Raw genomic sequence first — 57,671 nt, 5'->3', positions numbered from 1 at the left:
TTAAAATGTTTTCTGTAATTTGCTTCGGTGATGGATCTGGATTGTCAACAGGTTGCTCTGTTGTGTTATCACCAGGATTCTCCGCCGGTTGCTGAGCATCACCATTCTTTTGCTCTTCCGTAGGTTGCTGAGCATCATCATTCTTTTGCTCTTCCGCTGGTTGCTGAGAGTCGCCATTCTTTTGTTCTTCCGTAGGTTGCTGAGCATCACCATTCTTTTGCTCCGCCGTAGGTTGCTGAGCATCACCATTCTTCTGCTCCTCCGCCGGTTGCTGAGAGTCGCCATTCTTTTGTTCTTCCGTAGGTTGCTGAACATCACCATTCTTTTGCTCTCCCGCCGGTTGCTGAGCATTACCCGTATTCGTAGTAGGTGAAGTAGGGTTATCTACTTGAACAGGAACTGAAATAGACTTAGCTGTTGTACCTAGAGGGAATGAGAGTTGAACAGATTTTGCACTAGGTTTTAAATCAGGATTGAATACTGTATCAAAATTGATTTTTCCGTTCGCACCTTTGGAATCTTTTACTTGATCGTTAAATACTAGTTTCATTTTGTTATCGTTTGCTGTAACAAAATATTGACCAATAATTTGCTGATCTGCCATCAGATTTCCTTGTTGATTACTTTTAACTTTTAATGCATTAGGTATTTGGAGCACTGCTGAGTCTGTTTGTTGATCTTTTATTGACCAAGCATATTCTAGGTGAATGGTTGATCCTACTTGTATTAAGTTTTTAGGATTTAATGCTTCGTCAATAATATGATTCGTTGCATCTTTCATTTCAACAGTGTCAAATAATGAGTTCCCAGTTAATGTTTCCGCTTTTACTTGATTGTATGGAAAACTAGCAAGCTGCGAAAATAGTACGAATACAATTAAACATATATTGAAAAGTTTTTTCATTGTGCCTCCTTTATGAATCCTTCTATTATATAAAAATGCTTTGTGAAGGGATTGTTTGTCATAGATCAATGGGACTGTCGTGATGCCTCCTTTACCGCGTATACTCTCTAGGAAAGTGTTCATATTCGATGTTTTGTAACGTAAAACAAAATGTATATTTTAATAATATAGGGAGTGAATATACAAATTTCGACAAAAAATGTCGAACGAAATGCTGATAAGGAATGATATCAGACCTTTATAGGGTGTGACTTGTTACGTGGTTCTTTATAAAATAGGTACATACAAAAAATATGCAGTGAAATGCTTAAACTATTTTATAGTGATCTGTATTCTTGCCATGTGCAAAGAATCGTTATAAAGGTGAGTTTTACGATACATGCTAACCAAAATAATGTATCTCATTGTAAAAAATTCTTTCGTATTGAGGTAGTAATAAAATGTAGCTTGAATTTGGTCAGGATGAAGAAAATATGTACTGTCTAAAAGAGTATACAATTCGTAGATTAAAGCGAAGACAGCGTTTTATGATAAATAGAACGCATCCCTTTAATCGATGCTATTAAATAAAAAAGAAGGTACTCCCTTGATCATCTTGAGAGATAATCATCAATAACCTTCGTTAAAAATTATATACGTAAATGAAAAAGAGTTCAACCGTATTACGTCTTTTCAAAACAGTATGTAAAAAGAACCGCTTCTTAGTAAGAAGCGGTTCTTTTTTATATTTCTGTTAAGATTATCGGTTCGCCGCGTGTTACAACAACTGTATGTTCACATTGTGCAACAAGGCTTTTGTCAGGTGTAACGAATGTCCAACCATCGTCACCGCGCTCGATAATATGATCAGCTTTCATAGAAATGAATGGCTCTACAGCGATAACAAGACCGTCTTTTAGAAGTGCACTATCCATTGGATCAAAGTAGCTTAAAATGTGGTTTGGTGCTTCATGTAAGCTAAGACCAATGCCGTGACCAGTTAAATTTTGAATCACATTGTATCCATTTTTATGTGCAAAGTTTGAAACAGCACGACCAATTTGATTTTGCTTTGAACCAGCTTTCACCTTTTTCATTGCTGCCCAAAATGCATCAACCGCTGCTTGGCAAAGCTTTTCTTTTGCTTCATCTTCTCCAAGTACAAATGAAATACCTGTATCTGCATAATAGCCATCAAGTGCAGCAGATACGTCGACGTTTACTAAGTCGCCGTCTTTTAATACGCGGTCTCCTGGAATACCGTGAGCAACTTCTTCGTTCACACTAATGCAAGTTACACCAGGGAAATCATATTCTTTTTCAGGTGCAGAGATAGCACCGTGCTCATCTAATACTTTTTTACCGATCAAATCAAGCTCTTTCGTTGTCATACCTGGCTTCGCTTCTTTTTTCATTTCTTCACGTGCAAGCGCAACGATGCGGCCGATTTTTCGTAAGCCTTCTAAATCTTGTTCATTACGAATAATCATGAAAACCACTGTCCTTCCTCGAATATATATCTTACCCGATTGTATCATGTTTATTTTCGTCCTGCTACTCGCTTGCGGTATGTGGGTTGATTCCTCTCATAAGGAATACATGACAATTGTCATATCGATGTCATGACGCATCATACTGTTTCCTAAGTTTTCCAAAACGTACAATGTAAATATAAGAAACAGCGGGGGTGGAGAGATGGAAAAGATTATTGAAGTAAATGGTGTTTCTAAAACATTTAAATATAAAAGTGCAGTAAATAACGTTTCATTTCATGTAAATAAAGGAGAAATCGTAGCACTACTTGGACCGAATGGTGCAGGGAAAACGACGACGATGTCAATGATGCTTGGATTAAAGGATCCGACGGAAGGGACTGTTTCTATATTTGGAAAGAATCCTAAGCATAGAGATGTTCGTAATAACCTCGGTGCGATGCTACAAGAAGTAAGTGTCATTGATAGCATTACAGTAGAAGAGGCAATTGAGTTATTCCGTAGTTATTATAAGAATCCGGTAGCGAAAGAAACGCTGCTGCAGTTATCAAATTTAGAATCAGAGCGCAAGCAAAGATGTGAGAAATTATCAGGTGGTCAAAAGAGAAGGTTAAATTTTGCACTCGCACTTGCAGGAAATCCAGATTTGCTATTTTTAGATGAGCCGACAGTTGGGATGGATATTACGTCTCGAAGAACGTTTTGGGAAACAATTCGAAAATTAGCAAGTGAAGGGAAAACAATTATTTTAACGACGCACTATTTAGAAGAAGCAGATGCCTTGGCGAATCGTATTTTATTATTTGCAAATGGAAAGATTATCGCAGATGGTACACCAGATGAGATGAAGGCGACGATTTCTCGAAAAACAATCAAGTTTTATTCGAAGGAACATATTCCTGCAAAATTACTAAAAGAGTTACCAAACGTAACAGAAGTACAATCAAGCGAAGGGCACTTTACTTTAACAACTGAAGATACAGATGCAACGTTAAAGGCAATTTATCAAAAGAATTTACCTGTAACAGATGTTTCAGTTGAACGAGGAAGTCTTGACGAAGCATTTGAACAACTTGTCGCAAATCAGAAGGAGGAAATCGCATGAAAGCTTTATGGATGCAATGCAAAATAGAAATTTTACGTACGTTCCGCAATAAATTATTTATCTTTTTCTCATTATTAATGCCAGTTATGTTTTACTACATTTTCACAAATGTTATTCAAGTGCCACAAAATGGAGATGCGTGGAAAGCACATTATTTAATCTCAATGGCGACGTTTAGTATTGTAGGGACGGCACTTTTTAGTTTTGGTGTAAGAATTTCTCAGGAAAAGGGGCAAGGGTGGACACATTTGTTGAAAGTTACACCACTTCCAGAGGGAGCGTATATAACAGCTAAGATCATCGCTCAAACAGTAGTGAATGCTTTTTCAATCTTAGTTATCTTTATCGCAGGAATATTAATTAATCATGTTGAGTTAACAGTAGGACAATGGATTGGTGCTGGATTATGGTTGTTGTTAGGTGTAACACCATTTTTAGCATTAGGAACAGTAATAGGTTCTATTAAGAAGGCGGATGCAGCAGCAGGTTTAGCAAATATTTTAAATATGAGTCTAGCTGTAATTGGTGGTCTATGGATGCCAATCGAAGTATTCCCGAAAATATTAAGATCTATCGGTGAATGGACACCAACATACCACTTCGGAAGCGGTGCATGGGATATTGTAGCTGGAAAATCAATTGGATGGGAAAACATCGCGGTATTAGGAGGTTATTTCCTTATATTTGTTGTAATATCAATATATATAAGAAAAAGACAGGAAGCGGTATAAATGATAGAGAAGAAAAGGATTGAGATTTTCCCGAAACATATGGGTTTCTTCCCGTATATGTGGCTTGTGTATTTAGCGTTTCCGATTTATGCACTTGTACAAGAGGAGGGCTCAAGGTTAATGTTTGGGGCTGGCATGCTAATTCTTTTTGTATTAGCATACCGACAGTTATATTTTGTTACAAAAATGTTCGCAATGTGGGCTTGTATGCAACTGGTTATAGCCTTGGTATTTAGCTTTTTCTATAGTCCGTATCTTATTTTTTTATGTTTCTTCACATCAAATGCCATAGCATTCGCACCTACGAAAAAAATATTCCGTATATTATTGGGCTTATTAGTTGTAACGCTTATAACATTTGTATATGGTGCGGGTTTTTCATTTACAAGCTTTATAAATACTGTCCCGATGCTTATTTTGATGCTTGCTGCGCCTTTCGGTATGCGCAATTTTAATCAAAAAAAGATATTAAGAAATCAATTAAACGAAGCAAACGAACAAATTAAAGACTTAGTAAAACGTGAAGAACGACAGCGGATTGCAAGAGATCTTCATGATACGTTAGGGCATACGCTATCTCTTATTACGTTAAAAAGTCAGCTCGTGGAGAAGTTAATTGTAAAAAATCCGGAGCGTGCTAGTGTGGAAGCGAAGGAAATTACACAAACATCTCGTACAGCATTAAAGCAGCTAAGGGAATTAATTTCTGATATGCGTATGATTACAGTAGAAGAAGAGCTCAAGCAAATAAGGGCGATCTTACAAGCGGCTAATATTGAGCTAGAAGTGAAGCAGGAAGCAAGTTCGAGTTCGTTATCACCAATTGAGCAAAACATTGTTGGGATGTGTTTACGCGAGGCTGTTACGAATGTTGTAAAACATAGTAAGGCGAAAAAGTGTACAGTTTCTGTATTAGAATCGCAAGGCGAGCTGATTTTGAAAGTAGAAGATAACGGAATCGGTTTAGCAGATCAAAACCAAGATGGAAATGGCATTCGTGGTATGAAGGAGCGCATCGCTCTTATTGATGGGTTTGTTGAACTGGGTACGATCAATCCAGGGACACTATTAATAGTAAAAGTACCAGTTGTTATTCGAACAGGAAAAGATGAGGTGAGGGCATGATTCGAATTATTATTGCAGAAGATCAGCGGATGCTTCGTGGTGCATTAGGGGCCCTACTTGATCTAGAGGATGATATTGAAGTAATTGGGCAAGCTGCGAACGGGGAAGAGGCGCTAAAACTAATTGAATCGCTACAACCTGATGTAAGTATTATGGATATTGAAATGCCAATTCAAAGCGGATTAGATGTTGCGGAAACGTTAAAGAAAGAAAAATCAGTATGTAAGGTAATGATTTTAACAACATTTGCGCGCCCTGGATATTTTGAGAGAGCGATGAAAGCTGGCGTGCACGGATATTTATTAAAAGATAGCCCAAGCGAAGATTTAGCTGCATCGATTCGTAATGTGATGAAAGGAAAGCGAGAAATCTCTCAAGATTTAATGTTCGGTTTATGGCAGGAGCAAAATCCACTATCAGATCGCGAAAAAGAAGTATTGTTACTTGCGAAAGAAGGAAAGACGGCAAATGAAATTGCGAAGGCACTTTATCTTTCACCTGGTACAGTACGTAATTATATTTCTGAAGTATTAACGAAACTTGATGCGAAAAATAGAATTGAGGCAATTACAATTGCGGAAGAAAAGGGATGGATATGAAAAGAAGTTTACCTATAATTGGTGAACTTCTTTTTTCTTATGAACAATCATTTCACTAGGGAGTGCCATCTCAGTTGAATCGCTCGGAATTTGAAGTATATCGTGTAATTTAGATTTTACTTCATTTTTCGACAAAAAATTTGTTATAGTTAGATTAGGTTGTCGGTCTGGATTTTGGACGAATTTTCCACTAACAGTTGTAATTACTCCATTTTTATCTACTTTTACAATGAAATCTTGATTATATACTTTATAGTTTTTGTAAGTTTGTGCAAGGTGAACTTCGGTTTGATTTTCTTTTGTTTCTTTATTTGTAGGTTGGGAATCTATATTCATTTCCGTTGTCACTCACTCTTGTTGAGCTTTCGCCTCTTTTATATCATCCTTTAAATACTTTTTTGCCATATTTTTTTGTATCATTTTGAGGTTTGTTAATTTTCAAATCGTTAAACTAGGCTGAGAAATTTCAACTTTTATTTCATTTCAATCTAGTTATTGGGTGTGAATAGCTTCTGTTGATAAAGGATAAAGGAGATCGAATGCAATGAAAGCACGGGCGAATTTTCTATAATTTATCTATAAAACTACTAATCTATTATTGTATGTGAGATGGATTGTATGAAAAATTTGCCGAATTTTATATATATTATGCATTATTTCATATCAAAAATTGTCGAATTCACATTATTGTAGTGGTATGACAACTTAATAAATTAGATTGTTATAATGGGATGGTGAGTACGTATGGACGCAGAAAAATTAGGAAGTGAAATTAAGAAGATTAGGGTAATGAGGGGATTAACACAAAAACAGTTATCCGAGAATATATGTCATCAATCGGAAGTGAGCCGAATTGAATCGGGCGCAGTATACCCAAGTATGGATATATTGCAAGGTATCGCAGTGAAATTACAAGTTCCCATTATTCATTTTTATGAGGTACTTATTTATTCTGATATTGAAAGAAAAAAGTTATTTAAAGATAGAATTCAAATGTTGAGTAAGAAGAAACAATATGCTGAAATTTATAGCATTATTTCAGCTGAATTGAAAAAAGAAAAAGTTCATCCGGAATTTAATCAGTTTCTTCTTTGGTATTATTACTTATCTGCATATGTTTTACAGAAAATTAATTTTGAATATTGCATTTTAGAGTTAAAAAAAATTGTACATCAACCATACGGAGGGATAGATGTATTTCAAAATTTATATATCGAAAATTCTATTGCAAGCATTTGCGCAGAGAATAATCAATTAGATAGGGCAATAACTTCATTTCGAGCTATTTTAGAACAGTTAGAATCGCTACATAATGATGAAGCCTTCACAGTTAAAGTTCGATACAATTATGCAAAGGCCTTATATTTGAGTGATCAGTTTGAAGAGGCATTGTACCAAGTAAATGAAGCGATTGAAGCTTCTCGTTATATGGGAAGTATGGAATTAATCGGTCAATTGTATTATCAAAAGGGTGAGTGCCTTGAGAAATTAGAGTGTTCATCAGGTGATATTAAAGAAGTGTATGAAAAGGCGTCTTTCTTCTTTGATTTATTAGATTTACATTCGTACAAAGAAACCTTATTAAAAAAAAAGAAGTATTTAAATTAAAATGATTTGAAATATGTATAGTGTTATATTTCGTAAGTTACATCCACAAAATGTGATGGTATCTCCAAAAAATGGGTATGCATAATTGCATAAATTGTAGATAAATTTTCATGATATATTATAAGAAAACAATGTGGGTGATGGAATATGAAAAAATTACTTATTGGTAGTCTATTAACGTTAGCAATGGCATGGGGTATTTCATTAACAGATACAGCTTTAGAGAAAAGTCAAGTGATTTCTCATAATGATCAAGAGGTACAATTAGCTTCAGATTTACCATTTGAACATTAAAAAAACAACCGTCTTACTTAGACGGTTGTTTTTTTGTGGAGTAACCTCCAAACGTCTTTACTAGAAACAGGCTTGCTAATAAAGAATCCTTGAATGTGGTCACAGTTTTGTTCATATAAAAACTTCCATTGTTCTTCCGTTTCTACACCTTCTGCAATAACTTCTAAATTTAGTTCTTTTGATAGTGTGATAATGGAAGAAATAATTGCTTCTTCTAAAGGACTATTTGTAATACCGCAAATGAACTCTCGAGCAATTTTTAATGTGTTAATTGGATATTGTGTTAAATAAGCTAAAGAACTATAACCAGTTCCGAAGTCATCAATTGAAATTTGAATACCGAGATTTTGAAGTTGTTCTAGTTTTGCAACGACGGATTGATTTTGATTAATGGCGATACTTTCTGTAATTTCGATATCTAGTGCTTCTGGCTTTAGTTCTGTTTCTTCTAACACTTTTGAAATAGTATGGATTAAATGTGCATGGTTAAATTGAACAACAGATAAATTCACACCAACTTTTAAGTGAGAAAAACCTTGATTATGCCACCTTTTTGCTTCTAAGCAAGCAGTATGTAAAATCCAATTTCCAAGTTCAATAATAAATCCAGTCTCCTCCGCTAGAGGAATGAATTGGGCAGGAGATACGATGCCGAGCTTTGGATGCTTCCAGCGAATTAATGCTTCAAAACCGATAATTTGTTTTGTTGTTGTATTTACTTGTGGCTGATATTCAAGGAAAAATTCATTTTGTTGTAATGCTTTTGCAAGTTCGCCTTCTAGGAAGTTACTCTCATTTTGAGCAATACTCATTTCTTTTGAGAAGAAAACAAATCTGTTTTTTCCATTTGCTTTCGCGCGATACATAGCTATATCGGCATTTTTCATTAATTCGGTTACATCAGTTCCATAATCAGGATACATTGCAATTCCGATACTTGGTGTAATAGAGAGTTCTTCATCTTTAATAAAGAATGGTTTGTTTAGAATGGTTAAAATCTGTTCAGCTATAAAGATTGCACTTTTTTCTGAGTACATATCTGGTAATAGAATTGTAAACTCATCTCCGCCTTGGCGAGCAACGACATCCTTTGAACGCAAGCAACCACGTAATCTCTTTGCTACTTCAACTAATAATAAATCTCCGATGTCATGCCCAAGTCTATCGTTAATTTTTTTGAATCGATCTAAATCAAGGAACATGACGGCAACATCATTTGCGTTAGTTTGAGCTGTATTTAAAATAGTTTTTAAATCTTTTTCAAACTTTCGGCGATTTGGTAAACCAGTAAGTGCATCATGAAAGGCTAAATGTTCTACTTGTTTTTGTTTTTCATATAAAGTTGTAATATCGCGGGCTATGCCGAACATCCCAACAACTTCTTTATGTATGAAAATAGGGATGAGTGTGATATGAAGGTAATAGTAGTAACCCTCGTTTTCTTTTGTACGAACCTCTAAAGTTTGAGGTCTACCTTCTTTTGTTATTTGTAACGCTCTCTTTAATAGATCATGGTCTTTTGGGTCAATGAAATGTAAAAGAGAATAGCTTGTTACTTCACAATAGTAGGCAGTGAATAAACTTTCGCAAGCCTTATTAGACTGTTGAAAAATCCCATTCATATTTAAGGAGAAAACCGCATCAGGATGATCTTCGAATAAAGATTTATAGCGCTGCTCACTTTTGGATAACGCAGACGCCCCTTCTTCAACTTCGTCTTCTAGTTGTGTAGTCAACTCTTCGTAAGTATCAATTAATGCTTGATTATCTTTCCACATATAAAGTTGGCGTAAGAATAATAAGATGAGTGATAATACTAGGCCGATTAACATGAATTTATTATCCCAAGGTTGAATGACAATAAAGGAAAAAGTAATAACTATACTAAAATAAGGTAATATAAAGCGTACATAGTCAAATCGATAATACTTTGTTTTCGTTTCATGTTGCATTGGTTTATCCCAAATGTATAGTATAGACGACAAACCGATTAATAAAATCGAAGCAGTATGTATTAAGTAAGAAAACTCAGAAGAGGTTTCCATCCCCGCGTTTAATTGGAACAGATGTATATACCCGTACACAAGTATGATAGTAAAGCCAATAATTAATGAGATTCTGCTAGCAGAATATTGTTCTCTTCTATATAGGCTAATAACGGCGTAGATTACTAATGATTGTGCAATAAAGTATCCAATTAATATCCAGGTATCTGTTGTTAACATACGAAAGCTCGAAAGATCCAAAATAAAAGTTAAGGTAAAATAAATATTCATAATAACAATAAAAATGCTATCAAATGAAAATTGAGCAAGACCTCTAATAGAGTAATGTTTTACAAACTTTATAGCAAAGCCAGCAAAGAGCAAAATATATTGTACGATGAAAAAGGGCAACGCTTTATATGAGAATATAACTTGTTCATATATAGAAAGTGAATGAAGAAATAAGGTTATCTCCATTGTCAATCCACATAGGCAAGTGCATAGTACTAAAACCCAAAATAGTTTGTCACCGCGCTTCATTTTTTTAATTGCTTTATATAGGCAATAGCAAGAAAAGAGTGTAGCGAAACAAAATAAGAAAAGGATTCCAATTTCTTTTATATTCAAGTCCTTAGGGATAAGAAATATCCAAAGGGAAAATATAATTATATACATCGTGACAAATTGTACATATTTCTTTTGATTAATCATATTATGACTCCGTTTCAATAAAGTTGAATCGCAGGTGGAAAATGCTAATTCCAATCATAGCATATAAAATAGGGTATTTTTTACTATAAAAATTACTTTTTTTGAAAAAAATAGCGCAACATTACAATTTACCATTGTAATGTTGCGCTATTTATTCTTTTGATTCCTCTTATAGAGGATAATTCGTGTATGAATTGCAGCATTGCTAAATCTTTCCGTTTACTTTCAATCATAATATCAAAATTTTGATTGATTTTTTTGGCAATCTGTAAGAAAGGCTTAATAAACTCCAAATCAATATATTCAGCGTGAGCCCTAAATTCTTTTTCTGATTTAGGAGAAGAAATGTGAACTTTAGGAGGGATATTTGTATGTGACCAAGTTTCAAAAATTGCAGGAAGTAACGCTTCTAGCGGTTCTTCGCAAAGGTTTGCCATGTGATGATGATAATCAAATACGAATGGGATTTTTTCTTTTTGGCAAATAGATAAAGTTTCAGCTGTTGTATATGTTTTATCATCATTTTCAAGTGTCATTTGCTTTTTTATATGTATAGGAATTCTTTTTATATTTTCATGGAAACGTCCAACTGCTTGTTCTTTATTTCCATAGGCACCACCTACATGGATGTTAATATAAGAAGAATCTGCAATTCCTATTGCATCTAATACTTTATAATGATAGGTCATATCTGTAATAGCGTTAGTTGTAATGTGCGGTTTGTCGCTTGTAAATAGCGTAAATTGATTTGGATGAAAACTTACTCGTAAATTGTGTTCTTTAATTAATGCCCCAATTTTACGCCAAAGCGGTGTAAATACCCCGATATAATCAAATTCGACTTCCGGATGCGTTGCAAGTGGGACGATGGAAGAAGACAAGCGATATAAAGGAATTTCATGCGCTATATTGTAATGAAGAATACGTATTGTATGCTCAAGATTTTGCCTTGTAACATCGTACAATTTCTCTTCTCGTTCTTGTTTACTAAGCTTTTGAAAGCTTGTAAATGTCATCGTTTTGGCAGGAGAACAGTCCCAGAGTGCCATTGCATGTGAGACATATCCGAACCGCATAATCATAATGAATACATCTCCTTTAGTCATTATCTTTCCTATAGGAAAAAAGCGAGTATCGTTCCTATCCATTCTTTTCCTCTATCAATAAGAGAAATCGGGCTAACATCTTTAAAGGAAAGTAATGCCGCGTTTTCTAGATCTTCATGGAATTTGTTTTTAACTGTTTGTATAAAATGTTTATCATATAAAAGGCAGTTGATTTCATGGTTAATATATAAACTTCTCATATCAAAGTTTGCAGTTCCGATATCACAAATGTAATCGTCCGCTATAATAACTTTAGCGTGAAAAAAACCTTGTTGAAATGCGTAAATATTACACCCGGCTTGTATTAACTTTCGGCAATATGGGAATTTCGCTTCGCGAACCAGGGCGTGATCCGCTTTTTCTGGAACGAGAATCGTGATTTGAACACCACGTTTTCGTGCTTCTAATAATGCGTTCATAATTTTTTTCCCAGGAATGAAATATGGTGTACCGATAAAGAGTTCTTTTTCCGCGCTTTCAATTAAATATAAAAATGTATTTTGCAAATAGGCACCATCAGTAGGGATAAAACGATGTAGAATGATTCCTGGTTGTTGCGTAGGAAAATAAAGAGATGAATCTAATAAATTTTGATATGTATCGTCGAGCCAATCATGTAAAAATTGCTTTTGTAAATCTTGCACCCCTTCCCCTGTAAGACGTAAATGATAATCGCACCATAATCCTAATTTTTGATTATGCCCTAAATATTCTTCTCCAATATTAAATCCACCAATATAACCAATTTTCCCGTCAATAACTGTAATTTTTCTATGATTTCTTTGATTTGCAGAAAAGAAAGGGAAAGGAAACTTCACTTTATGACAAAATGAAAAAGAGACACCATGTTTTTGTAGGGAGCGAATTGCCTCGTTTGACAAATGGTGGCTTCCTAATTGATCGAGTAAAAGTCTTACTTCAATTCCTTCCTTTGCCCTATCTATAAGTAACTGTAAAAATTCACGACTGATTTTATCGTTTTTTACAATGAAGAACAAAACGTGCACATGATGTTTCGCCTGTTTTATATCAGTAAATAGGGCGTCATACAAATCTTTTCCGTATGTATAAAGGTGAAAATTACTTTGACGTAAAGGGAAAGAACGAGAGCGCACACGTTTTAAATGAACAATTCTCCCGTAAGAAAGATCGATTACAATCCAGAGAGCGCTGCCTATTAACAAGAGAGATAAGAAGAACATGAGTAAATTCCCTCCTTCACGGTCTTTTCACCAACAGTTTTTTATAAATTAAACTTTCACTTTATAGTTTTACCGAAATAAACACCTTTATTAAAAAATATGTTGTTGTATAACAAAAAACTGTTGACTGAATGCTCACTCATTATATAATGAAGATAGGGGATAAAATTCAGAAAATTATATGTTTTTGAAGATTCTAAAAAAGAAAGAGGGCTTACAAAGAGAGGGGTAGCATAAAAATGAATAGCTTACTGATCATTAATTGGCTGGCTGCCATTGCTGTTATTGCTTATGCGGGATATTTGTTTGTGTATCTTATACGAACGAGGATGGCCTACATACAGTTAGGAAAAAAGATTGAATTTGACCGTCGTTTTAAAGAGCGTTGGGACCTCCTTAAGGTCAATGTTTTCGGTCAGAAAAAGCTGCTGAAAGATAAAAAGAGCGGCATTATTCACGTTATGTTCTTTTACGGATTTATTCTTGTCCAATTTGGAGCAATTGACTTCGTTTGGAAAGGACTCGCACCAGGATCACATCTTCCACTTGGACCACTATACCCTGCATTTACATTCTTCCAGGAAATTGTCACACTTGTTATTTTAATTGCAGTCTTTTGGGCTTTTCATAGACGTTATGTTGAGAAGTTAGTTCGTTTAAAACGTAATTTCAAATCAGGCCTTGTTCTTATCTTTATTGGTGGCTTAATGATTTCTGTGCTACTCGGTAATGGGATGGGAATTATATGGCACGGCGAAGAGCTTTCATGGAGTGAACCAATCGCTTCTGCAATCGCTTACGTTTTCTCGGGAATAAATGAAACCGTAGCCATTTCTGTGTTCTATTTCTCTTGGTGGGTACATCTACTAATTTTGTTAACGTTTTTAGTGTATGTCCCACAATCAAAACACGCGCATTTAATTGCGGGACCAGTTAACGTTTTCTTCGGTCGTCTTTCAAATCCAGGGAAACTTGAAAAGATTGACTTTGAAGATGAAACGCAAGAAACATTTGGTGTTGGTAAAATTGAAGACTTTAGACAAAATCAGCTTATTGATTTATACGCTTGCGTAGAGTGTGGTCGCTGTACAAACATGTGCCCGGCAACAGGAACAGGGAAAATGTTATCGCCGATGGATTTAATTTTAAAACTTCGCGATCATTTAACTGATAAAGGAGCAGCAGTGACATCAAAAGCACCGTGGGTTCCCGTAGTTGCTTTTAATAATACACAAGGAAATCAGTTAGCGATGATGGCAGTTGGGAAAGGGCAACAAGAATCAGCGGCTACAACGCTAGCTTACGATCCGAGTTTAATCGGAGATGTTATTACAGAGGAAGAGATTTGGGCTTGTACAACGTGCCGTAACTGTGAAGACCAGTGTCCGGTTATGAATGAGCATGTTGACAAAATTATTGATTTACGCCGCTATCTCGTTTTAACAGAAGGAAAGATGGACGCGGAAGCGCAGCGTGCGATGACAAACATCGAACGTCAAGGGAATCCGTGGGGACTGAACCGTAAAGAGCGTGAAACTTGGCGCCAAGGTGATGATGAAGTAACGGTTCCAACTGTAAAAGAAAAATCGAAAGCTGGCGAGGAGTTCGAATATTTATTCTGGGTTGGTTCAATGGGATCATATGATAATCGTAGTCAGAAGATTGCGATATCGTTTGCGAAGTTAATGAACGAAGCAGGCATCTCATTTGCGATACTTGGTAATAAAGAAAAGAATTCTGGAGATACACCGCGCCGTCTTGGAAATGAATTTGTCTTCCAAGAGATGGCGACAAAGAATATCGAGGAATTTGAAAAAGCAGGAGTGAAGAAAATCGTTACGATTGATCCTCACGCTTATAACACATTTAAAAATGAGTATCCAGACTTTGGCTTGCAAGCAGAAGTCTATCATCATACAGAATTGTTAGCTCAGTGGGTGAAAGAAGGACGCTTAAAACCTGTTCACGCTATTGAGGAAACAGTTACGTACCATGATTCCTGTTACTTAGGAAGATACAACGAAGTATACGAAGCGCCGCGCGACATTTTGAAAGCAATTCCTGGTGTGAATCTTGTAGAAATGGCACGTAACCGTGAAACGGGAATGTGCTGTGGCGCAGGTGGTGGCCTAATGTGGATGGAAGAGACAGCAGGTTCACGTATTAACGTTGCTCGTACAGAACAAGCACTAGCTGTGCAACCATCCATTATCGGTACAGGTTGTCCATATTGCTTAACGATGATTAGTGATGGGACGAAAGCAAAAGAAGTAGAAGAGAAGGTTCAAACTCTTGATGTAACAGAGATTTTAGAACGCTCTGTTATCGGACAGAAGAAAGAAGCAATGTAATCTGCAAGCATGAATACAACTTTAGAGAGAGGTGCAATCATTGCACCTCTTCTCAACGTAACAATACCGAGCGAGCGCTCGGTGCTAAAAAAAGAGATGGGGGAAATAAATATGAGTAAAACAGTTATTTTAAGTGCTGCAAGAACACCGGTTGGGAAATTTGGAGGCTCTTTAAAAGACGTGAAAGCAACAGAGCTTGGGGGAATTGCAATTAAAGCAGCGCTTGAAAGAGCAAATGTTTCTGCTAATGATGTGGAAGAAGTTATATTCGGAACAGTTATTCAAGGTGGACAGGGACAAATTCCATCACGCCAAGCTGCGAGGGCTGCTGGAATCCCTTGGGAAGTGCAGACGGAAACAGTGAATAAAGTTTGTGCATCAGGTCTTCGTGCGGTTACGTTAGCGGATCAAATTATTCGTACTGGCGATCAATCACTGATTGTAGCTGGTGGTATGGAGTCGATGAGTAACAGTCCTTACATTTTACGCGGAGCAAGATGGGGATACAGAATGGGCAATAACGAAGTAATCGATTTAAACGTTGCTGACGGTTTAACATGTGCATTTTCAGGTATACACATGGGTGTTTATGGCGGAGAAGTTGCGAAGGAAGATGGAATCTCTCGCGAAGCACAAGATGAATGGGCATATCGTAGCCATCAGCGTGCAGTTTCCGCGCATAAAGAAGGACGTTTTGAAGAGGAAATCGTGCCAGTAACGATTCCGCAAAGAAAAGGCGATCCTATTGTCGTTGCAAAAGATGAGGCGCCACGCGCGGATACAACGATTGAAAAATTAGCGAAATTAAAACCTGTATTTGATAAGACGTCAGCAGTGACAGCGGGTAATGCGCCAGGACTAAACGATGGTGGTGCTGCGCTTGTATTAATGAGCGAAGACAGAGCGAAGCAAGAAGGAAGAAAGCCATTAGCAACAATTTTGGCACATACAGCAATTGCAGTGGAGTCTAAAGATTTCCCAAGAACGCCGGGTTATGCAATTAATGCATTGCTAGAAAAAACAGGCAAGACAATTGAAGATATCGATTTATTCGAGATTAATGAGGCATTTGCAGCGGTAGCAATTGCAAGTACAGAAATCGCAGGAATTGACCCAGAAAAATTGAATGTAAATGGCGGAGCTGTAGCAATGGGACATCCGATTGGGGCAAGTGGAGCGCGTATTATCGTTACACTTATCCACGCACTGAAGCAGCGCGGCGGCGGAATTGGAATTGCTTCGATTTGTAGCGGTGGCGGTCAAGGTGATGCAGTGATGATTGAGGTTCATTAATTTACGGCGAGAAAACGATTCATTTATTACACACTTATATTAAGGGGGAAGAAAGAATGGGTGTACAAAAAATAGTTGTAATTGGTGCGGGACAAATGGGATCGGGAATTGCGCAAGTGTGTGCAATGGCAGGATATGATGTGAAGGTACAAGATTTAAAACAAGAGCAATTAGATAGAGGATTGGCTATTATTACGAAAAATTTAGCGCGCCAAGTAGAAAAAGGACGCATGAAGGAAGAAGAGAAGGAAGCAACGTTAAATCGCCTTACAGTAACGCTTGATTTAGATTGTGTGAAGGAAGCGGATCTTATTATTGAAGCAGCTGTTGAGAAAATGGATATTAAAAAGAAAATCTTTGCGAATCTAGATGAAATTGCTCCGGATCACGCAATTTTAGCGACGAATACTTCATCTTTGCCAATTACAGAAATTGCAGCGGTAACGAAACGTCCGGAGAAAGTAATCGGTATGCACTTTATGAATCCGGTTCCGGTTATGAAGCTTGTTGAAATTATTCGTGGTTTGGCTACAGATGATGCGGTATATGAAACGATTGAGGATATTACGAAGAAAATTGGGAAAGTACCAGTTGAAGTAAATGATTTCCCAGGGTTTGTATCGAACCGTATATTATTACCGATGATTAACGAGGCAATCTATACGTTATATGAAGGTGTAGCGACGAAAGAAGCGATTGATGAAGTAATGAAACTCGGTATGAATCATCCGATGGGGCCTTTAACGCTCGCTGATTTTATCGGTTTAGATACATGTTTATACATTATGGAAGTTTTGCATGAAGGCTTAGGTGATAGTAAATATCGCCCATGTCCATTACTACGTAAGTACGTAAATGCAGGATGGTTAGGACGTAAAACAGGTCGTGGTTTCTACGTTTACGAATAAATTCCCCTTTGTTACAAAATAGTGGTCTTACCAAATTATTAAAAGGATATATAGCAAATGGAGGCGGAGTATATGAACTTTCTTTTTACTGAAGAGCAGCAAATGATGAGGAAAATGGTTCGAGATTTTGCACAGAAGGAAATAGCTCCCTTTGTTCCTAGTATGGAACAAGGGGTGTTCCCAAAAGAGATTTTGCAGAAGATGGGTGAACTTGGATTAATGGGAATTCCAGCGCCTGCAAAATATGGTGGGGCAGAAATGGATTTTATTTCTTACATTTTAGCAATTGAGGAAATTTCAAAGGTAAGTGCAACGGTTGGTGTAATTTTAGCTGTACATACGTCAGTTGGAATGAATCCGATTTTATACTTCGGAACAGAAGAACAGAAGCAGAAATATGTTTCTAAACTTGCGACTGGTGAATACTTAGGTGCATTTGCATTAACAGAACCAAATGCAGGATCAGATGCAGGTAGTTTGAAATCAAGAGCTGTAAAGAAAGACGATCACTACATTATTAATGGATCGAAAGTATTTATTACGAATGGGGGCGAAGCAAGTACATACATTGTATTCGCTTCTACAAATCCAGAGGCAGGAAAAAGCGGGATTTCTGCATTTATAGTAGAGAAAGATACACCAGGCTTAATTATCGGAAAAGATGAGCATAAAATGGGACTTCTCGGTTCTCGCACGGTACAACTTACGTTTGAAGATATGAAAGTGCCGGCTGAGAATTTACTTGGTGAAGAAGGACAAGGATTTAAGGTGGCAATGGCGAATTTAGATGTTGGAAGAATTGGAATCGGAGCGCAGGCATTAGGAATCGCGGAAGCGGCGCTCGCATGTGCGATTGATTATGCGAAAGAACGTGAACAATTCGGAAAGCCAATTGCGGCGCAGCAAGGAATCGGATTCAAACTTGCGGATATGGCAACTAGTGTAGAAGCGGCGCGATTACTCGTATATAGAGCGGCATCGCTAAGAGCACAAGGATTACCATGCGGTAAAGAAGCATCTATTGCGAAATTATTCGCTTCTAAAACAGCTGTTGAAGTTGCGATTGAAGCGGTGCAAGTATTTGGTGGTTACGGTTATACGAAAGACTATCCAGTAGAAAGATTTTTCCGTGATGCGAAAATCACGCAAATATATGAAGGAACGAGTGAGATACAGAAACTTGTTATTAGCCGAGCTTTATAAAAGCACAAGGGGGAGACGGGCATGCATTTTAAACTATCAGAAGAACATGAAATGATAAGAAAAATGGTTCGGGATTTTGCTAAGAACGAAGTAGCACCGACGGCAGCTGAGCGTGATGAAGAAGAGAGATTTGATCGTGCACTATTTGATCAAATGGCAGAGCTTGGTTTAACAGGCATTCCGTGGCCTGAAGAGTACGGCGGAATTGGAAGCGATTACTTGGCTTATGTAATTGCTATCGAAGAACTATCTCGTGTTTGTGCTTCAACAGGTGTGACGCTGTCTGCACACACTTCACTTGCTGGGTGGCCGATTTTTAAATTCGGAACGGAAGAACAAAAGCAAAAGTTTTTACGACCGATGGCAGAAGGAACGAAAATTGGCGCATACGGTTTAACGGAGCCAAGTTCTGGTTCAGATGCTGGCGGAATGAGGACAACTGCGAAACGAGATGGAGACCATTACATTTTAAATGGATCGAAAATCTTTATTACAAATGGTGGTATTGCTGATATTTATGTTGTTTTTGCGTTAACTGATCCTGAATCGAAGCAGCGTGGTACGAGCGCGTTTATTGTGGAAAGTGATACACCAGGATTTTCAGTTGGGAAGAAGGAAAGCAAGTTAGGGATTCGCTCTTCACCAACAACTGAAATTATGTTCGAAGATTGCCGTATTCCTGTAGAGAACCTACTTGGGGAAGAGGGCCAAGGATTTAAAGTTGCGATGCAAACATTAGATGGCGGCCGTAATGGTATTGCTGCGCAAGCAGTCGGTATTGCGCAAGGAGCTTTAGATGCTTCTGTAGAATATGCAAGAGAGCGTCATCAGTTTGGGAAACCAATTGCGGCGCAGCAAGGGATTGGCTTTAAACTTGCAGATATGGCAACGGATGTGGAGGCGGCGCGTCTTCTAACATATCAAGCAGCTTGGCTTGAATCGGAAGGACTTCCGTATGGGAAAGAGTCGGCGATGTCCAAAGTATTTGCAGGTGATGCAGCGATGAAGGTGACGACTGAAGCGGTACAAGTATTTGGTGGTTACGGTTATACGAAAGATTATCCAGTAGAACGTTATATGCGAGATGCAAAGATTACACAGATATATGAAGGAACACAAGAGATTCAAAGGCTCGTAATTTCTCGTATGTTAACGAAGTAGGAGCAAAGGCGTAGGGATTTTCCTACGCTTTTTCCTTCCAAAAAATAATAGAGAGAGGTGAAGGGGATGGTTAAACATAATGTACATGCGTCCGTGAAAGATGAAAAATTAGTCGCGTTAAGGCGTGAACAAATGATTAAAGGTGCAGTGCAATTGTTTAAACAAAAAGGATTTCCGCGTACAACAACGAGAGAGATTGCGAAGGCAGCTGGATTTAGTATCGGAACGCTTTATGAATACATTCGCACAAAAGATGATGTTTTGTATTTAGTTTGTGATAGTATTTATGAGCATGTAAAAGAAAGATTAGAGGAAGTAGTTTGTACAGAAAAAGGGAGTATAGAAAGTTTAAAGATAGCAATAACGAATTACTTTAAAGTGATGGACGAATTGCAGGAAGAAGTATTAATAATGTATCAAGAGGTACGATTTTTACCGAAAGAATCACTCCCGTACGTATTAGAAAAGGAGTTTCAAATGGTAGGAATGTTCGAGAATATTTTAGAACAGTGTACGGAAAATGGGACATTTACATTAAATAAAAAAGAGATACAGCTTCTGGCACATAACATTTTCATACAAGGACAAATGTGGGGATTTAGACGTTGGGCCCTGCAAAAACTGTATACGCTTGAAGAATATACAGAAATGCAAATTAGGTATGTACTGCAAGGAGCGCATATGTTTCCGAAATAAGGAATAGACAAATTATAATTTTATTACCATATTAAAGTTTCCCGTTTTTTTTGTAGCATATTTGTGCGACTTTTGTTTATAATGAATAGTATGGATTTTTTTAAGCAGACCGTTATATATAAGGTTATATTTGAAGAAAGGAAGTGCCGCATAAGTGAATTTTAAGCAATATTCACCAGAAGAGCTAAAAGAATGTTCAATGATTGAAGTTGTACATAGCGTTTTAGGGGATAAAAGACAAGCAACGACATTCAACGAGTTGGTTCGAGAAATCGCTCAAGTGCTGGGACTATCTCAAGAGCAAGTTAATGCGAAACTCGCACAATTTTATACAGATTTAAACATCGATGGACGTTTCATTAATTTAGGAGAAAATCGTTGGGGGCTACGTAGCTGGTACCCATATGAGCAAATTGATGAAGAAATCTTACCTCAGCCAAAACCGAAAAAGAAACGTAAAGTTGAAGAGGACGGTTTTGACGACTACATCGAAGAAGATGAAGACTTCGACGATGCAGACGCAAATGAAGAAGAAGAGGTAGAAGATTTGGACAAGGTTCTTGAAGAAGAAGACGGAGATGACGATGATCTTGATGATTTAGATGAAGATGATGACGATGACTTCGCTGAAGAAGAACTTGAGTACGATGAAACTGAAGAAGAAGAAGAGGAAGAACTGTAGTTCTTGACTTTTCATTATCGTCCATGTAGAATCATTTTTGGGCTCTTTAAAAAAGGACGATAATACTTTTAAAGTGTAAATATAAAAGAAAATTGCTCCCTACTTATTACTTTATGTGATGAGGGGAGCAATTTTCTTTTTTGTTTTTTGTTTAGAAAATAAAAAGAGTCTAACAATAAGATGGATACAGTGTTATCTACATACGTTGCGCTTTGCAACGGTGATTATATAACAGCAAAATAGGAGGGAGCTTTTTCATGACTAAGTATATTTTTGTAACAGGCGGTGTAGTATCGTCTTTAGGAAAAGGTATTACAGCAGCATCTCTTGGAAGACTTTTAAAAAATCGTGGTTTAAACGTAACGATTCAAAAGTTTGATCCATACATTAACGTAGACCCAGGGACTATGAGCCCATACCAACACGGTGAGGTATTCGTAACAGATGATGGTGCAGAAACTGATTTAGACCTTGGTCACTATGAGCGTTTCATTGACATCAACTTAAACAAATACAGCAACGTAACAACAGGTAAAATTTACTCTTCAGTTCTTCAAAAAGAGCGTCGTGGTGAATACCTAGGAGGAACAGTTCAAGTTATTCCTCATATTACTAACGAAATTAAAGAGCGTGTATACCGTTCTGGTCGCGAAACAAACGCGGACGTTGTTATTACAGAAATTGGTGGAACTGTTGGTGACATCGAGTCTCTACCATTCTTAGAAGCAATCCGCCAAATTAAGAGCGACATCGGTCGTGACAATGTAATGTACATTCACTGTACGTTAATCCCGTACTTAAAAGCAGCGGGCGAAATGAAAACAAAACCAACGCAACATAGCGTTAAAGAGCTTCGTAGCTTAGGTATTCAACCAAATATTATCGTTGTTCGTACAGAATTGCCTGTTTCTCAAGATATGAAAGACAAGCTTGCCTTATTCTGTGACATTGATACAAAAGCAGTTATCGAAGCACGCGATGCAGATACTTTATATGCGGTTCCATTATCTCTTCAAGAGCAAAATATGGACCAAATCGTTTGCGATCACTTAAAATTAGACAATCCAGCTGCAGATATGACAGAGTGGACTGCGCTAGTTAATAAAGTACGTAACCTTTCTAAGAAAACAAAAATCGCTCTTGTTGGTAAATACGTAGAGCTTCAAGATGCATACATTTCTGTTGTAGAAGCACTTCGTCATGCGGGTTATTCATTCGACACAGATGTAGAAGTGAAATGGGTAAACGCTGAGCACGTAACAGCAGAGAACGTACAAGAATTAGTAGGAGACACAGATGGTATCCTTGTACCAGGTGGCTTCGGTGATCGTGGTGTAGAAGGTAAAATCGTTGCAATTCAATATGCTCGTGAAAACAAAGTTCCATTCTTAGGAATTTGCTTAGGTATGCAACTTGCATCAATCGAATTCGCACGTAACGTATTAGGATTAGAAGGAGCTAACTCTTCTGAAATTAATCCTGACACACCTTATGCAATCATCGACCTATTACCAGAACAAAAAGATGTAGAAGACTTAGGTGGTACACTTCGTCTTGGTCTATACCCATGTAAGCTTGCTGAAGAAACAAATGCATACAATGCTTACAATGAGCCAGTTGTATATGAGCGTCATCGTCATCGTTATGAGTTCAACAATCAATTCCGTCCGGATATGGAAAAAGAAGGATTTGTATTCTCTGGTACAAGCCCAGACGGCCGTCTAGTTGAAATCATTGAATTAAAAGATCATCCTTGGTTCGTGGCAGCACAGTTCCACCCAGAACTAGTTTCTCGTCCAAACCGTCCACAACCATTGTTCCATGACTTCGTAAGAGCTTCTATTACGAATAAAGAGAGCAAGTAATAAAAAAAGCGCCTGAAATAGGGCGCTTTTTTTAATATTCATTTAACATTTCATCGATTGTAAATTTGATTCCATGATATGTAAATAAAGCTATCATTAAACTTGGGAATCCGTAGCGATTGCCTTCATCGTCTGGAATAAGGCCTTTTAACAGCTTAGTATCAATATGTACATCTGTATATTGTTCTAGTGATTCAGTACCTTCTTGAATAGCAGAGATGCCGACAATAGAGTGTCCATCAGCTTGAAGTTTTTTTGCTAGTGCTACAACTTCTTCATCTGTTGAAAAACGGCTAATAAGAAGTACACGATCTGCAGAAGTTACTTCTACTTCTTTACCATTTTCAAATAATCGTTTTGCTTGCTTCATTGGTTCAGCGCCAAATAGTGCTTCAGCAACAACACCCTCCATTTCATTTGTACCATGTAAATAAATGAAACCTTCGCCAATTAATGCTTGAGCAAGTAGACGGGCGCTATCTTCTATATTCATTTCCTCTTTTTGAGAAACTCTGGAGAAATAACCACTTAATTGAGTTGAAAAAATCTTTAACATAATATTACTCCCTTCGTACGTGTTTACCGGCTTTCATTATAGTGTATTTTTTTAGAAAGGTGAAATCGAAGGTAGCATAACAAAATAGGAAACGGTAAAATAAGAAAGAATAGGAAGGAATTTGCCAAAGAATAGCGAAAATTAATCGTTAAGATATAAGAAGCTTTAAATCTTGTACTTACACAGAAAGGTTGGGAGTTATGGAAGGGAAAATTTTAATCGTTGATGATCAATATGGCATTCGTGTGTTATTACATGAAGTGTTCCAAAAAGAAGGTTATCAGACATTCCAAGCAGCGAATGGATTTCAAGCTTTAGATATCGTGAAAAAAGATAATCCAGATTTAGTAGTGTTAGATATGAAAATTCCAGGTATGGATGGTATAGAGATTTTAAAACATGTAAAGGAAATTGATGAGAGTATTAAAGTAATTTTAATGACTGCTTATGGAGAGCTTGATATGATCCAAGAAGCAAAAGATTTAGGAGCTTTAATGCACTTTGCTAAACCGTTTGATATTGATGAGATTCGTCAAGCGGTGAGAGATCAGCTTGCTGTAGAGGCGTAAAAAATGAATTTTTTATAAAAAATATGGAAAAAAGCGTTTACATGGACTATTGAGCAGGTGAATACGGTTGAGTTTTTGAGTACAAGTTGTTATCCTATTGAGTGTAGAAAAAAGTCCGGTATGTAAATATACATATTTTACCTTATTCTGGTCATACTACCAGCGATAAGAACTTATCGGATACAAAAAACGTTTTTTAGGAGGATTCACCATGCCTTTAGTTTCTATGAAAGAAATGCTAAACACAGCACTAGAAGGAAAATACGCAGTTGGTCAATTCAACATGAACAACTTAGAGTGGACTCAAGCTATCTTAGCTGCTGCGGAAGAAGAAAAATCTCCTGTAATCCTAGGTGTATCTGAGGGTGCAGCTCGTCATATGACTGGTTTCAAAACAGTTGTAGCTATGGTTAAAGCTTTAATCGAAGAAATGAACATTACTGTTCCTGTAGCGATTCACCTTGACCATGGTTCAAGCTTCGAAAAATGTAAAGAAGCAATCGATGCAGGTTTCACATCTGTAATGATCGACGCTTCTCACCACCCATTCGAAGAAAACGTTGAAACTACTAAAAAAGTAGTAGAATACGCACACGCTCGTAACGTATCTGTTGAAGCTGAGCTTGGAACAGTTGGCGGACAAGAAGATGACATCATCGCTGAAGGCGTAATTTACGCTGATCCAGCAGAGTGTAAACACCTTGTTGAAGCAACAGGTATCGATTGCCTAGCTCCAGCTTTAGGTTCTGTACACGGTCCTTACAAAGGTGAGCCTAACTTAGGATTCGCTGAAATGGAACAAGTTCGTGACTTCACTGGCGTACCTTTAGTATTACACGGTGGTACTGGTATCCCAACTGCTGATATCGTAAAAGCTATTTCTTTAGGTACTTCAAAAATTAACGTAAACACTGAGAACCAAATTGAGTTTACAAAAGCTGTTCGTGAAGCATTAAGCAAAGACCAAGAAGTTTACGATCCTCGTAAATATATTGGACCTGGCCGCGACGCTATTAAAGCAACTGTTGCTGGTAAAATGCGTGAATTCGGTTCTAACGGTAAAGCGTAAGAATAAAATTCCGTTTTGGAAACCGTCTAGTCTTTTAGACGGTTTCCTTTCGTTGTATAATGAAAGCGTGAACAAATCTAAAGATTTTTATCATTTTGTTTTTGAAATAGAAAATAATGTGCATAGTCCTATTAATAAATGTGATAATGTATCTAAATTGATAAAGTAAATTCGATGAATAGTTAATCTTTATCTAGTCGTACTACAGGAGAAATGAAGATAATGGTTTCCTATTTATTGAGTTTTAGGGTGGAAAGAGTGATTGAGATTCTTAAGGGGAGCTTTCTATAAAGATATAGAAAGTAAATACATTCACAAGAAGGGAGCTCAATATGGAAAAATTGCTAATTGAAGGCGGAAGAGCTTTAAATGGAACAATTCGAGTGAGTGGTGCAAAGAACAGCGCCGTTGCACTAATTCCAGCGACAATTTTAGCAGATACTCCAGTAACTATTGGTGGTGTCCCTAATATTTCGGACGTGAAAATGTTAGGAGACTTGCTAGAGGAAATTGGGGGAAGAGTAACTTATGGACAGGAGGAAGAGATGGTAGTCGATCCTTCTAACATGGTTGCAATGCCTTTACCGAATGGAAAAGTGAAAAAATTGCGTGCTTCTTATTATTTAATGGGTGCGATGCTTGGCCGTTTTAAAAAAGCTGTTATTGGGCTTCCGGGTGGATGTCATTTAGGACCGAGGCCGATTGATCAGCATATTAAAGGGTTTGAAGCGTTAGGTGCACATGTTACGAATGAACAAGGTGCGATTTATTTAAGAGCAGATGAATTGCGCGGGGCACGTATTTATTTAGATGTTGTTAGTGTAGGAGCTACGATTAATATTATGCTAGCAGCTGTGCGAGCGAAAGGTAGAACTGTTATTGAAAACGCAGCGAAAGAACCAGAGATTATTGATGTAGCTACATTGTTAACAAGCATGGGTGCACGCATTAAAGGTGCTGGCACAGATGTAATCCGAATTGATGGTGTGGATTCACTGCACGGTTGTCACCATACGATCATTCCTGATCGTATTGAAGCGGGTACGTATATGATTTTAGGAGCTGCATCAGGAGGAGAAGTAACGGTTGATAATGTGATTCCTCAGCATTTAGAGTCAGTTACAGCGAAGTTAAGAGAAGCTGGTGTCCAAGTTGAAACGAATGATGACCAAATTACAGTGAACGGTAATAGAAGGTTAAAAGTAGTTGATATAAAAACGCTTGTATATCCAGGATTCCCAACAGATTTACAACAACCATTTACGACGCTTTTAACAAAGGCGCACGGAACGGGTGTTGTAACGGATACGATTTACGGCGCACGCTTTAAACACATTGATGAATTACGTCGTATGAATGCACAAATTAAAGTGGAAGGTCGTTCGGCAATTGTAACTGGTCCTGTTTTATTGCAAGGTGCAAAAGTGAAAGCAAGTGATTTAAGAGCTGGAGCGGCCCTTGTTATTGCCGGGTTAATGGCGGATGGAATTACAGAAGTAACCGGACTTGAGCATATTGATCGAGGTTATGAAAATATAGTAGACAAGCTTAAAGGTCTTGGCGCAAACATTTGGCGAGAACAAATGACAAGTCAAGAAATTGAAGAGATGAAAAACGCATAAGTGATACTTCCGCAAGGGGGAAGCGAAGCATCACTACTTGCGGAAGTATACTTTGTAGAGAAACACGGTTCACAAAATACGGCAGAAATATAAAGACTTAAAGGAGAGGGATTATCGTGGAAAGAAGTTTATCTATGGAGTTAGTACGTGTAACAGAGGCTGCAGCATTATCATCAGCGCGTTGGATGGGGCGCGGGAAAAAGGATGAGGCAGACGGTGCAGCAACATCAGCTATGCGTGATGTATTTGATACAATCCCGATGAAAGGTACAGTTGTAATTGGTGAAGGTGAGATGGACGAAGCACCAATGCTGTATATCGGAGAGAAATTAGGTACAGGATATGGACCACGTGTAGACGTTGCAGTTGATCCTTTAGAAGGGACAAACATCGTAGCAGCTGGTGGATGGAATGCTCTTGCTGTTATTGCAATTGCAGATCATGGTAATTTGTTACATGCTCCTGACATGTACATGGATAAAATCGCGGTTGGCCCAGAAGCAGTTGGGGCGGTCGATATTGATGCGCCTATTATCGATAACTTACGTGCGGTTGCGAAAGCGAAAAATAAAGATATTGAAGATGTTGTAGCGACAGTTTTAAACCGTCCACGTCATCAAGCAATTATCGAAGAAATTCGTAAAGCTGGTGCTCGTATTAAATTGATTAACGATGGAGATGTGGCTGGAGCAATTAATACTGCATTTGATCGCACAGGTGTAGATATTTTATTCGGCTCTGGTGGAGCGCCTGAGGGTGTATTAGCAGCAGTTGCATTAAAATGTTTAGGTGGAGAAATCCACGGAAAGCTTCTGCCTCAAAATGAAGCTGAATTAGCTCGTTGTAAAAAAATGGGCATTGAAGATATAAATCGTATCCTGCGTATGGAAGACTTAGTAAAAGGTGACGATGCAATCTTTGCAGCAACAGGCGTAACTGACGGAGAACTATTGCGCGGCGTTCAATTTAAAGGTAGCGTAGGAACAACACAATCCCTTGTTATGCGCGCAAAATCAGGCACAGTACGCTTCGTAGACGGACGTCACAGCTTGAATAAAAAACCGAACTTGGTTATTAAGTAAAAAGCGGAGGTGGCTCGCTCAGAATCGCAGGACATTGGAACTCTCGACCTTGAAGCGCTTTTTGCTTCGAGTGAGAGAGTGAAATGACCGGAGATTCTAGCCACCGGAGCTGGATTAAGTAAAAAGTGTAAGCAGCTCGTTCAGAATGGGAGGGGGATGGAGCTTCTGACGTAGAGGCGCTTTTTGCCTCGCAGGAAGAAGTGAAGCCACCGACCATTCTAGCTACTGGAACTAGGTTAAATAAAAGCGAAGACAAATTTTCTTGTCTTCGCTTCTTGTATTTGTGTTTCAACGTATTGATTAAAACTAGATAAAAGGGTTACAATAGTGAATATTACCCTACTTGAACTTATTGCCTTTCATTATTAATTATTTGCCTTCCGTATTTTTTCCCTTTACCCATGTGAAAAGAGAATAACGTTAAAGTGTGGTGTCTGAATGAATTTGTCAATTGCAGCATTAGAAAACATGAAATTAAAAGAGTTATACGAGCTTGCGAAAGAATTTAAGATTTCGTATTATAGCAAATTAACGAAAAAAGAGTTAATCTTCGCTATCCTAAAAGCTCGAGCAGAAAAAGAAGGTTTCTTCTTTATGGAAGGCGTATTAGAAATTATTCAATCAGAAGGATTTGGATTCCTACGTCCTATCAACTATTCTCCGAGCTCAGAAGATATTTATATCTCAGCTTCGCAAATTCGTCGTTTCGATTTACGTAATGGAGACAAGGTTTCTGGTAAAGTACGACCTCCGAAAGAAAATGAACGCTATTTTGGATTATTACAAGTTGAAGCTGTAAACGGAGATGATCCAGAGTCAGCAAAAGAGCGTGTGCATTTCCCTGCATTAACACCATTATACCCAGATCGCCAAATGAAATTGGAAACGGAACCGAAAAAGTTACCGACACGCATCATGGATTTAATCGCACCAGTTGGATTTGGACAACGTGGTTTAATTGTCGCGCCTCCAAAGGCTGGTAAAACTAGTCTATTAAAAGAAATTGCACACAGTGTTACAACAAATCATCCGGAAGCTGAATTAATTGTACTTTTAATTGATGAGCGTCCAGAGGAAGTAACAGACATTGAACGTTCTGTTAAAGGTGATGTTGTAAGCTCTACTTTTGATGAAGTACCAGAAAATCACATTAAAGTAGCGGAACTTGTGTTAGAACGTGCAATGCGTCTTGTAGAGCACAAAAAAGATGTTATCATTTTAATGGATAGTATTACCCGTTTAGCGCGAGCTTACAACCTGGTTATTCCGCCAAGTGGTAGAACATTATCGGGTGGTATCGACCCAGCTGCCTTCCATAGACCGAAGCGTTTCTTTGGAGCTGCACGTAATATTGAAGAAGGCGGTAGCTTAACGATTTTAGCAACAGCGCTTGTTGATACAGGATCTCGTATGGACGATGTAATTTACGAAGAATTTAAAGGAACTGGAAATATGGAACTTCACTTAGATCGTTCATTAGCTGAGCGTCGTATCTTCCCGGCAATTGATATTCGCCGTTCTGGTACACGTAAAGAAGATCTATTAATTCCGAAAGAACATTTAGACAAGTTATGGGGTATTCGTAAAACAATGCGCGATACACCGGACTTTGTCGAAGGTTTCTTACGTAAACTTCGTCAAACAAAGACAAATGAAGAATTTTTACAAAACATTGTTGCAGATTCGAAAAGATATGTAACAACGAAGTAAAGGGAAAAGATTGGGACTCGCTTATTTTGTGGTAAGCGAGTTTTTTATGTTTTTTAGGTAATGTTAAAGAGCGATGCGTGGAAGAATATTAGTTGATTCTAGTCGGATGAGTTGGCTCTGGTTTAAGTTGATAGCGGCTAGAAGCTCTGATCATTTCACGCTCTCGCATGAAGCAAAAAGCGATTCAAGGTCGAGAGTTTGAAGTGTCCTGGATTTTGAACGAGCCGCTTGCGCTTTTAAAATCAAAAAGACAAAAACAGGTAGTTGCAAAATGAAGTTAGCCTTGTTATAATTTCATCATATGTGTTTCATCAATATAGTTGTGTATGCAGCTGAAGATGAAAAACTCTGTTTCGAAAATGATTCAGGGCGGAAGGAGATGAAAAGAATGAAAGCAGGAATTCACCCAGATTACAAGAAAGTTGTATTCATGGACACAAACACAGGCTTCAAATTCTTAAGCGGATCTACTAAAGGATCTAACGAAACTGTTGAGTGGGAAGATGGTAACACTTATCCATTACTAAAAGTTGAGATCAGTTCTGATTCTCACCCATTCTACACTGGACGTCAGAAGTTTGCTACTGCAGACGGACGCGTTGACCGCTTCAATAAGAAATACGGTATTAAGTAATAAAAACATAAAACAGGCAAGTGTATGTATTCGCTTGTCTGTTTTTTTTGCGAAAATATTATACCTTTACCCTACTTTTAACTAAAAAGTAGATGAAAGGAGAGCTTCATGTACTTAATAAATCAAAATGGCTGGATTGAAGTGATTTGCGGTAGTATGTTTTCTGGTAAATCAGAAGAGCTTATCCGCCGTGTACGTCGTACACAATTTGCGAAACAACATGCAATTGTATTTAAACCATATATTGATAATCGTTATAGCGAAGAAGACGTTGTATCACATAATGGATTAAAGGTAAAAGCAGTTCCTGTTTCTGCCTCAAAAGATATATTTGAGCATATAACAGAAGATATGGATGTTATTGCAATCGATGAGGTACAGTTTTTTGATGGGGACATTGTGGAAGTGGTGCAAGTATTGGCAAATCGTGGCTATCGTGTCATTGTAGCTGGTTTAGACCAAGATTTCCGTGGTCTACCATTTGGACAAGTTCCTCAGCTGATGGCAATTGCTGAACATGTAACGAAACTGCAAGCAGTATGTTCTGCATGTGGATCTCCAGCAAGTCGTACGCAACGATTAATTAATGGAGAACCAGCGGCATTTGATGATCCCATTATTTTAGTTGGGGCTTCAGAATCGTATGAACCACGCTGTCGTCATTGTCATGCAGTTCCTACAAACAAAGATAAGTAAAACTCGCTGCGCAAGGCGGGTTTTTTTCAAAATAGAGAGAGTGAGTGGTGTGAGCCGCTTACGCTTTTAAATATAATTTGCGTTTTTTTGATTAAGTACCATATACTATTTGTATTAGATACTAGGATGTAGAGGTGAATGGTGTGTTAGATCGTTTGCAAGCTGTAGAAGATCGTTATGAGAAGTTAAATGAATTGTTAAGTGACCCAGAGGTTATTAGCGATACAAATAAGCTTCGTGAGTATTCAAAGGAACAATCTGATATGCAGGAAACGGTAGAGGTGTACCGTGAGTATAAAGATGTTCGTGAGCAATTAAGAGATGCAAAAGCAATGTTAGAAGATAAGTTAGACGCTGATATGCGTGAAATGGTAAAAGAAGAGGTTTCTGAATTAGAAGGACAAGATAAAGAATTGTCAGAGCGTCTGAAAATTTTACTTGTTCCAAAAGACCCTAATGATGATAAAAACGTTATCGTTGAGGTTCGTGGCGCTGCTGGTGGTGATGAGGCGGCTTTATTTGCTGGTGATTTATATCGTATGTATAGCCGTTATGCTGAGGTACAAGGTTGGAAAACTGAAATTATCGAAGCGAGCTATACAGAGTTAGGTGGATATAAAGAGATTATCTTTATGATTAACGGTAAAGGTGCGTTCGCGAAGCTGAAATTCGAGAATGGTGCTCACCGTGTGCAACGTGTTCCTGAAACGGAATCTGGTGGACGTATTCATACATCTACAGCAACTGTGGCTGTATTACCAGAGGCAGAAGAAGTAGAAATTAGTATTCATGAAAAAGATGTTCGTGTTGATACGTTTGCTTCTAGTGGTCCTGGTGGACAAAGTGTTAATACAACGATGTCAGCGGTACGTTTAACGCATTTACCGACTGGTGTAGTTGTATCGTGTCAGGATGAGAAATCACAAATTAAGAATAAAGAAAAAGCGATGAAAGTATTACGCGCACGTGTTTATGATAAGTTTAGACAAGAAGCGCAAGCTGAGTATGATCAAAACCGTAAACAAGCTGTTGGTACGGGTGATCGTTCAGAGCGTATTCGTACGTATAACTTCCCGCAAAACCGTGTTACAGACCATCGAATCGGTTTAACGATTCAAAAGCTAGATCAAATCTTACAAGGTAAGTTAGATGATTTCATCAATGCCTTAGTAATGGAAGATCAGGCTCAAAAGATGGAGGCAGCTGAGTAATGCGTGTCTATGAAGCCCTGAAATGGGCTTCTTCTTTTTTACAGGAAAATGGACGAGATGAAAATGCGGGAGAAATTGTCCTTTGTCATGTATTAAAGACGAACAGAACCGGAATGCTCATGAATATGCGTGAAGAAATAACTGTGGAACAAGAAACAAGTTTTACGGAGTTTATTCACAAGCATGTAGAAGGTATTCCTATTCAATATATGATTGGTTATGAAATGTTTTATGGACGATCGTTCTTTGTGAATGAAGAAGTATTAATACCAAGACCGGAAACAGAAGAGCTTATAGTGGGAGTGTTAGAAAGAATCGATCGCCATTTTGGTGATGAGAAACTACATGTAGCAGATATCGGTACAGGTAGCGGGGCAATTTCGATTACACTTGCTTTAGAAAATAAAAATCTTCATGTGTATACGGTAGATATTGCGCAGGAGTCGATTGAGGTTGCAAAAGAAAATGCAAAAACTTTGGGCGCACAAGTAACGTTCTATCACGGTGATTTATTATCACCATTTTATAAAACGGGTCAAAAGTTAGATGTTGTTGTTTCAAATCCTCCATATATACCGGAAGAAGATTGGCGTGGCCTTTCTCCTGTGGTGAAAGAGCATGAGCCAAAGAGAGCGCTTGTTGGCGGTGAAGACGGATTAGATTTCTATCGCCGTTTTATGGAAGAGTTGCCGAATGTATTGCAGAAGAAAGCAATTGTGGCATTTGAAATTGGAGTAGGACAAGGTGAGGACGTGAAAGAGCTGTTACAACAAGCTTTTCCACATGCTCATGTTGAGGTTGTTTTTGATATTAACGGAAAAGACCGTATGGTATTTGCAGAGATGGAGTAAGGTTCACACCTTACTCTATTTTTTGTGGAAAAATTTATATAGATTTTGAATTTAATAGTTTAGAAAGATGAAAGTCTGTCCACACTGTTTGTAGAAGGGACGGTGGAGGAAATGAAAAAACAAGTTATTGCTTATCTTCTTCTATTATTAATTGGTGCACAGTTGCTTGTGCAGTTTGGATATATGAAAGCTGATGCGAAAGGGCCTTCAGTTATTCCGAAAGAGGCCGTTCGATTACGGATTTTAGCAAATAGTGATTCAGATAAAGACCAGGCTTTAAAGCGAAAAGTGCGTGATGAAGTAAAAGCACAAATTGATGGATGGGTAGCGGATTTAACTTCATTTGAAGAGGCACGTAAAGTCATTCAAAGTCATATTCCAGAAATCGAAAAAACAGTGGCAAATACGTTGAAACAAGAAGGAAGTAAAGATTCATTTCAAGTGAAATTTAGTAAGAATGTAAAGTTTCCTACAAAGGTATATGGGAATTTTATTTATCCAGCAGGGGAATATGAGGCAGTATTGATTACAATTGGGGAAGGTGAAGGGGCAAACTGGTGGTGTGTATTATTTCCACCGATGTGTTTCTTAGATTTTTCAAGTGGTACAGCTGTAAGGAAAGAAGAGCATATTGTGAAGGCTGAATCTCCTGAAGAGGGGGAAGTTAAGGAGCAAGATGAGGAAGTAGTGGAGGTACAAGAGAAGAAAGAGGATAAAGTGAAAGAAACGAAAGTTATAAAGCAGGAAGTCGCAAAAAAAGTAACAGCTTCTGAAAAGAAAGTAGTAAAAAATGAAACGAAAGTAGAAGAACAACCTGTAAGTAAAGAAGAAACAAAAACTGTGGACAAAGTGGAGAAGCCTGTGGAACAAAAGCAAGAAAAACAAAATGAGTATGTAAAAGTAGAGGAAGAGGAAGAAAAGCCAGAAGTTAAGTTATTTATTGTAGAAGCTTTTACATCTTTATTCTCTAAATAGTACTATTAGTAGGTCCCTTCTCATATATAAAAAAGAGGAGGGATTTACTATGAAGAAAGTATATTTTGCGAAAAAAGCAGATGTGGAAAGATTGCATTCTTTTTTCGGACAAGCTAATAAAAAAGATGATAAAATAAATGAGTTGTACGCGCAATTTATGATTTTGGAAGAGGCGGAAGAAATAAGGGCTGTAATTGGTTATGAACAAAGTGGAGAAGATGTGCTTATCCGTTCTTGTTTATTCACACCTAATGTGGATAAACAGACTTTCTTATATTTTTTTGAAATGTTTTTGCAGTATATGAACGAAAAAAATATTCGACAATTGTACTTACTAACAAATCATCCACAATCTATAACAATCTTTCAGTTTTTTGACTTTGTTACTATAGAGAAAGAAAACGTACCAGAGGGAATTCGACAGTTAGAACACTTTTGTAAAAATATAAAAGAGCCAAATGCAATAATACTAAATTGTCAGCTATTCACAAAGTTATCCACGGATTAATTAGGTTTATCCACATTTTGTGGATAAACCTTGTTTGTCTTTTGGATAAATCTCATAGTAAACTAAAAATAGACAAGTATTTCAGGGTAGAAAAGGACGTGGGAAAAAATGCATACAAATATGTGGGTTGTGGATAATGTTGTGGAAAGAAAAAAATATTATCCACAGTTACAAGAAGCAGCAAAATTATTAAGGGAAAACGAGGCGATTGCCTTCCCTACAGAAACGGTATATGGACTAGGCGCAAATGCGATGAATGATGAAGCGATCGCGAAAATTTTTGAAGCAAAAGGAAGACCGAGTGATAATCCACTTATTGTCCACATTGGTGCAAAATCGCAGTTAGATGGGATTGTGACAGAAATTCCGCTAGTTGCAGAGAAGTTAATGGAACATTTTTGGCCAGGACCGTTAACAATTATTTTACCTAGAAAAGAAGGGATTTCAGAGAAGGTGACGGCAGGGCTTAATACGGTTGGAGTAAGAATGCCTAATCATCCAATAGCCCTTGCTCTTATTGAGGAGGCAAATGTACCTGTTGCAGCACCGAGTGCGAATCGTTCTGGTCGTCCAAGTCCAACGTTAGCATCTCACGTATATGAAGATTTAAATGAGAAAATTGCAGGTATTGTAGATGGTGGTGCAACAGGCGTAGGTGTTGAATCGACTGTAATTGATTGTACGAGCGCTGTTCCAACGATATTACGCCCAGGTGGGATTACGAAAGAACAATTGGAAGCGGTAATTGGCACGGTTTCTTTAGATCCGGCTTTAAAGGATGAGAAGGAAAAACCGAAATCACCTGGAATGAAATATACACATTATGCACCGAAAGCGCCACTGAGTATTGTTGAAGGTTCACGTGAATTTATTCAACGCCTTGTGGATGAGAAGAAGGAAGAAGGATTCAAAGTAGGTGTATTAACGACAGAAGAGTATCAGCACGTATATGGCGCGGATGTTGTATTGTCTTGTGGTGTAAGAAGCGATTTAGCTAGCGTTGCGACTAAATTATATGATGTACTTAGAACATTTGATGCAAGTGAAGTAGATGTTATTTTTAGTGAATCATTCCCGAATGAAGGAATAGGGAATGCCATTATGAATCGCTTAACAAAAGCGGCAGGACATCAAATTATTACTGAATGATAAGGTACGATTAGCAAACAGAATATTTCTCCTCGGATAAGCATATTTTGAAGTAGCACGTCCGAGGAGGGACATGAATGACGTTTGAACAGCTAATACCTTTAATAATTATGGCATTCGCCTTAGGGATGGATGCGTTCTCGGTGAGTCTTGGTATGGGGATGATGACCTTAAAGGTAAGACAAATCATGTATATCGGTATGACGATAGGGATATTTCATATTATCATGCCTTTTATAGGGATGGTATTAGGGCGTTTTTTATCAGAGCAGTATGGAGATATTGCACATTTTGCAGGTGCTATTTTATTAATTGGACTAGGATTTTATATTGTATATTCCTCTATTTTGGAGAATGAAAAGACTAGAACGGCCCCTATTGGAATTAGTTTATTTGTATTTGCATTTGGCGTTAGTATAGATAGTTTTTCAGTAGGGCTTAGTCTTGGTATTTACGGAGCGCAGACGATTATTACAATATTACTTTTTGGATTTGTTAGTATGTTATTAGCGTGGACTGGTTTATTAATTGGTAGACATGCGAAAGATATGCTCGGTACATATGGTGAGATAGTAGGTGGTATCATTCTAGTTGGATTTGGATTACATCTCCTTTTTCCTATATAATTTTAAGGAGGAGGGAGTTATGAATAAATTATTGGAATGGTATATTCGATTTTTAACTTTTTTCCCTAGGTGGTTACGGCGGCTTGTTATTTGGGGTATTATTTTACAAATTTCGATTTTAGGTTGGATCAAATTAATTCGCGAATGGTAATATAGTTCCTTTCTGTGCATAGTTTTATTTATACTAATTTACGCTAAACAATTATAAATATAGAAAGGATGAGATGAATGACGAGATTGAAGCAAGTTTTTGGTATTATTATTAGTTTTTTTGTTTTTTGGTTTAGTATGCTCGGTGTACAAATGTTTGCTGAGTTTTTAGATATCGAGTCATTGAAGTTTGTTGCGGGGAAAACGGAGGGGGCGCGTGCCTTTTATTCTCCATACCCGTTTATAATCGTTTTTCTTATTACATTGCTTTCCCTATACTTCTTCGTAATTAAGCTTGGGAAACCGAAAAAAGAGAAAGTACCTACTTTAGAGGAGCAGAAAGAAGAGATATAAGGGGATACGATTTTAGCAAAGACTGTACCAAATTATTTTGGTACAGTCTTTTTATTTTACAGGTATTTTATTTTGAGTGAATTGCTTCCACTTTTAAATAGGCCTCACTAATTCAAATTGTTCTCCTAGTTTTGCGTAGTTGTGTCCTGCTAGGCGGCTTACTGGTTTTAGTCCTTCTGCATGAATGCGACCTTTTTCGTATAGGTGTTCTGCGACGTGGAAACGAACGACGCGTCCGATTAGTAGGTCGCAAGCTGGTGAGTCTTCTGTTCCGCCAAGGGGGATTGCGCGTTCTAGTACGCATTCCATTCGAATATTTGCTTCTTTTACACCTGGAACAGAGATGACGTCACTTTCAATTGGTGTTAGTTTTGCTAGTTCAATTTCACTCTCGTTTGGCGGGAGGTTAGCTGCTGTTTCGTTAATTGCTTCTACGTAAGATTCATCAGAAATATGTACGACAAACTCACCTTTTTCAATTGCGTTTCGAGAAGTATCTTTCGGTGTTCCTGCTTTTCGTTGTACAGAAACTGAGATAAGTGGTGGATTAGCAGCGACAATATTGAAATAACTATATGGTGCTCCGTTTAATACGCCGTCTTTTGTTACAGAAGTAACGAATGCGACGGGGCGTGGAATGATACTTCCCGTTAATAATTTGTAATTCTCTTTTTCCGTTTGTTCATTTGGATTAATGGATAACATGCTTAAAATCCCCTTTCTAAATATGACGACTTATTGTTTGTTTACAAGATGTTAGTGGGAAACTCCTGCTGAAAATAATATTTTTATTACATAAAAAGAACTTACTTCAATCGCAATGAAGTAAGTTCCGTCTAAATAATCTCGAATTCAAGATAAAAATTATAATAAAACGTATGCACCAGGTCCGATTAAAGCTACTCCAATAGCAACGGCGATTAACATTAAATTGTATTCATATCCGTTTTGTGTTACCCAGTAACCATTTTTTCCGTGAACAGTGAAAATAGCCATTAACATTGTTCCAACGATAAATAATGAACCAATTGCAGTGAAAATACCTGATGCAAATAAGAAACCACCTAATAATTCAGTTGCGCCAGCCATAAATGCCATGAATACACCAGGGCGTAAGCCGATTGACTCCATCCAGCCGCCAGTTCCTTTCAGGCCGTAGCCACCAAACCAACCAAATAATTTTTGAGCACCATGACCCATGAATGTAATACCTATAATAAGACGAATAATAAGAAGACCGATATCCATCATTTTAAAACCCCCTAAAAGTTATTAACTTATCTTATGTAAGTAATGATAAAATAGTTACTTACTTAAGTCAAGTGGGTTTCGAAAAAAGTTTGAAAATAATTTTACAAATTAGCGATAAAAAATAAAATGTAGTAAAGACCTCTAGACAAGTTAGGTAAAAAAAGAGAAAATATAAGTAGAAGTTAACTTCTTATTGTTATTCAGACAATCAGAATTGACTGGAATTTTATGAGGCGCTACAATAAGAGTCTAGCAGTAACGACGTAATTTATTTCGAAAGCGTTTTTACAGTATAATATTCGAAGTATGAGGTCTTACGTTTATTTCGATCTTTAATAGAGATTGCCCTATAAACTTTTAGGTAAATTATAAGGAGGACTATCCTATGTTTAAAAAATTATTCGGTTTAGGTTCAAAAACAAATGAAGAAACAATCGTAGCTCCATTAACTGGAGCAGTGAAAAATATTGAAGAAGTACCAGATCCAGTATTCGCTGGTCGTATGATGGGCGACGGTGTTGCAATCGATCCTACTGAAGGTGTAGTTGTATCTCCAGTTGATGGTGAAATCGTACAATTATTCCACACGAAACATGCGATTGGAATTAAAGCGAAAAACGGTACAGAAATTTTAATCCACGTTGGATTAGAAACTGTAAAAATGGAAGGCGAAGGTTTCGAAGCTCACGTTTCTGAAGGACAAGCTGTAAAAGCTGGAGATAAATTAATCTCATTCGACCTAGAATTAATCCGTGAAAAAGCGAAAAGCACAATTACTCCAATCGTTATCACAAATACAGATGCAGCTGAGTCTATTAAGACAACTGTAGGTGTAACTGCTATAAAAGGTTCAACAGAAGTAATGAAAGTTACAATGAAATAATTATTGCATGAAAGGAATCCGTTTCGTATGAAATGGATTCCTTATTTTGTTTTGTAGTCTGTTCCTTATGTATGGTAAAATACTTTGGGCACTTGGAAATAGGGTTTCACATATATGTGGATAAGGCGCATTTTTCTTAGAAAAAATATAAGAGAAATGCGCCTTTCGTATATTCACATTTCTTTTGTTCTATTCTTATGTACGTTATGATAAAAAGTAGGAAAAAGAAGAAAAGGGGTGGGTTTGGATGAAACGAGTGTTATTTATTTGCACTGGAAATACATGCCGTAGCCCGATGGCCGAGGCGTTACTTTGTCATCATGGAGCAGGTAAGTTTGAAGTGCAATCTGCTGGTGTTTTCGCCTATCCTGGAAGTGATGCGTCGATATATGCAAAGGAAGCTTTAGCTGAAAAGGGAATTGCAATCGATCATGCTTCGCAGCAGGTAAATGAAGCTTTGATTGAATGGGCTGATATTGTAGTAACAATGACGGAAAACCATAAGCAAATTGTACTTGGGCATTATCCGAGTGTTGAAAAGAAAGTAGATACATTATATGGAGTAACTGAGGGGATAAGTAAGGATATTTCAGATCCATTTGGCGGGTCACTTTCTATTTATAAAGAAACGTTAGAAGAGATGGAAAAACTTGTACAAACTTTACTGAAAAAACATTCAGAAGGTTGATGTTTCGTGTATAATACGATATTGGAGATCACTTCGTTCCGCTAAGGTAGCGAGTGAGAAATGAAGATAATTGATTGAAACTTTGGAGGGGTAAAAATGAAAGTAGTAGTAGCATCTGATCACGGCGGTATGAATATCCGTAAAGAACTTATAAGTTTATTAGAAGAGTTAAATATTGAATATATTGATTTAGGTTGTGAATGTGAAGCTGGTTCTGTTGATTACCCTGATTTTGCGTTTCCTGCAGCGGAAATGGTAGCGAATGGCGAAGTAGATCGTGGTATTTTAGTTTGTGGGACAGGCATCGGTATGTCAATTGCAGCAAATAAAGTAAATGGTATTCGTTGTGCGTTAGTTCATGATACTTTCAGTGCGAAAGCAACGAGAGAGCATAATGATACGAACATGCTAGCAATGGGCGAGCGTGTAATTGGTGTAGGTCTAGCACGTGACATCGCAAAAATTTGGTTAACAACTGACTATGAAGGTGGTCGTCACGAAAACCGCGTAGGAAAAATTAAAACATACGAAACAAAGTAATAGATTCTAACTAGAAGTAGTATGAAATATAATTTGGTGAACCAACCTGTGAAAGGAAGAGGCGTAATGACAGAAATCGTAAAAGTAAGAGAACAGTTACAAAGTTCGCTTGCTGATTTCCAAGAACAAGCTTCATTACAAAGTAGTCAAATTTTTGTAGTGGGGTGTAGCACGAGCGAAGTGCTAGGAGAAAGAATTGGAACATCAGGAACGATGGAAGTAGCAGAGGCGATTTTTTCTGAGTTAAAACAATTTCAAGAGAAAACAGGTATTGAGTTGGCGTTTCAATGTTGTGAGCATTTAAACCGTGCTTTAGTAGTTGAGAGAGAGTTGGCGATGAAATATCAATTTGAAATTGTAACAGTTACGCCTGTTAGATCAGCAGGTGGTGCATTAGCAACATATGCGTATCACAATTTGAAAAACCCGGTAGTAATTGAGTTTATTAAAGCAGATGCAGGAATGGATATTGGTGATACATTTATTGGTATGCATTTAAAGCATGTAGCTGTTCCGGTTCGTACAGGTGTGAAGGAAATTGGAAGTGCGCATGTAACGATGGCAACAACACGTGGAAAACTAATTGGTGGAGCACGTGCTGTTTATGCGGCGAAGGAAGAGACTATCACTTGCCGTTAGACATGAAAAATTATAAAGTCGCATAATAGCTTTATATCGAAAGATAAAAGGTATGTAGTCTGACTTTATAATAGAAGAAAGAAAAGACCGATTTTCGGTCTTTTTTTTCTTTTATGATATAGAAAGTCATGTTAGAATGTAGTTGAAAACATGAAGGTTCGAAAGAATTACAACCTGAATTTTCGTTTTTTCTGAATAAATGAGAAAAAACTATTGGGAATCGATGTAATTCGTTCAGAAAAGGGGGATTTTGGTGGATCATTTAAAACGTCAAGATGAAAAGGTATTTGCTGCAATTGAGGCAGAACTAGGAAGACAGCGTTCAAAGATTGAGTTAATTGCTTCGGAAAACTTCGTAAGTGAAGCAGTAATGGAGGCGCAAGGTTCTGTTTTAACGAATAAGTATGCTGAGGGGTATCCTGGAAAACGTTACTATGGTGGCTGTGAGCACGTAGACGTAGTGGAAGATATCGCACGTGATCGCGCGAAAGAAATTTTTGGCGCAGAGCATGTAAATGTTCAACCGCATTCTGGTGCACAGGCGAACATGGCAGTATACTTCACGATTTTAGAGCAAGGCGATACAGTACTTGGTATGAATTTATCTCATGGTGGTCACTTAACACACGGAAGCCCTGTTAACTTCAGTGGAGTACAATATAATTTCGTAGAATATGGCGTGGATGCTGAATCACACCGTATTAATTACGATGATGTATTAGCAAAAGCGAAAGAACATAAACCAAAATTAATCGTTGCAGGTGCAAGTGCATATCCTCGTGTTATCGATTTCAAACGATTCCGTGAGATTGCAGATGAAGTGGGTGCATACTTTATGGTTGATATGGCACATATCGCTGGTTTAGTAGCTGCTGGTTTACATCCAAACCCAGTACCACATGCACATTTCGTTACAACGACAACACATAAAACATTACGTGGTCCACGTGGTGGTATGATTTTATGTGAAGAGCAATTTGCAAAACAAATTGATAAATCAATCTTCCCTGGTATTCAAGGTGGTCCACTTATGCACGTAATCGCTGCAAAAGCTGTTGCATTTGGTGAGACGCTACAAGATGATTTTAAAACATATGCACAAAATATCATTAATAATGCAAACCGTTTAGCTAAAGGTCTTCAAAAAGAAGGGCTGACACTTGTTTCTGGCGGAACAGACAATCACTTAATCCTGATTGATGTTCGTAACTTAGAAATCACAGGTAAAGTAGCGGAGCACGTATTAGATGAAGTTGGTATTACAGTGAACAAAAATACAATTCCATTTGAAACAGCAAGCCCATTTGTAACAAGCGGTGTACGTATCGGTACGGCAGCTGTAACATCTCGTGGTTTCGGTTTAGAAGAAATGGATGAAATTGCGTCACTTATTGCTTACACATTAAAAAATCATGAAAATGAAGCTGCATTAGAAGAAGCACGTAAGCGTGTAGAAGCGTTAACGAGCAAATTCCCAATGTACACAGACCTATAATAGATGAAAGAAGACTGCTGAGACGTAATTGTTTTGGCAGTTTTTTTTGGACATATATTGTTCTTTAAGTATGTATACAAATGATGAATAAATTTTGGCGATATAATGAAGGATACAGCTCCCATAATTGGTAAAGATACTAGATAGATTCATCGTAAAATCATGATTTTGCCAAATTTGCCCTTGAATATTAGTAGCGTTTTCTTTACAATCGTAAATAGTGTAAAAAAGCGTGCAAACGCATGAATATCATCTAAAGGAGAGATTCACATGGGAAAACTGTATGTATTTGATCACCCGTTAATTCAACATAAGATTACATATATTCGCGATAAGAATACAGGTACGAAAGATTTTCGTGAATTAGTGGACGAAGTAGCAAGCCTAATGGCTTTTGAAATTACTCGCGATCTTCCACTTAAAGACATTGAAATTGAAACGCCTGTAAGCAAAGCGACAACAAAAGTGATCGCTGGTAAAAAACTTGGTTTAATTCCGATTTTACGTGCAGGTTTAGGAATGGTTGATGGAATTCTGAAATTAATTCCAGCAGCAAAAGTAGGACACGTTGGTTTATACCGCGATCCTAAAACATTGCAACCGGTAGAATACTATGTGAAACTTCCAACGGATGTAGAAGAGCGTGACTTTATCGTACTAGATCCGATGCTAGCAACAGGTGGTTCTGCAGCTGAAGCAATTAACTCTCTGAAAAAGCGCGGTGCAAAACAAATTAAATTAATGTGTATCGTTGCAGCTCCAGAAGGAGTAAAAGTAGTACAAGAAGAACATCCTGATGTTGATATTTATGTAGCAGCATTAGATGAGAAATTAAATGACCACGGATATGTAGTGCCAGGTCTTGGTGATGCTGGTGATCGTCTATTCGGAACGAAGTAAGACAACTGACGAGAGGGGGTTCCCCTCTCGTTTTTTTGTATCTTGATGAGGTAGGGGAGGGGGATAAATATACATAGTATATACAACATAAGTTGCATACACATCACATATAATATAGAAGTCTTACGTCTAAAGAGCACTATATTATGGAAGGAAAGCGTTATATCTTAAAAATATAATAGTGACAAACTTGTGAACATTTCCTTCTACTATAAAGAGAAAACTGTTAGAAATTGCATATCTCTAACCAGTATTTAGAAGGGGAACGTTTTCATTTTTGGGAGGAAATGACTAATACTCAAATTTTTTGATTTTTTACGATTTCTCGTTGACACTGTTAATACCCTATTGTATGCTAACAACGGGGATAGATGGTAGGGCTTTCAGTGACAAAAATACATCTATTCAGTGACGAAAATGTAAACTTTTTATTTTGTATAGGATTTATGCAAAAAAATGAGTTATTATTAACACATCGTGAATGAGGGTTACATATTGGAGGGATGAATCCTTGCAAAAAAACGATCGCAGCCATATAAAAGCTTATGCTTTAATGTCAGGTATTCTTGCTCAGTTAGTCGGTTCTATTCTTATTGGGATCTTTGGTGGGCAGTGGATTGATAATAAGGTTGGAACGTTTCCATTGTTTCTTATTATAGGGTTATTACTCGGATTAGGAACTGGGATATATGCAATGATTCGACTCATTCGACATTACTATTCGGGAGAGCAATGATGATAGACGTACATGGACTTGTCCAAAGACAAAAGAAATATATGTACTACTTGCTTGCGCTTCTAGTGCTAGGATGGGGATTCACCTCTTACAAGGATGTATTTCTTGGACTGATTATCGGAACGATTTTCAGTTTTCTTAGTTTGCGCATCATTGCACGTAGAACAGACAAGCTGTTGGATCGCGTAACAAATGGAGAAAACGTGAAGTTTAAGGCGACAGCGGTAAGTACATATTCAAGATTCGCCACGATTGGGTTATTAATTTTATTTGCAGCCAAATATCAAGAGTTAATTGCGATGTGGGGCTTAGGTGTAGGATTGCTGACAGGATACCTTGTCATGATCATAGATTTTCTTTATTTAGAGTATAAGAGCAGGGAAGAGAGGTGAATTACTAGTGGAACACGGTAGATTAGTTGAATTTCTAGGTTTAACGTTCGATTTGTCATCAGTTATGATGGTTACTGTAGCAGCAGTTATTGTTTTCTTAATCGCTGTTATCGGAACTCGCAGCTTAGCTCTTCGCCCAACAGGAATGCAAAATTTCATGGAATGGGTGTTTGACTTCGTGAAAGGGATTATCAATAGTACGATGGACTGGAAAACAGGTGGACGTTTCTTAACGCTTGGCGTTACGCTTATCATGTTTATCATCGTATCGAACTTCCTTGGTTTACCATTCATGTATTCAACAGTTGAGGCTGGCGAACATATTGCATGGTGGAGATCACCAACGTCTGATCCAGCAGTTACATTAACATTAGCCGTGATGGTAGTTACCCTCACCCATTATTATGGAATTAAGATGAAGGGTACGAAAGAATACGTTAAAGGTTATTTCCAACCGATGAAATTCTTATTCCCATTAAAGGTTATTGAGGAGTTTGCTAACACATTAACGTTAGGGCTTCGTTTATTTGGTAACATTTATGCAGGTGAGATCTTATTAGGATTACTTGCTAAGTTAGGCGGGGCATCATTCCTTGGAGCATTAGGTGCGCTTGTACCAATGTTAGCATGGATGGGATTCAGCGTATTCGTTGGATCAATCCAGTCATTTATTTTCGTTATGTTAACGATGGTTTATATGGCTCATAAAGTAAGCCATGACCATTAATATAATTTAAGTAAGAAAAAATTTATTTTTTTATAATACAAAGGAGGACAAATTAAATGAGTTTAGGTGTAATCGCAGCTGCAATTGCAATTGGTTTATCAGCATTAGGTGCAGGTATTGGTAACGGTCTTATCGTATCACGTACAATCGAAGGTGTTGCTCGTCAACCAGAATTAAAAGGCGCACTTCAAACAATTATGTTCATCGGGGTTGCTTTAGTTGAGGCACTTCCAATCATCGGTGTAGTTATTGCATTCATCGTAATGAACAAATAAGGGAGACTCCCCTTACATAGATGGCGAAGAGTGTTTTTCCGAACTTTCTTCGCCATTGCTTTATGGATGAAACGTATGTCTTTTTTTTTCATATGATCAATTTAGATATTTTGAAGGGAGTGAATCCTTGTGCCAACTTTATTATTAGGGGCTGCCATTCCATTTGGAACGATTGCTTATACATTGTTCATTTTCTTACTTCTATTAGTAATGCTACGCAAATTTGCGTGGGGTCCTTTAATGGGAATTATGAAAGAACGTGAAGAGCATGTTACTAATGAAATCGACGCTGCAGAAAGAAGTAACGCTGAAGCGAAGAAATTAGTAGAAGAACAACGTGAAATGTTAAAACAATCGCGTGTTGAAGCACAAGAGTTAATCGAAAGAGCGAAAAAACAAGCTGTAGATCAAAAAGATGTTATTGTTGCTGCTGCGAAAGAAGAAGCAGAATCAATTAAAGCATCTGCTGTACAAGAAATTCAACGCGAAAAAGAGCAAGCGATTGCTGCTTTACAAGAACAAGTGGCTTCTTTATCTGTTCAAATTGCTTCTAAAGTAATTGAAAAAGAGTTAAAAGAAGAAGATCAAGTTAAGTTAATTCGCGATTATATTAAAGAAGTAGGAGAAGCGCGATGAGCAATGGGATTGTAGCAAAACGTTATGCTGTCGCTCTTTTTAAAATTGCAAAAGAAAAACACGTATTAGAAATGTTTGAAGAGGAATTACGCCTTGTACAAAACGTTTATGTAAAGAACGGAGAACTACATAGCTTTTTAACGCAACCGAACATTTCAAAAGAGCAGAAGAAAACGTTTCTTGCAAACGTATTCGGGTCTGTTTCTGAATCTATTTTAAATACGTTATATATTTTAATTGATAACAAACGCATTGATATCTTACCTGAAATTGCAGATGAATATGTTGTTCTTGCTAATGAAGAACGTAACGTAGCCGACGCAACTGTATATTCTACTCGTCTTCTATCAGAAGAAGAGAAACTTAACATTGCAGAAGCATTTGCAAAGAGAACGGGAAAAGATGCAATTCGCGTAAAAAATGTTGTAGATGAAGATTTACTAGGCGGCATTAAAGTACGTATTGGAAATCGCATTTACGACGGAAGCTTACAAGGAAAATTAGCACGTATTCAGCGTGAATTAATGAAGAATAGATAGGGGTGAAGCACATGAGCATCAGAGCTGAAGAAATTAGCGCACTGATAAAGCAACAAATCGAGAACTATCAGTCTGAAATCGAAGTTAGTGATGTTGGTACAGTTATCCAAGTTGGTGACGGTATTGCGCGTGCTCATGGTCTTGATAACGTTATGGCTGGTGAACTTGTAGAGTTCTCTAACGGCGTTATGGGACTAGCACAAAACTTAGAGGAAAACAACGTAGGTATCATTATTTTAGGACCTTACACAGAAATTCGTGAAGGTGACGAAGTTCGTCGTACTGGTCGCATCATGCAAGTACCAGTAGGAAAAGAACTAATCGGTCGTGTTGTAAACCCATTAGGTCAACCAGTTGATGGTTTAGGCCCAATCAATACAACAAACACTCGTCCAATCGAAAGTCCAGCACCAGGTGTAATGGATCGTAAATCTGTTCATGAACCACTTCAAACAGGTATTAAAGCGATCGATGCTCTTGTACCAATTGGCCGTGGTCAACGTGAGTTAATCATTGGTGACCGTCAAACAGGTAAAACAGCAGTTGCACTTGATACAATCATTAACCAAAAAGATGAAGATATGATTTGTATCTATGTAGCTATCGGACAAAAAGAATCAACTGTACGTAACGTAGTAGAAACACTACGTAAGCACGGTGCATTAGATTACACAATCGTTGTAACTGCATCAGCTTCTCAACCAGCTCCATTATTATACTTAGCTGCTTATGCTGGTGTAACAATGGGTGAAGAGTTCATGTACAATGGTAAACACGTATTAGTAGTATATGATGACTTATCAAAACAAGCAGCGGCTTACCGTGAGCTTTCATTACTATTACGTCGTCCTCCAGGTCGTGAAGCATATCCAGGGGATGTATTCTACTTACATTCTCGCTTATTAGAGCGTGCAGCAAAATTAAGTGATGCAAGAGGCGGCGGTTCTTTAACTGCACTACCTTTCATCGAAACACAAGCAGGGGACGTATCAGCTTACATCCCAACAAACGTAATTTCTATTACGGATGGACAAATCTTCTTACAATCTGACCTATTCTTCTCTGGCGTACGTCCAGCGATTGATGCGGGTACTTCTGTATCTCGTGTTGGTGGATCTGCTCAGATTAAAGCAATGAGTAAAGTATCAGGTACACTTCGTCTTGACCTTGCATCTTACCGTGAGTTAGAAGCGTTCGCTCAGTTCGGTTCTGACCTTGATAAAGCAACGCAAGCGAAACTAAACCGTGGTGCTCGTACTGTTGAGGTATTAAAACAAGGATTACACAAACCATTACGTGTAGAGAAACAAGTTATCATTCTTTACGCTTTAACACGTGGATTCCTAGATGATATCCCAGTAGTAGATATCACTCGTTTCGAAGAAGAATTACATGCTTGGTTAGATTCTAATGCGACTGACTTATTAGAAGAAATCCGCACAACTAAGAAACTTGCGGATGACGACAAATTTGCAGCAGCTATTAATGGATTTAAAAAAGTATTCGTAGCTTCTGAATAATAATTAAAAGTGAAGTCGACTGTTCAGCCCCATCGGCTAAGGTTCTTTCCCACAAAAGGTGCTTTCTACCTTTTGGTGGGGAAGGTTCTTAGACGAAAGGGGGCTAGGAGACGGAACTAGATAAATAAAAGCGAAAGCGGCTCGTCCTGAATGTGAGGGGGATGGAGCTTCTGACGAAGAGGCGGTCTTTGCCTCGTAGGAAGAAGTGAAGCCACCGAACATTCAAGCCGCTGGAGCTAGATAATAATATATAAAAGGCATCTCAAGTTTTGAGATTGCTGACGGTTATGTAAAGGAAAAGAGTAGGTGCACCTATTCTTTTCCTTCAATCATGAGCAAGAATATCTTGCAACGTAGATTAGGAAGAGAATTCTTACTAATCGTGCCAACTTCCGGAAAAAAGGTGGTGAAAACCTGTGGCATCTTTACGCGATATAAAAGCGAAGATTAACTCGACAAAGAAAACGAGTCAAATTACGAAAGCGATGGAGATGGTATCTGCATCTAAGTTAAACCGTGCAGAGCAAAATGCTAAATCTTTCGTTCCGTATATGGAAAAGATTCAAGAAGTAGTAGCGAGCATTGCGCAAGGAAGTAAAGGAATTAATCATCCGATGCTAAATGCGCGTCCTGTAAAGCGTACAGGGTACATCGTTATTACATCTGATCGCGGACTAGCAGGTGGTTATAACAGTAACGTATTACGTACAGTGAGTAACGTAATTCGTGAACGTCATAATATGGACTCAAACCAATATTCAATTATTGTGCTTGGCCGACTAGGACGTGATTATTTAAAACGTCGCGGCTTTAACATCATTGATGAAGTAGTTGGATTATCTGACCACCCATCATTTACTGATATTAAAGACCTTGCTTCTCGAGCAATTGCGATGTTCGCAGATGGTGCTTATGATGAGCTGTATATTTACTACAACCATTACGTAAGTAAAATTTCACAAGAAGTAACGGAAAATAAAATTTTACCGCTTACTGATGTGGCGTCTGATAAACCTACGACAGCTTATGAATTCGAACCTTCTGAAGAAGAAATTTTAAAAGTACTATTGCCACAATACGCAGAAAGCTTAGTGTACGGTGCATTACTAGACGGTAAAGCAAGTGAACACGCAGCGCGTATGACAGCAATGAAGAGTGCTACAGACAACGCAATGGAAGTTATCGATTCACTTACACTTTCATTCAACCGTGCGCGTCAGGCAGCGATTACGCAAGAAATTACGGAAATCGTTGGTGGAGCAGCAGCGTTAGAGTAGTATTAAAAAGTGGAAGCGGCTCGTCCAGAACAAGAGGGCATTGGAGCTCCTGACGAAGAGGTGTAGTTTGCCTCACAGGAAGGAGCGAAATGACCGACTGTTCTAGCCGCTGGAACTAGATTCAATAAAAAGCGTAAGCGGCTCTTTCAAAAGAGTCGCGTAAGCTATAAACTAATAAAAAATGAAAAGCTAACTGCTCGTAGCAAGTTAGCTAATTAAAAGAAAGCTAGGAGGGAACCCGATGAATAAAGGGCGCGTTACGCAAATCATGGGTCCGGTTGTAGACGTTAAGTTTGATGGCGGAAAGCTACCAGAAATCTACAACGCCCTTACGGTAAAACAAAGCAACGAAAACGGAACAAGCATTAACTTAACATTTGAAGTTGCACTTCATTTAGGTGATGATACAGTTCGTACAGTTGCAATGTCTTCCACAGACGGACTTGTTCGTGGTACAGAAGTAGAAGATACTGGTAAAGCAATCTCTGTACCAGTTGGTGATGCAACACTTGGTCGCGTATTTAACGTATTAGGTGATGCAATTGACTTAGATGGTGAGGTTCCTGCCGATGTACGTCGTGATCCAATTCACCGTCAAGCACCTGCATTCGAAGAATTATCTACTAAAGTAGAAATTCTTGAAACTGGTATTAAAGTAGTAGACTTACTTGCTCCTTACATTAAGGGTGGTAAGATCGGTCTATTCGGTGGTGCCGGTGTAGGTAAAACAGTATTAATTCAGGAATTAATTAATAACATCGCACAAGAACACGGTGGTATCTCTGTATTCGCTGGTGTAGGTGAGCGTACTCGTGAGGGTAACGATTTATACCACGAAATGAGCGATTCTGGCGTAATTAAGAAAACTGCGATGGTATTCGGACAAATGAATGAGCCACCTGGAGCACGTCAACGTGTTGCATTAACAGGTTTAACAATGGCTGAACATTTCCGTGATGAGCAAGGACAAGACGTACTTCTGTTCATCGATAATATCTTCCGTTTCACGCAAGCAGGTTCTGAAGTATCTGCCCTTCTTGGTCGTATGCCATCTGCGGTAGGTTACCAACCGACACTTGCAACAGAAATGGGTCAATTACAAGAGCGTATTACATCTACAAATAAAGGATCTATCACGTCTATCCAAGCGGTATATGTACCAGCCGATGACTATACGGATCCAGCACCAGCTACAACGTTCGCTCACTTAGATGCAACAACAAACTTAGAGCGTCGTTTAACACAAATGGGTATTTACCCAGCCGTAGATCCATTAGCATCTACATCTCGTGCACTTTCTCCAGAAATCGTAGGAGAAGAGCATTATGAAGTAGCTCGTCAAGTACAGCAAACTTTACAGCGTTATAAAGAGCTTCAAGATATCATCGCTATCTTAGGTATGGATGAGTTATCTGAAGAAGATAAGTTAGTTGTACATCGTGCTCGTCGTATTCAATTCTTCTTATCTCAAAACTTCCACGTAGCTGAGCAGTTTACAGGTCAAAAAGGTTCTTATGTACCTGTAAAGAATACAGTTAGCGGATTTAAAGAAATTCTAGAAGGAAAATATGATGACCTTCCAGAAGATGCATTCCGTCTTGTAGGTGGCATTGAAGAAGTTATTGAAAACGCGAAGAAAATGATGGCGTAAGGCCTTAGGAGGGACGAATTATGAAGACATTTCCAGTCAGTATTGTAACTCCTGATGGACCGGTTTACGAAAAAGAAGTAGAAATGGTAAGCGTAAAAGCAGAGAGTGGGGAAATGGGGATCTTACCGGGTCACATTCCAACTGTTGCACCATTAAAAATTAGTGCAGTTCGTCTGAAACATGGTGGACACACTGATTATGTAGCAGTAAGCGGTGGCTTTATCGAAGTTCGTCCAGATAAAGTAACTGTATTATCATCATCTGCTGAAGAAGCAAACCATATCGATATCCATCGTGCAAATGAATCGAAGCGTCGCGCTGAGCAACGTATGCAAGATAAACAAGCACATGTTGACTTTAGACGTGCAGAAATGGCATTACAACGTGCTGTGAACCGTTTAAACGTTTCCGATATGAAATAAAAAAATCCGTAAAGGCTTTGCCTTTACGGATTTTTTTGTGTAATTCATGGATAATTTTACAAAAATGGTATAATTATATTGATGCTTGTATAAGTAGAGAATGTACAACAATTTATCCCGCGTTAACGGACAGTAAAACTCCCACCTCAAAATTCAGTTGGAGCAAAGAAGTTAGGTGGGAGATCAACTGTCCGTAAACGTCCGATTGGTTCAACTAATAATCAGTGGGGATGAACAAAACCCCTACTGATTAAAGTTTCACTTTATAAAGGAGATGAATAAATGATCGGTGAAATGAAACGAGAAGCGCTGCACTCTTTAAAAGGAAATTGGGGACTAGGTGTTGGATCAACGCTTTTATATTTTATTTTAAGTTATGTTGTTTCAATGGCTGCAATGCTTATACTGTTAATTCCAGGAATTATTATATTTTTCTTAGTTATTAGCTTAACCGGATCAATTGAAGAGGAAACGATATCAATTGGAGCAGGTGTTACATTTGGGATTTTTTATTGCATTATGATAATTGTAAGTAACGCATCGTATGGAATTACATCATACGGTTATACAAATGTATTTTTAAAGATGAGTAAACGAGAAGATGCTAAAGTAGATCATCTATTCGAAGGATTTCGTGGCTTTAGAAGAATGATGAAAACGATGTGGGCAATGCTTGCGATTTTGTTATATACAGGTACATGGATTCCGATGTTGCTAGTAGCCTTATTTGCATTTTTTGGTGAAGAAGGAAATACGTCGTTTGCTATTGCTTTCTTTGTACTATTAGCTATTTCAATCGTTGGTATGCTTGTGATGTACTTTTCTTATGCGATGACGTACTATGTTATGGTTGAAAATCCAGAGTATAGTGTGTCACAGGCAATGAAAGAAAGTAAGCGTCTTATGCAGGGGCACAAATTAGATTTGTTTCTGTTGTGGCTAAGTTTTATAGGTTGGGCAATTTTAGCGATTCTTACACTTGGAATAGGTTTTCTTTGGCTTAGCCCGTATATGAGTACAACGACAGCACATTTTTATCGCTTTCTTTCAAAAGACGAATTGTAGTAGGAACATGCTATACTAATAGAGTTATTACGTATAGGAGGAAGAACATGATTGGTGATTTAAAAGGAGAAGCGCTAGATTCATTAGAAGGGAAATGGGGATTAGCTGTCGGGGCAACGTTACTTATTTCAGTTCTTATTACAGCTTTTAGTTTTAGTATTGATTTCATTTTCTCTCAGGTTTGGGATTGGAAAGAAGTAAACAGTTCACTTTCATTAGACATTATTTCAATATTGATGGTAGGTCCATTAACACTAGGTGGTTATTATTTAGCGCTGCATATCATTCGTGAAAAAGAAGCGGGTATCGGGCATATATTCAGATGGTTTACAGAAGGAAGTAAGTTTATAAAGTCATTTTTATTATATATAGTAGTGAACATTTATATTTTCTTATGGTTTTTACTATTTATTATTCCAGGTATTATTAAATCATTTTCTTATGCGATGACGTTCTTTATAATAAATGATCATCCGGAGTATTCTATAAATCAAGCTATTACAGAAAGCCGTCGTATGATGGATGGACATAAGATGGAGTATTTCATTTTATGTTTAAGCTTTATTGGTTGGTTTATATTAAGTTGTATTACACTCGGGATTGGATTCCTATGGCTAATTCCATATTTTTATACGACGTCAGCAGCGTTTTATGAAGAGATTGCAGAGGAATATTACGAGGGGAAAATCCCGACACTTTAAAGTGAAGCTGTAATCAGTGGGGCGCCTCACGTTGGTTGCTAGTTTTACTGTCCGCAAATAGCATGATAAAAACACTCAGTATGAGCTATTGGTTCATACTGGGTGTTTTTTGTAGAAAGTTTATTAATTGATGACTCGTAAGTGGTTTACTGAAATAGTAGCCTTGCATATATTTACAGTTGTTCTTTTGTAGAAACTTAAGTTGTTTTTCTGTTTCAATTCCTTCCGCAACGACAGAGAGGTTTAAAGTATTTGCAAGGGAAAGGATAGTGGAAACGATGGCTCTTTCCTCAGGTCGATGATCGGCTAATTGTGTAAATTCTCTCGGTACTTTTAATGTATCAATAGGGAAAATGGATAAATAAGCGAGAGAAGAATAGCCGGTACCGAAGTCATCAATGGACGTTTGAATACCATATTCCTTTAACTGCTTTAGTCTGGATAATGTTTCTTTTTCATCGATCATTGCAATTCGTTCTGTTAACTCCAGTGTTACATACTTTGGATCGACTTTAACGTCTGTTAGTATTTGTGAAATGTTCTCGATTAAATTCTCTTGCTGGAATTCTTTTGCTGATAAGTTCACACTTATTTTTAAATCTTTGTAGCCAAAAGTATGCCATATTTTTAACTGGCGACAAGATTCTTTTAATACCCAATGACCGAGTGGAACGACTTGTGGCGTCTCCTCTACAATTGGAATGAACTCACATGGCGAAATGTCACCTAGGAGCGGATGTTTCCAGCGTATTAATGCTTCAGCACCAATAATTTTTTTCGTTGTAATATCAATTTGTGGTTGATAGACGAGATAAAATTCTTCGTTTACTAAAGCGAGTGGTAAATCTTTTTCAATTCGAGCTTTTCGTTCCATTTTTTTATACAATTCTTTCGTGTACAGAGAACTACCATTTTTCCCCCTATTTTTTGCCTCGTACATGGCCATATCAGCATGCTGTAAAATTGATAATGGATCTTCACCTGCTTCAGGATATATTGCAATCCCGATGCTCGGTGAGATTTGTAAATGCTGATTTTCGATTTCAAATGGTTCGTTCATGAACGTGACAATCGTATCAGCTATTTTTTGTACATCTGGCCTTTTTGTATAATTTTCGATAAGGATTGTGAACTCATCCCCAGCTAACCGGGCAAGCTTCATATTTTGTGTCGCTATTTCTTCAAGTCTTTTTGCTACTGCAATTAATAGAAGGTCTCCTACCCTATGACCGAGGGTATCATTAATAACCTTAAAGCGGTCTAGGTCAAGAAACATAACAGCAAAAGGCCTTTTTGATATTTCGGATCGAGCAATTGCTTGCTCTACATATTGATGAAATGCACGGCGATTTGCAAGCTCTGTTAACGTATCCCGATAGGCTAGGAAATTAATTTGCTCTTGTTGTTGTTTGCTTTCCGTAATATCTTTAATCATTAAATAAACACCAGAAATATGATTTTTTAAAAAGATAGGAACAGCTGTAACATGTAAGTAGTAAATATCTCTGTTTTTATGATATGCCCGTATTTCTAAAGAAATAGATTTCCCTTTTTTTACGCGATGAAAGGCATTAACGATTTCTTCCAAATCTTCTTCATACATAAGTGAATAGTAAGGCTGATTTAATAATTCATTCGTTTGATAACCGAGTAAAGTAGTACCGGCGTTATTCACTTTGAGAAAATTACCGTACAAATCTAAGGTGAATATTGGATCTGGATGATGCTCGTATAAAGATTTAAACATTTGTTGGTTATGATATAGTTCATTTTTTTGTTCTACTAAATCTTCTGTACGTAGTGCAATTTGTTTTTCGAGTTCTAAGTTGAATTGCATTTGGGCTAGTAATAATATTTTATTTTGTCTTCGAACTAAAGTGTGGCGTATGAGAACGAAAGAGAAAGTTATCATAAGTCCGATTACTACAATAGGTGAAAAAACGTATTCAACCAATATAAAAACAATAAGCATGACTACGGAAATGTAAGGTAATGATAATCTGATTGATTCCCCAAGTTTAGGTGTTAATAGTACTTGCTCTTGTTTTTCAGGTTCTTTTGTATGAAGAATACAGGCGATAGCTATTAGTACTAAAGTTACTTGATAGAGAGGAGTAACTGTAAACATAGAATATTCTGGTGTGAAGTATTTAATATAAGCATAAATCGCATCTGTAGTAGCATATAAAATTAAAGCACTGCCAAGAAGCGCACCAACTTTTTTTGATAACAAGGACAATGGCTTGAATAAAAGGTTGATTCCAATGAGAAAAAAGAGCAAGTCAGCCATTGGATAGGTAAGTTGAACAAATATGTCGATATAGGCTGTTGTAGAAACGTGAATGGTTCGTTCAATAAGTAAGTAGTAACTTAAAGTGAATTGTGCTGTAACGATGATACAAATATCGCATATCATAAAAAGCTTTTCTAATAAATCTCTGTTATAAATGATTTCATATAGAAAGGCGAACGCAAAGCTCATTACAAAAAGTAGGTAAAAAAAGTCGGACGGATCAACGAATGTATAGTAGTCCTTTAAAATTAAACGTTGATAGGCAACGACGGTATCACCAATGAAATAAGAGAGGGTTCCAACAGATAATATGGTCCAAAATAAACGAGGTAACCCTTCTTTCATGTTTGAAAAATAAAGTATATAACTACAAGCGATAATATCGATTAATAGGGTACTCATTCCAATTAATATTTGAAAGGGAAATGAGTATTCATATAGAAAAGGCATTGCCACGTAATGAATGGCTATAGACAACGATATAATGCTTATAAGAATACTTACATGTGTTTGTTTTTTCATTTATCTCACCCACGGTATATACATATAAATTCCTCTTCTTATTTTTTATAGTTTTTATACTTATTTTGCACAGGTATAGAGAATTATAAAAATAGATTTTAATAATTCTCGTTTCTGTCCCCAACATATCGACATAGGAATTTGAAGTTTGTTATAATGATTAAAATAGTTGCATTATTTAGAAAAATTTAAAAATAATAATTACTGCAACTAGGACATATTGTTTACTAAGTGAACTTGTTCTTAATTCAGGGGGGAGGGTTTCACAATGGCAAGTGTATATGAAAATAGTTATATGATCGTTTTGATTTTCTTGCTATTAGGCATATTGCTGCCGGTAGTGGCTCTTACATTAGGAAGGATGCTGCGCCCAAACAAACCAAGTGCAGCGAAAGCGACGACGTATGAGAGTGGGATTGAGCCTTTTCATGATGCAAATATTCGGTTTCATGCTCGTTATTATATTTTTGCTTTATTGTTTGTCATCTTTGATGTAGAAACTTTATTTTTATATCCATGGGCTGTTGCATATGACAAGCTCGGTTTATTTGCACTCATTGAAATGCTCATCTTTGTTGTAATGTTGCTAGTTGGATTAGCGTATGCTTGGAAAAAGAAGGTGTTACAATGGTTATAAATTTTGAGGAATTACATCCAAATGAGCGAGCGGAATTAGAAAGAAATATCTTTTTTTCTACATTGGAACAGTTGAAAGGATGGGCAAGGAGCAATTCTTTATGGCCGATGACATTCGGACTAGCATGCTGTGCAATTGAAATGATGGGAGTAGGTTCATCACATTACGATTTAGATCGATTTGGGTCATTTTTTCGGACTTCACCAAGGCAATCGGACGTTATGATTGTGTCAGGAACGGTAACGAAGAAGATGGCTCCTATTGTTCGGCGCTTATATGATCAAATGCCTGAACCAAAATGGGTTATTGCAATGGGATCTTGTGCGACAGCAGGTGGTCCATATGTAAATTCATACGCTGTTGTGAAAGGTGTAGATCAAATTGTACCAGTTGATGTGTATATTCCTGGTTGCCCACCAAATCCTGCTGCTTTAATTTATGGAATTAATAAATTGAAAGAAAAAATTCGTTACGAGGCAAAGACAGGAAAGCAGGTGACGAATAAATGAGTGATCCAAATAAAGACTTAGAGGATTTGAAAAGAGAAGCGGCTAGGCGTGCGAAAGAAGAGGCGAGAAAGCGGCTCGTTGCGAAACATGGTGCAGAAATAAGTAAACTTGAGGAAGAAAATCAGGAAAAAGAGAAAGCGCTACCAAAAAATAATAGTAGGACTGTAGAAGAAGAAAAACGACGTGCAGCCGCCGCGGCAAAAGCAAAAGCGGCAGCGTTAGCGAAGCAAAAAAGAGAAGGAACAGGAGAAGTAACGGAAGAAGAGAAGGCCAAAGCGAAAGCGAAGGTAGCCGCCGCGGCAAAAGCAAAAGCGGCAGCGTTAGCGAAGCAAAAAAGAGAAGGAACAGGAGAAGTAACGGAAGAAGAGAAGGCCAAAGCGAAAGCGAAGGTAGCCGCCGCGGCAAAAGCAAAAGCGGCAGCGTTAGCGAAACAAAAAAGAGAAGGAACAGAGGAAATAACGGAAGAGGAAAAGGCCAAGGTGAAAGCGAAGGCAGCAGCGGCGGCAAAGGCAAAAGCAGCGGCGTTAGCGAAGCAAAAAAGAGAAGGAACAGAGGAAGTAACGGAAGAAGACAAGGCAAAAGCGAAGGCGAAGGCCGTGGCAGCCGCGAA

The 57,671-nt window shown here is 37.7% G+C and carries 60 protein-coding genes and 1 pseudogene (1 of these 61 running past the window's edge); 51 read left to right on the top strand and 10 right to left on the bottom strand.

The genetic code is table 11. The features are described from left to right. Positions 1-904 carry part of the coding region annotated (locus tag ACTFOB_RS23645) for a SpaA isopeptide-forming pilin-related protein (protein ID WP_440032740.1) on the bottom strand (this coding region is incomplete at its 3' end). The annotated region extends 8,219 nt beyond the left edge of the window, so 904 of the 9,123 annotated nt are shown. A 722-nt stretch (positions 905-1,626) separates the two neighbouring features. Further along, positions 1,627-2,421 carry a type I methionyl aminopeptidase gene (gene map, locus ACTFOB_RS23640; RefSeq protein WP_440027528.1) on the bottom strand — a complete coding sequence of 265 codons (795 nt, stop codon included), beginning with the start codon at positions 2,419-2,421 and terminating at the stop codon, positions 1,627-1,629. A gap of 157 nt (positions 2,422-2,578) precedes the next feature. On the opposite strand from map, the gene ACTFOB_RS23635 reads away from it, so the two are divergent. Genes ACTFOB_RS23635 through ACTFOB_RS23620 form a run of 4 tightly spaced genes read left to right on the top strand, consistent with a single transcriptional unit; the run spans position 2,579 to position 5,936 of the window. Next, positions 2,579-3,481, top strand: coding sequence for an ATP-binding cassette domain-containing protein (locus ACTFOB_RS23635; RefSeq protein WP_440027530.1), 903 nt, complete (start codon positions 2,579-2,581; stop codon positions 3,479-3,481). Continuing rightward, positions 3,478-4,212: an ABC transporter permease gene (locus ACTFOB_RS23630; RefSeq protein ID WP_440027532.1), complete on the top strand. Its 735-nt coding sequence runs from the start codon at positions 3,478-3,480 to the stop codon at positions 4,210-4,212. The genes ACTFOB_RS23635 and ACTFOB_RS23630 overlap by 4 nt, the downstream gene beginning before the upstream one ends. Further along, entirely contained in the window at positions 4,213-5,337 is a 1,125-nt protein-coding gene (locus ACTFOB_RS23625) for a sensor histidine kinase (protein ID WP_440027534.1), read from the top strand. Continuing rightward, positions 5,334-5,936, top strand: a complete 603-nt coding sequence (locus ACTFOB_RS23620; protein ID WP_440027536.1) for a response regulator transcription factor — start codon at positions 5,334-5,336, stop codon at positions 5,934-5,936. Before ACTFOB_RS23625 ends, ACTFOB_RS23620 begins: the two co-directional genes overlap by 4 nt. Positions 5,937-5,948: 12 nt before the next feature. Here the strand turns inward: ACTFOB_RS23620 and ACTFOB_RS23615 are convergent, their stop codons facing one another. After that, positions 5,949-6,284 carry a bacillolysin gene (locus ACTFOB_RS23615; RefSeq protein WP_440027538.1) on the bottom strand — a complete coding sequence of 112 codons (336 nt, stop codon included), beginning with the start codon at positions 6,282-6,284 and terminating at the stop codon, positions 5,949-5,951. Positions 6,285-6,680: 396 nt separating this feature from the next. Between ACTFOB_RS23615 and ACTFOB_RS23610 the strand changes: the two genes are divergently transcribed. Together ACTFOB_RS23610 and papR are read left to right on the top strand one after the other, a co-directional pair. After that, positions 6,681-7,544 (top strand): helix-turn-helix domain-containing protein, encoded by an 864-nt coding sequence (locus tag ACTFOB_RS23610; protein WP_440027539.1) that lies wholly within the window; start codon positions 6,681-6,683, stop codon positions 7,542-7,544. Positions 7,545-7,691: 147 nt separating this feature from the next. After that, positions 7,692-7,838, top strand: a complete 147-nt coding sequence (gene papR / locus ACTFOB_RS23605) for a quorum-sensing peptide PapR (RefSeq protein WP_000734740.1) — start codon at positions 7,692-7,694, stop codon at positions 7,836-7,838. Between the two features lie 17 nt (positions 7,839-7,855). Here papR and ACTFOB_RS23600 read toward each other — a convergent pair whose 3' ends face one another. From ACTFOB_RS23600 to cls, 3 genes are all read right to left on the bottom strand, one after another. Continuing rightward, positions 7,856-10,534, bottom strand: coding sequence for a DUF4084 domain-containing protein (locus ACTFOB_RS23600; RefSeq protein WP_440027543.1), 2,679 nt, complete (start codon positions 10,532-10,534; stop codon positions 7,856-7,858). A 128-nt stretch (positions 10,535-10,662) separates the two neighbouring features. Further along, on the bottom strand, positions 10,663-11,616 hold the full coding sequence (gene uvsE / locus ACTFOB_RS23595; protein WP_440027544.1) for a UV DNA damage repair endonuclease UvsE: 954 nt from the start codon (positions 11,614-11,616) through the stop codon (positions 10,663-10,665). A 32-nt stretch (positions 11,617-11,648) separates the two neighbouring features. Then, positions 11,649-12,842: a cardiolipin synthase gene (gene cls, locus ACTFOB_RS23590; RefSeq protein WP_440027546.1), complete on the bottom strand. Its 1,194-nt coding sequence runs from the start codon at positions 12,840-12,842 to the stop codon at positions 11,649-11,651. A 239-nt stretch (positions 12,843-13,081) separates the two neighbouring features. Here cls and ACTFOB_RS23585 point away from each other — a divergent pair, with 239 nt between their 5' ends. From ACTFOB_RS23585 to pyrG, 8 genes are all read left to right on the top strand, one after another. Beyond that, positions 13,082-15,193, top strand: coding sequence for a heterodisulfide reductase-related iron-sulfur binding cluster (locus tag ACTFOB_RS23585; protein WP_151630169.1), 2,112 nt, complete (start codon positions 13,082-13,084; stop codon positions 15,191-15,193). A 9-nt stretch (positions 15,194-15,202) separates the two neighbouring features. After that, positions 15,203-16,486: an acetyl-CoA C-acetyltransferase gene (locus ACTFOB_RS23580; RefSeq protein ID WP_440027547.1), complete on the top strand. Its 1,284-nt coding sequence runs from the start codon at positions 15,203-15,205 to the stop codon at positions 16,484-16,486. A gap of 56 nt (positions 16,487-16,542) precedes the next feature. Continuing rightward, positions 16,543-17,394, top strand: a complete 852-nt coding sequence (locus tag ACTFOB_RS23575; RefSeq protein WP_071710803.1) for a 3-hydroxybutyryl-CoA dehydrogenase — start codon at positions 16,543-16,545, stop codon at positions 17,392-17,394. 72 nt (positions 17,395-17,466) lie between these two features. Then, the gene (locus ACTFOB_RS23570; RefSeq protein ID WP_151630172.1) at positions 17,467-18,597 is read left to right on the top strand and encodes an acyl-CoA dehydrogenase; all 1,131 of its coding nucleotides are present in this window, start codon (positions 17,467-17,469) and stop codon (positions 18,595-18,597) included. A 21-nt stretch (positions 18,598-18,618) separates the two neighbouring features. Then, the gene (gene acdA, locus ACTFOB_RS23565) at positions 18,619-19,758 is read left to right on the top strand and encodes an acyl-CoA dehydrogenase AcdA (RefSeq protein WP_440027549.1); all 1,140 of its coding nucleotides are present in this window, start codon (positions 18,619-18,621) and stop codon (positions 19,756-19,758) included. 66 nt (positions 19,759-19,824) lie between these two features. Next, positions 19,825-20,454 (top strand): TetR/AcrR family transcriptional regulator, encoded by a 630-nt coding sequence (locus tag ACTFOB_RS23560; protein WP_000238598.1) that lies wholly within the window; start codon positions 19,825-19,827, stop codon positions 20,452-20,454. Between the two features lie 154 nt (positions 20,455-20,608). After that, positions 20,609-21,136, top strand: coding sequence for a DNA-directed RNA polymerase subunit delta (rpoE, locus tag ACTFOB_RS23555; RefSeq protein ID WP_151630174.1), 528 nt, complete (start codon positions 20,609-20,611; stop codon positions 21,134-21,136). Between the two features lie 257 nt (positions 21,137-21,393). Continuing rightward, on the top strand, positions 21,394-23,001 hold the full coding sequence (gene pyrG, locus ACTFOB_RS23550; protein WP_016079639.1) for a CTP synthase: 1,608 nt from the start codon (positions 21,394-21,396) through the stop codon (positions 22,999-23,001). A 31-nt stretch (positions 23,002-23,032) separates the two neighbouring features. Here pyrG and ACTFOB_RS23545 read toward each other — a convergent pair whose 3' ends face one another. Then, positions 23,033-23,557 carry a DUF2529 domain-containing protein gene (locus ACTFOB_RS23545; RefSeq protein WP_440027551.1) on the bottom strand — a complete coding sequence of 175 codons (525 nt, stop codon included), beginning with the start codon at positions 23,555-23,557 and terminating at the stop codon, positions 23,033-23,035. Between the two features lie 200 nt (positions 23,558-23,757). Here ACTFOB_RS23545 and spo0F point away from each other — a divergent pair, with 200 nt between their 5' ends. From spo0F to ACTFOB_RS23470, 15 genes are all read left to right on the top strand, one after another. After that, positions 23,758-24,126, top strand: coding sequence for a sporulation initiation phosphotransferase Spo0F (gene spo0F / locus ACTFOB_RS23540; protein ID WP_000398592.1), 369 nt, complete (start codon positions 23,758-23,760; stop codon positions 24,124-24,126). 211 nt (positions 24,127-24,337) lie between these two features. Beyond that, the gene (locus ACTFOB_RS23535) at positions 24,338-25,195 is read left to right on the top strand and encodes a class II fructose-bisphosphate aldolase (protein ID WP_001131858.1); all 858 of its coding nucleotides are present in this window, start codon (positions 24,338-24,340) and stop codon (positions 25,193-25,195) included. Between the two features lie 332 nt (positions 25,196-25,527). Continuing rightward, the gene (gene murA, locus ACTFOB_RS23530; protein WP_000413265.1) at positions 25,528-26,817 is read left to right on the top strand and encodes a UDP-N-acetylglucosamine 1-carboxyvinyltransferase; all 1,290 of its coding nucleotides are present in this window, start codon (positions 25,528-25,530) and stop codon (positions 26,815-26,817) included. Between the two features lie 116 nt (positions 26,818-26,933). Beyond that, on the top strand, positions 26,934-27,899 hold the full coding sequence (gene glpX, locus ACTFOB_RS23525; RefSeq protein ID WP_000442336.1) for a class II fructose-bisphosphatase: 966 nt from the start codon (positions 26,934-26,936) through the stop codon (positions 27,897-27,899). 438 nt (positions 27,900-28,337) lie between these two features. Beyond that, a complete protein-coding gene (gene rho / locus ACTFOB_RS23520; RefSeq protein ID WP_001053898.1) occupies positions 28,338-29,609 on the top strand; it encodes a transcription termination factor Rho in 1,272 nt (423 codons plus the stop codon). 388 nt (positions 29,610-29,997) lie between these two features. Then, entirely contained in the window at positions 29,998-30,243 is a 246-nt protein-coding gene (locus tag ACTFOB_RS23515; RefSeq protein WP_060632964.1) for a type B 50S ribosomal protein L31, read from the top strand. Positions 30,244-30,351: 108 nt separating this feature from the next. Further along, positions 30,352-30,939 carry a thymidine kinase gene (locus ACTFOB_RS23510; protein ID WP_440027554.1) on the top strand — a complete coding sequence of 196 codons (588 nt, stop codon included), beginning with the start codon at positions 30,352-30,354 and terminating at the stop codon, positions 30,937-30,939. 143 nt (positions 30,940-31,082) lie between these two features. Then, positions 31,083-32,150, top strand: a complete 1,068-nt coding sequence (gene prfA / locus ACTFOB_RS23505; RefSeq protein ID WP_033656424.1) for a peptide chain release factor 1 — start codon at positions 31,083-31,085, stop codon at positions 32,148-32,150. Continuing rightward, positions 32,150-33,001 (top strand): peptide chain release factor N(5)-glutamine methyltransferase, encoded by an 852-nt coding sequence (gene prmC, locus ACTFOB_RS23500; protein WP_440027555.1) that lies wholly within the window; start codon positions 32,150-32,152, stop codon positions 32,999-33,001. The genes prfA and prmC overlap by 1 nt, the downstream gene beginning before the upstream one ends. Before the next feature lie 111 nt (positions 33,002-33,112). After that, positions 33,113-33,976: a stage II sporulation protein R gene (gene spoIIR / locus ACTFOB_RS23495; protein WP_440027557.1), complete on the top strand. Its 864-nt coding sequence runs from the start codon at positions 33,113-33,115 to the stop codon at positions 33,974-33,976. Positions 33,977-34,025: 49 nt separating this feature from the next. After that, entirely contained in the window at positions 34,026-34,484 is a 459-nt protein-coding gene (locus ACTFOB_RS23490; RefSeq protein WP_151630179.1) for a mechanosensitive ion channel protein, read from the top strand. A gap of 108 nt (positions 34,485-34,592) precedes the next feature. Beyond that, positions 34,593-35,633, top strand: coding sequence for an L-threonylcarbamoyladenylate synthase (locus tag ACTFOB_RS23485; protein WP_440027559.1), 1,041 nt, complete (start codon positions 34,593-34,595; stop codon positions 35,631-35,633). A 77-nt stretch (positions 35,634-35,710) separates the two neighbouring features. Then, positions 35,711-36,259, top strand: coding sequence for a manganese efflux pump MntP (locus ACTFOB_RS23480; protein WP_151630181.1), 549 nt, complete (start codon positions 35,711-35,713; stop codon positions 36,257-36,259). 19 nt (positions 36,260-36,278) lie between these two features. Continuing rightward, positions 36,279-36,410 carry a hypothetical protein gene (locus ACTFOB_RS23475; protein WP_440027562.1) on the top strand — a complete coding sequence of 44 codons (132 nt, stop codon included), beginning with the start codon at positions 36,279-36,281 and terminating at the stop codon, positions 36,408-36,410. A gap of 77 nt (positions 36,411-36,487) precedes the next feature. Next, a complete protein-coding gene (locus tag ACTFOB_RS23470) occupies positions 36,488-36,763 on the top strand; it encodes a DUF3935 domain-containing protein (protein ID WP_151630182.1) in 276 nt (91 codons plus the stop codon). Positions 36,764-36,856: 93 nt separating this feature from the next. Here the strand turns inward: ACTFOB_RS23470 and ACTFOB_RS23465 are convergent, their stop codons facing one another. Together ACTFOB_RS23465 and ACTFOB_RS23460 are read right to left on the bottom strand one after the other, a co-directional pair. Further along, on the bottom strand, positions 36,857-37,468 hold the full coding sequence (locus ACTFOB_RS23465; protein ID WP_151630183.1) for a flavin reductase family protein: 612 nt from the start codon (positions 37,466-37,468) through the stop codon (positions 36,857-36,859). A gap of 159 nt (positions 37,469-37,627) precedes the next feature. Next, a complete protein-coding gene (locus ACTFOB_RS23460) occupies positions 37,628-38,014 on the bottom strand; it encodes a DoxX family protein (RefSeq protein WP_000968694.1) in 387 nt (128 codons plus the stop codon). Positions 38,015-38,399: 385 nt separating this feature from the next. Here ACTFOB_RS23460 and ACTFOB_RS23455 point away from each other — a divergent pair, with 385 nt between their 5' ends. The 19 genes from ACTFOB_RS23455 to ACTFOB_RS23365 all read left to right on the top strand — a co-directional run bounded on the left by ACTFOB_RS23455 (position 38,400) and on the right by ACTFOB_RS23365 (position 53,100). Continuing rightward, the gene (locus ACTFOB_RS23455) at positions 38,400-38,897 is read left to right on the top strand and encodes a PTS sugar transporter subunit IIA (protein WP_440027565.1); all 498 of its coding nucleotides are present in this window, start codon (positions 38,400-38,402) and stop codon (positions 38,895-38,897) included. 247 nt (positions 38,898-39,144) lie between these two features. Next, positions 39,145-39,585, top strand: a complete 441-nt coding sequence (locus tag ACTFOB_RS23450; protein ID WP_440027567.1) for a low molecular weight protein arginine phosphatase — start codon at positions 39,145-39,147, stop codon at positions 39,583-39,585. Positions 39,586-39,681: 96 nt separating this feature from the next. Next, on the top strand, positions 39,682-40,125 hold the full coding sequence (gene rpiB / locus ACTFOB_RS23445; RefSeq protein WP_440027569.1) for a ribose 5-phosphate isomerase B: 444 nt from the start codon (positions 39,682-39,684) through the stop codon (positions 40,123-40,125). Between the two features lie 21 nt (positions 40,126-40,146). After that, positions 40,147-40,764 (top strand): TIGR01440 family protein, encoded by a 618-nt coding sequence (locus ACTFOB_RS23440; protein WP_440027571.1) that lies wholly within the window; start codon positions 40,147-40,149, stop codon positions 40,762-40,764. A gap of 253 nt (positions 40,765-41,017) precedes the next feature. Further along, positions 41,018-42,259, top strand: a complete 1,242-nt coding sequence (glyA, locus tag ACTFOB_RS23435; RefSeq protein ID WP_440027573.1) for a serine hydroxymethyltransferase — start codon at positions 41,018-41,020, stop codon at positions 42,257-42,259. Between the two features lie 270 nt (positions 42,260-42,529). Beyond that, complete coding sequence (gene upp / locus ACTFOB_RS23430) at positions 42,530-43,159, top strand: uracil phosphoribosyltransferase (RefSeq protein WP_000517539.1); 630 nt, start codon at positions 42,530-42,532, stop codon at positions 43,157-43,159. Positions 43,160-43,530: 371 nt separating this feature from the next. Continuing rightward, entirely contained in the window at positions 43,531-43,644 is a 114-nt protein-coding gene (locus ACTFOB_RS23425; protein WP_071724806.1) for a DUF4024 domain-containing protein, read from the top strand. A gap of 26 nt (positions 43,645-43,670) precedes the next feature. After that, positions 43,671-43,895 carry an AtpZ/AtpI family protein gene (locus ACTFOB_RS23420; protein ID WP_001171218.1) on the top strand — a complete coding sequence of 75 codons (225 nt, stop codon included), beginning with the start codon at positions 43,671-43,673 and terminating at the stop codon, positions 43,893-43,895. Further along, positions 43,895-44,287, top strand: a complete 393-nt coding sequence (locus ACTFOB_RS23415; RefSeq protein ID WP_000567600.1) for an ATP synthase subunit I — start codon at positions 43,895-43,897, stop codon at positions 44,285-44,287. The genes ACTFOB_RS23420 and ACTFOB_RS23415 overlap by 1 nt, the downstream gene beginning before the upstream one ends. Before the next feature lie 7 nt (positions 44,288-44,294). Then, positions 44,295-45,014, top strand: coding sequence for a F0F1 ATP synthase subunit A (atpB, locus tag ACTFOB_RS23410; protein WP_016085476.1), 720 nt, complete (start codon positions 44,295-44,297; stop codon positions 45,012-45,014). A gap of 56 nt (positions 45,015-45,070) precedes the next feature. Continuing rightward, positions 45,071-45,289, top strand: coding sequence for a F0F1 ATP synthase subunit C (atpE, locus tag ACTFOB_RS23405; RefSeq protein ID WP_000052064.1), 219 nt, complete (start codon positions 45,071-45,073; stop codon positions 45,287-45,289). A 129-nt stretch (positions 45,290-45,418) separates the two neighbouring features. Continuing rightward, positions 45,419-45,925 carry a F0F1 ATP synthase subunit B gene (gene atpF, locus ACTFOB_RS23400; RefSeq protein WP_001142618.1) on the top strand — a complete coding sequence of 169 codons (507 nt, stop codon included), beginning with the start codon at positions 45,419-45,421 and terminating at the stop codon, positions 45,923-45,925. Next, on the top strand, positions 45,922-46,464 hold the full coding sequence (atpH, locus tag ACTFOB_RS23395; protein ID WP_000064683.1) for a F0F1 ATP synthase subunit delta: 543 nt from the start codon (positions 45,922-45,924) through the stop codon (positions 46,462-46,464). Before atpF ends, atpH begins: the two co-directional genes overlap by 4 nt. An 11-nt stretch (positions 46,465-46,475) precedes the next feature. Beyond that, positions 46,476-47,984 carry a F0F1 ATP synthase subunit alpha gene (gene atpA / locus ACTFOB_RS23390; protein ID WP_073517191.1) on the top strand — a complete coding sequence of 503 codons (1,509 nt, stop codon included), beginning with the start codon at positions 46,476-46,478 and terminating at the stop codon, positions 47,982-47,984. A gap of 416 nt (positions 47,985-48,400) precedes the next feature. After that, the gene (atpG, locus tag ACTFOB_RS23385) at positions 48,401-49,261 is read left to right on the top strand and encodes a F0F1 ATP synthase subunit gamma (RefSeq protein ID WP_000157696.1); all 861 of its coding nucleotides are present in this window, start codon (positions 48,401-48,403) and stop codon (positions 49,259-49,261) included. A 241-nt stretch (positions 49,262-49,502) separates the two neighbouring features. Beyond that, on the top strand, positions 49,503-50,912 hold the full coding sequence (gene atpD / locus ACTFOB_RS23380; protein WP_001032603.1) for a F0F1 ATP synthase subunit beta: 1,410 nt from the start codon (positions 49,503-49,505) through the stop codon (positions 50,910-50,912). A gap of 20 nt (positions 50,913-50,932) precedes the next feature. After that, the gene (gene atpC, locus ACTFOB_RS23375) at positions 50,933-51,334 is read left to right on the top strand and encodes a F0F1 ATP synthase subunit epsilon (RefSeq protein WP_000847207.1); all 402 of its coding nucleotides are present in this window, start codon (positions 50,933-50,935) and stop codon (positions 51,332-51,334) included. Between the two features lie 282 nt (positions 51,335-51,616). After that, positions 51,617-52,399 (top strand): DUF975 family protein, encoded by a 783-nt coding sequence (locus ACTFOB_RS23370; RefSeq protein ID WP_440027578.1) that lies wholly within the window; start codon positions 51,617-51,619, stop codon positions 52,397-52,399. A 47-nt stretch (positions 52,400-52,446) separates the two neighbouring features. Further along, the gene (locus ACTFOB_RS23365) at positions 52,447-53,100 is read left to right on the top strand and encodes a DUF975 family protein (RefSeq protein WP_440027579.1); all 654 of its coding nucleotides are present in this window, start codon (positions 52,447-52,449) and stop codon (positions 53,098-53,100) included. A gap of 85 nt (positions 53,101-53,185) precedes the next feature. Here ACTFOB_RS23365 and ACTFOB_RS23360 read toward each other — a convergent pair whose 3' ends face one another. After that, complete coding sequence (locus tag ACTFOB_RS23360; RefSeq protein WP_440027581.1) at positions 53,186-55,915, bottom strand: putative bifunctional diguanylate cyclase/phosphodiesterase; 2,730 nt, start codon at positions 55,913-55,915, stop codon at positions 53,186-53,188. Positions 55,916-56,183: 268 nt separating this feature from the next. On the opposite strand from ACTFOB_RS23360, the gene nuoA reads away from it, so the two are divergent. From nuoA to ACTFOB_RS23345, 3 genes and pseudogenes are all read left to right on the top strand, one after another. Continuing rightward, positions 56,184-56,552, top strand: a complete 369-nt coding sequence (gene nuoA / locus ACTFOB_RS23355; protein WP_000179273.1) for an NADH-quinone oxidoreductase subunit NuoA — start codon at positions 56,184-56,186, stop codon at positions 56,550-56,552. Continuing rightward, positions 56,543-57,061 carry an NADH-quinone oxidoreductase subunit NuoB gene (nuoB, locus tag ACTFOB_RS23350; RefSeq protein ID WP_000236331.1) on the top strand — a complete coding sequence of 173 codons (519 nt, stop codon included), beginning with the start codon at positions 56,543-56,545 and terminating at the stop codon, positions 57,059-57,061. Before nuoA ends, nuoB begins: the two co-directional genes overlap by 10 nt. Continuing rightward, positions 57,058-57,671 (top strand): annotated as a pseudogene (locus tag ACTFOB_RS23345) (NADH-quinone oxidoreductase subunit C); the annotation flags it as partial. The gene nuoB and the pseudogene ACTFOB_RS23345, both read left to right, overlap by 4 nt.

Origin of the sequence: Bacillus cereus group sp. MYBK79-1 (assembly GCF_051915365.1) — a bacterium.
Classification (GTDB): domain Bacteria; phylum Bacillota; class Bacilli; order Bacillales; family Bacillaceae_G; genus Bacillus_A.
The sequence above is the reverse complement of the archived record's forward strand: the minus strand, read 5'-3'. Positions and strand labels throughout refer to the sequence as shown.

Coding starts and splice junctions, on each gene's coding strand:
- map (WP_440027528.1), bottom strand. CDS start 2,421: ATGATACAATCGGGTAAGATATATATTCGAGGAAGGACAGTGGTTTTC.
- ACTFOB_RS23635 (WP_440027530.1), top strand. CDS start 2,579: ATGGAAAAGATTATTGAAGTAAATGGTGTTTCTAAAACATTTAAATAT.
- ACTFOB_RS23630 (WP_440027532.1), top strand. CDS start 3,478: ATGAAAGCTTTATGGATGCAATGCAAAATAGAAATTTTACGTACGTTC.
- ACTFOB_RS23625 (WP_440027534.1), top strand. CDS start 4,213: ATGATAGAGAAGAAAAGGATTGAGATTTTCCCGAAACATATGGGTTTC.
- ACTFOB_RS23620 (WP_440027536.1), top strand. CDS start 5,334: ATGATTCGAATTATTATTGCAGAAGATCAGCGGATGCTTCGTGGTGCA.
- ACTFOB_RS23610 (WP_440027539.1), top strand. CDS start 6,681: ATGGACGCAGAAAAATTAGGAAGTGAAATTAAGAAGATTAGGGTAATG.
- papR (WP_000734740.1), top strand. CDS start 7,692: ATGAAAAAATTACTTATTGGTAGTCTATTAACGTTAGCAATGGCATGG.
- ACTFOB_RS23600 (WP_440027543.1), bottom strand. CDS start 10,534: ATGATTAATCAAAAGAAATATGTACAATTTGTCACGATGTATATAATT.
- uvsE (WP_440027544.1), bottom strand. CDS start 11,616: ATGATTATGCGGTTCGGATATGTCTCACATGCAATGGCACTCTGGGAC.
- cls (WP_440027546.1), bottom strand. CDS start 12,842: ATGTTCTTCTTATCTCTCTTGTTAATAGGCAGCGCTCTCTGGATTGTA.
- ACTFOB_RS23585 (WP_151630169.1), top strand. CDS start 13,082: ATGAATAGCTTACTGATCATTAATTGGCTGGCTGCCATTGCTGTTATT.
- ACTFOB_RS23580 (WP_440027547.1), top strand. CDS start 15,203: ATGAATACAACTTTAGAGAGAGGTGCAATCATTGCACCTCTTCTCAAC.
- ACTFOB_RS23575 (WP_071710803.1), top strand. CDS start 16,543: ATGGGTGTACAAAAAATAGTTGTAATTGGTGCGGGACAAATGGGATCG.
- ACTFOB_RS23570 (WP_151630172.1), top strand. CDS start 17,467: ATGAACTTTCTTTTTACTGAAGAGCAGCAAATGATGAGGAAAATGGTT.
- acdA (WP_440027549.1), top strand. CDS start 18,619: ATGCATTTTAAACTATCAGAAGAACATGAAATGATAAGAAAAATGGTT.
- ACTFOB_RS23560 (WP_000238598.1), top strand. CDS start 19,825: ATGGTTAAACATAATGTACATGCGTCCGTGAAAGATGAAAAATTAGTC.
- pyrG (WP_016079639.1), top strand. CDS start 21,394: ATGACTAAGTATATTTTTGTAACAGGCGGTGTAGTATCGTCTTTAGGA.
- ACTFOB_RS23545 (WP_440027551.1), bottom strand. CDS start 23,557: ATGTTAAAGATTTTTTCAACTCAATTAAGTGGTTATTTCTCCAGAGTT.
- spo0F (WP_000398592.1), top strand. CDS start 23,758: ATGGAAGGGAAAATTTTAATCGTTGATGATCAATATGGCATTCGTGTG.
- ACTFOB_RS23535 (WP_001131858.1), top strand. CDS start 24,338: ATGCCTTTAGTTTCTATGAAAGAAATGCTAAACACAGCACTAGAAGGA.
- murA (WP_000413265.1), top strand. CDS start 25,528: ATGGAAAAATTGCTAATTGAAGGCGGAAGAGCTTTAAATGGAACAATT.
- rho (WP_001053898.1), top strand. CDS start 28,338: ATGAATTTGTCAATTGCAGCATTAGAAAACATGAAATTAAAAGAGTTA.
- ACTFOB_RS23515 (WP_060632964.1), top strand. CDS start 29,998: ATGAAAGCAGGAATTCACCCAGATTACAAGAAAGTTGTATTCATGGAC.
- ACTFOB_RS23510 (WP_440027554.1), top strand. CDS start 30,352: ATGTACTTAATAAATCAAAATGGCTGGATTGAAGTGATTTGCGGTAGT.
- prmC (WP_440027555.1), top strand. CDS start 32,150: ATGCGTGTCTATGAAGCCCTGAAATGGGCTTCTTCTTTTTTACAGGAA.
- spoIIR (WP_440027557.1), top strand. CDS start 33,113: ATGAAAAAACAAGTTATTGCTTATCTTCTTCTATTATTAATTGGTGCA.
- ACTFOB_RS23490 (WP_151630179.1), top strand. CDS start 34,026: ATGAAGAAAGTATATTTTGCGAAAAAAGCAGATGTGGAAAGATTGCAT.
- ACTFOB_RS23485 (WP_440027559.1), top strand. CDS start 34,593: ATGCATACAAATATGTGGGTTGTGGATAATGTTGTGGAAAGAAAAAAA.
- ACTFOB_RS23480 (WP_151630181.1), top strand. CDS start 35,711: ATGACGTTTGAACAGCTAATACCTTTAATAATTATGGCATTCGCCTTA.
- ACTFOB_RS23475 (WP_440027562.1), top strand. CDS start 36,279: ATGAATAAATTATTGGAATGGTATATTCGATTTTTAACTTTTTTCCCT.
- ACTFOB_RS23470 (WP_151630182.1), top strand. CDS start 36,488: ATGACGAGATTGAAGCAAGTTTTTGGTATTATTATTAGTTTTTTTGTT.
- ACTFOB_RS23465 (WP_151630183.1), bottom strand. CDS start 37,468: ATGTTATCCATTAATCCAAATGAACAAACGGAAAAAGAGAATTACAAA.
- ACTFOB_RS23460 (WP_000968694.1), bottom strand. CDS start 38,014: ATGATGGATATCGGTCTTCTTATTATTCGTCTTATTATAGGTATTACA.
- ACTFOB_RS23455 (WP_440027565.1), top strand. CDS start 38,400: ATGTTTAAAAAATTATTCGGTTTAGGTTCAAAAACAAATGAAGAAACA.
- ACTFOB_RS23450 (WP_440027567.1), top strand. CDS start 39,145: ATGAAACGAGTGTTATTTATTTGCACTGGAAATACATGCCGTAGCCCG.
- rpiB (WP_440027569.1), top strand. CDS start 39,682: ATGAAAGTAGTAGTAGCATCTGATCACGGCGGTATGAATATCCGTAAA.
- ACTFOB_RS23440 (WP_440027571.1), top strand. CDS start 40,147: ATGAAATATAATTTGGTGAACCAACCTGTGAAAGGAAGAGGCGTAATG.
- upp (WP_000517539.1), top strand. CDS start 42,530: ATGGGAAAACTGTATGTATTTGATCACCCGTTAATTCAACATAAGATT.
- ACTFOB_RS23425 (WP_071724806.1), top strand. CDS start 43,531: ATGGTAGGGCTTTCAGTGACAAAAATACATCTATTCAGTGACGAAAAT.
- ACTFOB_RS23415 (WP_000567600.1), top strand. CDS start 43,895: ATGATAGACGTACATGGACTTGTCCAAAGACAAAAGAAATATATGTAC.
- atpE (WP_000052064.1), top strand. CDS start 45,071: ATGAGTTTAGGTGTAATCGCAGCTGCAATTGCAATTGGTTTATCAGCA.
- atpH (WP_000064683.1), top strand. CDS start 45,922: ATGAGCAATGGGATTGTAGCAAAACGTTATGCTGTCGCTCTTTTTAAA.
- atpA (WP_073517191.1), top strand. CDS start 46,476: ATGAGCATCAGAGCTGAAGAAATTAGCGCACTGATAAAGCAACAAATC.
- atpD (WP_001032603.1), top strand. CDS start 49,503: ATGAATAAAGGGCGCGTTACGCAAATCATGGGTCCGGTTGTAGACGTT.
- atpC (WP_000847207.1), top strand. CDS start 50,933: ATGAAGACATTTCCAGTCAGTATTGTAACTCCTGATGGACCGGTTTAC.
- ACTFOB_RS23370 (WP_440027578.1), top strand. CDS start 51,617: ATGATCGGTGAAATGAAACGAGAAGCGCTGCACTCTTTAAAAGGAAAT.
- ACTFOB_RS23365 (WP_440027579.1), top strand. CDS start 52,447: ATGATTGGTGATTTAAAAGGAGAAGCGCTAGATTCATTAGAAGGGAAA.
- ACTFOB_RS23360 (WP_440027581.1), bottom strand. CDS start 55,915: ATGAAAAAACAAACACATGTAAGTATTCTTATAAGCATTATATCGTTG.
- nuoA (WP_000179273.1), top strand. CDS start 56,184: ATGGCAAGTGTATATGAAAATAGTTATATGATCGTTTTGATTTTCTTG.
- nuoB (WP_000236331.1), top strand. CDS start 56,543: ATGGTTATAAATTTTGAGGAATTACATCCAAATGAGCGAGCGGAATTA.